Consider the following 55,664-nt stretch of genomic DNA (forward strand, 5'->3'; position numbering starts at 1 on the left):
GCGAGTGGGTCTGGTCCGAATCGCTGCGGTAGACCTTGCCGGGCGCGATGATGCGGATCGGCGGTTGACGGCCCTGCATCGAGCGGATCTGCACCGGCGAGGTATGCGTGCGCAAGAGGCGCCCGTCGCCGAAGTAGAAGGTGTCGTGCATGGCGCGCGCCGGATGGTGCGGCGGGAAGTTCAGCGCCTCGAAGTTGTGCCAGTCGTCCTCGATCTCCGGCCCTTCGGCGCGTTGGTAGCCCAGGCGGGCGAAGATCGCCGCGATGCGCTCGAGCGCGCGGGTGATCGGGTGGATGCCGCCACGCTGGCCGTCGCGACCCGGCAGCGTGATGTCGAGCTTTTCGGAGGCCAGGCGGCGGTCGAGCTCGGCCTGCTCCAGCGTCTGCTTGCGAGCGGCGAGCGCATCGGCCAGGCGGTCCTTGACCCGGTTGACCTCGGCGCCGCGGGCCTTGCGCTCGTCGGGGGCGAGGGTGCCCAGCGACTTCAGCGCGGCGGTGACGATGCCGCTCTTGCCGAGCAGACCCACGCGCAGGGTTTCGAGCGCGTCCAGCGAGGCGGCGTTTTCGATGTCGGCCAAGGCCTGGCTTGCGCGACTATCCAGATCGTCCATCGGTGCGGTTTCCGCTTTTGGCTTCTAGCTCCCTCTCCCCACCTTTGATCAGAGATTGGGAGAGAGGCTGCGTGAGGGGTCGCTCTTGCGTTGTGGTCTGTGCGAAGCGTGCTTCGATCGAGGTCCGAGGCAAGCTTTGCCCCTCACCCCGATCCTCTCCCCGTTACTTATCAGGGATGGGAGAAGAGAAAGCCACCGCAAAAAAGCGACGTCGTTAAATAAAAACGGGGAGAAGGCGTTGGCCTTCTCCCCGCTTGATTTACAGCATACCGTCGGTGACGACGATCAAGCGGCCAGGCTGGCCTTCGCCTTTTCCGCGATGGCGCCAAACGCCTTGATGTCGTGCACGGCGATGTCCGCCAGCACCTTGCGGTCGATCGTGATGCCGGCCTTGTTGAGGCCATTGATCAGGCGGCTGTAGGACAGGCCGAACTGGCGTGCGGCGGCATTGATGCGCACGATCCACAGCGCGCGGAACTGGCGCTTGCGCTGCTTGCGGCCGATATAGGCGTACTGGCCGGCCTTGATGACGGCCTGGTTCGCTACGCGGAAGACCTTGCGGCGGGCGTTGTAGTAGCCCTTCGCGCGGCCGATGATCTTCTTGTGACGACGACGGGCGGTGACGCCACGCTTTACACGAGCCATGGTGTTCTCCTCCCCTTAGACGTACGGCAACATGCGAGCCACACCCTTGGTGTCGCACGCCTTGACGTGGTTGGTGGCGCGCAAGTTGCGCTTACGCTTGGTCGACTTCTTGGTCAGGATGTGCGACTTGAAGGCGTGACCGGCCTTGAACTTGCCCGACGCGGTCTTGCGAAAACGCTTCGCAGCCGCCCGGTTGGTCTTGATCTTGGGCATGGGAATGCTCCTGGGTGGGCTTGAGTGCCCGGTTTCTGACTGATTCGGCGGTGGTCCCGGAGGCCACGCTTTCCGTCCTGCCGACATCGGTTCACGACCCGTCCGTATGGGTCGAACCGGCGATTATACGGAGGAGCCCGGGCCAAAGCCAGCCTGCCGGGTGCCGGTCCTGGCGCGGCGGCCGACCGGCTAAAGTGGACCGTCCCCGCACCCGGAGCCGCCATGACCGCGCCAGCCGATACCGTCCGCATCGTCGAAGTCGGCGCCCGCGACGGCCTGCAGAACGAAAAGACGCTGCTGCCGGCCGAGGTGAAGATCGCCCTGATCGACCGGCTTTCCTCCACCGGCCTCACCACCATCGAGGTGACCAGCTTCGTCAGCCCCAAGTGGGTGCCGCAGATGGCCGACGCGGCCGAGGTGTTCGCCGGCATCCGCAAGCTGCCTGGCGTGCGCTATCCGGTGCTGGTGCCCAACCTGCAGGGCTACGAACGCGCGCGGGCGGTGGGCGCCCGCGAAATCGCCGTGTTCACGGCCGCGAGCGAGGCCTTCAACCGCAAGAACGTCAACGCGTCCATCGACGAGTCGATCGAGCGCTTCGCGCCAGTGATCGAGCGCGCCCGTGCCGACGGCGTGGCGGTGCGCGGCTATGTTTCCACCGTGCTCGGCTGCCCCTACCAGGGCGAGGTGCCGGTCGCCGACGTGGTGCGCGTGGCGCAGCGGCTGCATGCGCTGGGCTGCTACGAGATCTCGTTGGGCGACACCATCGGCGTCGGCACGCCGGCCAAGGCGCGCGCGATGCTGCGGGCAGTGGCGCAAGCGGTACCCATGAGCGCGCTGGCGGTGCATTTCCACGACACCTACGGCCAGGCCCTGGCGAACATCCTGGCCTGCCTGGAGGAAGGCGTGCGCGTGGTCGACAGCGCCGTGTCCGGCACGGGCGGCTGCCCCTATGCCAAGGGCGCCACCGGCAACGTGGCCAGCGAGGACGTGGTCTACATGCTGCACGGCATGGGCCTGCACACCGGTGTCGACCTGGACCTGCTGGTCGCCACCGGCGCCTGGCTCGCCGCGCAGCTGCACAAGGACACCGCCAGCCGCGTCACGCGCGCACGCACGGCCGCCTGATACGCCGAAGTCGGATTTCCCATACCCCTACACCCTCATGACAACGAACTTCCTAATCCGCCCGATCGAACCTGCCGACGACGCCGCGGTGGCGTCGATCATCCGCACCGTGATGCCCGAGTTCGGCGCCGACGGCCCCGGCTTCGCCATCCACGACACGGAAGTCGACCACATGGCCGGGGCCTACGCGCGGCCCGGGTGCGCCTACTTCGTGGTCGAGCGCGACGGCGCGGTCATCGGCGGCGCCGGCGTGGCGCCGCTGGAGGGCGGCGAGCCGGACGTGTGCGAGCTGCGCAAGATGTACTTCCTGCCGCAGGCGCGCGGCATCGGCGCGGGCACCGCGATGATGCAGCGCTGCCTGGACGCGGCGCGCACGCTGGGATACCGGCGCTGCTACCTGGAAACCCTCACCGGCATGGACGCGGCACAGGCGCTGTACCGCCGCAGCGGCTTCGCGCCGATCTGCGCGGCGATGGGCGGCACCGGCCACCACGGCTGCGACCGCTATTACCTGCGTCAGCTCTGAGGATGGACGGCCTGATCCGCATCGCCCGCCCTGACGACGCCGCCGCGGTGCATGCGATCTATGCCCCGTCGGTCACCCATGGCGCGGCGACCTTCGAGACCGTCCTGCCCGGCGTGACCGCGATGCGCGAGCGCATTGTCGCCCGGCTGGCCCACTATCCCTGGCTGGTGTGGGAAAGCGACGGCGAGGTATTGGCCTACGCGTACGCCAGCCGCTTCCGCGAACGCGCCGCCTACGACTGGATCGCCGAGACCTCGATCTACGTGCGCGAGGATGCCGGCCGCAGGGGTATCGCCCGGCGCCTGTACGGCGTGCTGCTGGAAACGATGCGCCTGCAGGGCATCAACCAGGCGGTCGGCGTGATCACCCTGCCCGGCGAAGCCAGCGTGCGGCTGCACGAGACCATGGGCTTTGCGCCCGCCGGCGTGTGGCGGCAGAGCGGCTACAAGCTCGGCCGCTGGTGGGACGTGGGGGTGTGGCAGAAGACCTTGCAGACGCCGCCGGAACACCCGGCCCCGGTGACGCCGTTCGAGCTGCTTCACGATGCCGGGGAATTGAAGCGGCTGCTCGCCGGCGAGGCATAGGTAGGGGGGCCTCGACCGCCCTACACAGCGACGGGCGCCTTGATCGCGGGATGCGGGGCGTAGCCCTCCAGGGCGACGTCCTCGAAGCGGAAGTCCTCCAAGGCCTGCACTCGCGGGTTGAGCAGCACGCGCGGCAACGGCCGCGGCTCGCGTGACAGCTGCAGGCGCGCCTGCTCGACATGATTGCTGTACAGGTGCGCGTCGCCCAGCGTGTGCACGAAGTCGCCCACGCCCAGACCGCACACCTGCGCCACCATGTGGGTGAGCAGCGCGTAGCTTGCAATGTTGAACGGGACACCCAGGAAGATGTCGCCCGAGCGCTGGTAGAGCTGGCAGGAGAGCTTGCCCTCGGCGACGTAGAACTGGAACAGCGTGTGGCAGGGCATCAGCGCCATCTTCGGCAAATCGCCCACGTTCCAGGCGCTGACGATGAGCCGGCGCGAATCGGGATTGCGGCGGATCTCCTCCACCACCCAGCGGATCTGATCGACGGTGCCGCCGTCGGCCGTCGGCCAGGCGCGCCACTGCTTGCCATAGACCGGCCCCAGCTCACCGCTGGCGTCGGCCCACTCGTCCCAGATGCTGACGCCGTGTTCCTTGAGGTAGGCGACGTTGGTGTCGCCGCGCAGGAACCAGATCAGCTCGTGTACCACCGACTTCCAGTGCACCTTCTTGGTGGTGACCAGCGGAAAACCCTGGCCGAGGTCGAAGCGCATCTGCCAACCGAACACGCTCCTGGTGCCGGTGCCGGTGCGATCGGTCTTTTCCGTGCCGTGGTGGAGCACGTGGTCGAGCAGGTCGAGGTAGGCGCGCATGGAGTGGATTCTAGCGGGAGGGGCGGCGCTTGCCCCAACCGGCCCCCTGGAACTCCCTCAAGCGGGGAAATCGGGCCGGGGCGCTGCCTTGACGCCCAATGACATCCGTCACTCGCCCGGGCTCCGGCGCGGGCCTAGACTCCAAAGCCCATCTCGCAGCGGACGGCGCACATGACCCAGTGGTATTTCAGCTACGGCAACAACGAACGCATCGGCCCACTGGACGACGAGGCCGCACGCGCCCAGGCGCGCAGCCGCCCGGACGGCTACTGCTGGAAGGAAGGTTTCGGCGAATGGCGGCCGATCCACAGCGTGTTCCTGGCCTCCGCCGCCGTGGCCGTGGCGCCTCCGCCCGCACCGGCCGGGCGCTATGGGGCGTCGGACGAAATCGACTACCGCATCGTCGGCAACGACATGCAATTCGTCGAAGTCGAGCTGGACCCGGGCGAGAGCGCCATCGCCGAGGCGGGCGCCCTGATGTACAAGGAAGCGGCCGTGCAGATGGACACCGTCTTCGGCGACGGCTCGACCGCCGTGCAAGGCGGGGGCTTCATGGACAAGCTGATTTCCGCCGGCAAGCGCGTGGTCACGGGCGAGACCCTGTTCACCACCGTGTTCACGCACACCGGCAGCGGCAAGGCCAAGGTCGCCTTCGCCGCCCCCTATCCCGGGACGGTGATGGCGATGAAGCTCTCCGAGCACGGCGGGCGGCTGATCTGCCAGAAGGACTCCTTCCTGGCCGGCGCGCGCGGCGTGTCGCTGGGCATCTTCTTCCAGCGCAAGATCCTCACCGGGCTGTTCGGCGGCGAGGGCTTCATCATGCAAAAGCTCGAGGGCGACGGCTGGGTGTTCGTGCACGCCGGCGGCACCGTGGTCGAGCGCGAACTCAAGCCCGGCGAGCGGCTGGACGTGGATACCGGCTGCGTGGTGGCCTTCCATGACACGGTCAGCATGGATGTGCGGCCCGTCGGCGGTATCAAGAGCATGCTGTTCGGCGGCGAAGGCGTGTTCCTGGCCACGCTGACCGGCCCGGGCAAAGTCTGGCTGCAATCGCTGCCTTTCTCGCGCATGGCCGGTCGCATGCTGGCGGCCGCGCCGCAGGGCGGCGGGCAACGCCGGGGCGAAGGCTCGATCCTCGGCGGCCTGGGCGACTTGATCGGCGGTGACCGTAACTTCTAGCCGTGCGCGAATCGGCAGGGCGCGGCCAAAGCCCGCCCTGCCCGGCTCAACGTGCCGCCAGCGCCAGCGTCGGCGCCCGGCGCGAGAGCGCCACCAGCACCAGCCCGACCACGATCAGAGGCAGCGACTGCACCTGTCCCATGGTCAGCCAGCCCCAGGCCAGGTAGCCGAGCTGGGGATCGGGCACGCGCACGAATTCGACGGCAAAACGGAAGCAGCCGTAGAGCAGCGCGAACAGGCCCGAAACCAGGTAGCGCGGCCGGGGCTTCATCGATACCAGCCATAGCACCGCGAACATCACTGCTCCCTCCAGCGCCATCTCGTAGAGTTCCGAAGGGTGCCGCGGCAAGCCACCGAAGCGCGCCAGCTGCTGCGCGAGCGCCGGCTGGCCGGCCGCCAGCTGGACGTCCTCGGCGTGCGCGTTGGGAAAGATCATCGCCCAGGGCACGCTGCCGGGCTTGCCCCACAGCTCGCCATTGATGAAGTTGCCCAAGCGGCCGAGGCCAAGCCCCAGCGGAACCAGGGGCGCGACGAAGTCCATGGTGTCGAAGAAATGCAGCCGATGGCGCCGCGACCACCACCAAGCGGCCGCGAGCACGCCCAGCAGCCCGCCGTGGAAGCTCATGCCGCCGTCCCACACCTTGAACAGCGCCAGCGGGTCGGTCCAGATCCAATGCGGGCCGCCGACGTAGTAGAACAGCATGTACCACACGCGTCCGCCCACGATGATGCCCAGCATGGCGTAGAAGGCCAGGTCGCTCAGCGCATCGCGGCTGACCGGCAGGCGCCCCTGGCGCCGGCGCCGCTCGCCCAGCAGGCCCGCGCCAAGGAAGCCCAGCAGGTACATCAGCCCGTACCAGTGCACCTGCACGGGCCCGATGTGGAAGGCGACCGGATCGAAGTGGACGGTGAAGGGCTCTGTCATGGCTGGGCGCGGCCGGGCAAAGTCCCAAGTGTAGCCGGGCCGGTCCGTGCAGCGCAGGCCCTTTCGGCGCACGACCGGCCCTCACTAGAATCGTCGGCATCGGGGCCGCATGGGGGTGCGCCCCCGGCCGGACGTCGTACTCCCGGCGTCCGCGCCTGCCACCAGGAGCCCAGGGGGATGGGACGATGAATCGATTCAGGACCGTGCTTTGCGCGGCCATGCTTTTGGCACCGGCGATCGCCGCGGCCGCCGACCTGCTGCCGGTGGAGGATTTCGCACGCCACCCGCAACTGTCGATGCCCCGGCTCTCGCCCGATGGCAAGTACCTGGCGGTGCGTTGGGACGAGGGCAGCCAGCACGCCCTGGTGGTCTACCGCGTGGAGGACATGTCCAAGCCTGCGAGCATGCTGCGCATGCCCAAGTACGAACTGCCGCTGGACATCAATTGGGTCGGTCCGACGCGGCTGGTCGTGGCCAAAGGAAAGGAGTTCGGCTCGATCGACCGGCCGGCCTACACCGGCGAAATCCTCGCCAGCGATATCGACGGCAAGAACCAGGATTACCTGTACGGCTACGATTCCATGTACGGCAAGCGCGCCCAGACCCGCGGCCGCGACCGGGGATGGGGTTTTGTCGACGGGCTGCCGGACCGGGCCAACGGCCATTTCTACATGGCTGTCACCAGTTGGTCCTCCGAGAGCAGCAGCTCCCTTTATGACGTCGATGCCAGCGCCAATACGCGCCACCTGGTGGCCGACATCGGGGTCGGCAACATGAGCTTCCTGGTCGGTGACGACGGACGGCCTCGCTACGCCTACGGCCGCAACGAGAACTTCGATTACGTGGTCTACCACCGGGAGAACGACCATTGGCAGCAACTGCCGGCCGGGCAGGTCGGCAGCTTCGCGCCCGTCGAGGTCGCCCCGGACCAGCAGCACATCTACGCCCTGTACGACCGCGGCGGCGGACCGGCCTCGCTGGTGCTGCAGGACGAATCCGGCGCCAACCGCAAGGTGCTTGCCGCCGCCGGCTTCGGCAGCGTCGGCACGATCGAGTGGACGCCGCTGCCGCGCCAGCCCTTTGCCGCCGTTTCCGAAACCGGGATGCCGCAGGCGAGCTACATCGACCCGAACCTGCCTGCGGCCAAGCTGCATCGCGCGCTCAGCCTGAAGTTCCCCGGCCAGTACGTGCACTTCATCAACTACAGCGAGGACGGCGGGCAACTGCTGTTCAGCGTGAAGAGCGACCGCAACCCGGGCACCTACCTGCTGATCGACACACACACCTACAAGGTGCGCAAGCTGTTCGACGCGGCACCCTGGATCGACCCGGCAAAGATGGCCGAGCGCCGCCCCATGCATTTCAAGGCCAGCGACGGCACCGAGCTGGAGGCCATCCTGACCTTGCCGCCCGGCCGCAGCGAAACCGGCCTGCCGATGGTGTTGCTGCCGCACGGTGGGCCCATCGGCATCAGCGATGAATGGTCGTACGACGACGACGCCCAGTTCCTCGCCAACCGTGGCTACCTGGTGTTGCAGGTCAACTACCGCGGCTCGGGCGGCCGCGGCGAAGACTTCCAGGAAGCGGGATATCTCAAGTGGGGCACGCGCATCCAGCAGGACCTGATCGACGGAGTCCACTGGGCCGTGGGGCAGCACTATGCCGATCCGGCACGGATCTGCGTTTACGGCGGCAGCTTCGGCGGCTATTCGGCGATGATGACGGCGATCCGCGCGCCGGGCCTGTTCAAGTGCGCGGTCGGCTACGCCGGCGTCTACGACCTCAAGATGATGTACGCCAAGGGCGACGTACGCGAAAGCAAGACCGGCCGCAGCTATCTGACGATGGTCATCGGCAAGGACGACGCCGACCTGGACGCGAACTCGCCCGACAAGCTCGCCTACAAGATCGACGTGCCGGTGCTGCTGATTCACGGCGAGGACGATCAACGCGCGCCCTTTGCGCAGGCCAAGGCCATGCGCGCCGCGCTCGACGCCGCACACAAACCTTACGAGTGGATGAGCAAGCCGGGCGAAGGTCACGGCTTCTACGACGAGAAGAACCGCGTGGATTTCTACGATACGCTGCAGGCGTTCCTGGAGAAGCACATCGGCAAGGGCGCCTGATACCGACATCGCTCAAGCCAGACAAGGCCGCCGCAGGGCGGCCTTTTTTTTCAGAGCAGTACGGGGCGATCCGGAAGCTCGTCCGGGTTGGGGCGGTCGTCCGCGGGGAAATGCTCGCGCAGTAATGCATGCACGGCCTCGATACCCGCCAGGCTGCCTTCGCGCCACTGTGCCCGTGCGAAGGCGTCGCGCATGCGCAGGCAGATCGCATCCCACTGCGGCTGCGCGACGCGGTGGGCGATACCGCGATCGGCGACGATCTCGATCCGCTGCTCCGAAAGCAGCAGGTAGATCAGCACACCAGTGTTCTCCTCGGTATCCCAGACGCGCAACTGGGCGAACACCGCCTGCGCACGCAGCCGCGCGTCCAGGCCGGCCAGCACCGCGCGCAATGGCAAGCGCGACTCGAGCGCGAAGCGGATCTCGCCCAGATGGCTGCGCTCACCCGCGCTTACGGCATCGGCCAGCTCATCCAGCAATGCCGACGGGAAGCGCTGGCGCAACCGGAACCAGCCGCCGAACAGGTTTGCGAGCACTCGCTGCAGGCGTGTCATCACCAACTCCCCGAGGAACCGCCTCCGCCGAAGCTTCCGCCGCCGCCGCTGAAGCCACCGCCCCCGCCGCCGCCGAAACCACCTCCCCCGAAGCCGCCCCCGCCGAAACCACCCCAGCCGCCCCAGCCGCCGCCGCCGATCGATCGGCCCCCGCCACCGGGCAGCAGCATCAGCACGCCGCCGATCACCGCGCCCAGCATGGCCGCGCCCAGGCTGGCGGCGAGCAGCCACAGTACGAACCCGGTGATGCCCGCACCCAGTGGCGTGCGCACGAACAGATGGGCGCGGCCGAACAGGTTGCGCAGGAAAAATGCGATCAAGACGCCGATGAACAGCGCGTGCTGCAGCCCCAGTCCGCGATGGTCGGTGGGCGCTCCTTGCACCGGCGGCGGCAGCGGTTCGCCATCGATCAGCTGGGTCAGCGCGCCCACCGCATCGCGGATGCCGCCGTAGTAGTCGTTCACGCGGAACTTCGGCGCGATGTACTCGCGGATGATGCGTGCGGTGGCCGCGTCCGGTATCGCGCCCTCCAGCCCGTAGCCGACCTCGATGCGCACGCGCCGGTCGTTCTTGGCGACCAGCAGCAGCACGCCATCATCGGTGCCCTTGCGCCCGACCTTGTTCTGCTCGGCGACGGCGAGCGAATAGCTTTCGATGTCCTGCTCGCCCGTGCTGCCGATCATCAGTACGACCAGCTGGGCGCCCTTGCGCTTCTCCAGGGCGACCAGCTGCGCATCGAGCTGATCGACCTGCTGCGCGTCGAGCGTGCCGGTCAGGTCGGTGACGTGGCGACTGAGCGTGGGCACTTCCGCCGCACGCAGGCGGGGCGCCACGACGAGCAGCAGGGCGAGCAGCAGCCACGCCAGCCGCGGCAGGCGAGCAGCCATCTCAGTGCGTCGAGGCGGCGTGCGCGGGGCTGCCGAAGTCCACCGTCGGCGCGGTGGAGATGGCCTTCTCGTTCTCCACGCCGAAATTCGGCTTCACCTGGTAACCGAACATCTTCGCGGTCAGGTTGTTGGGGAAGGTGCGGATCATTGCGTTGTACTGCTGCACCGCCTGCACGTAGCGGTTGCGCGCCACGGTGATGCGGTTCTCGGTGCCTTCCAGCTGCGCCTGCAGGTTCTGGAACAGTCCGTCGGCCTTGAGGTTGGGGTAGTTCTCGCTGACCACCATCAGGCGCGACAGCGCGCTGGAGAGCTCGCCCTGCGCCTGCTGGAATTGCTTGAGCTTGGCCGCGTCGTTGATCATGTCCGGCGTCACCTGCACGCTGCCGACACGGGCGCGGGCGTTGGTGACCTCGGTAAGCACGCGTTCTTCGTGTTGCGCGTAGCCCTTGACCGTATTGACCAGGTTGGGTACCAGGTCGGCGCGGCGCTGGTACTGGTTGAGCACCTCCGACCAGGAGGCTTTCACCGCCTCGTCCTGGCGCTGGATGGCGTTGTAGCCGCAGCCGCTGAGGAACACGGCAAGCAGCGACAGCGCGAATACGCGAAGGGTCTTCATGACGGCGCTCCGATCTGTGAGAAGGCCAGCGTAGGGGCAGGCTCCGGCCAGCGTCAACGGCGCGGACGCATGGTTCAACCCCGCAACAGGACCGCCAGCCGCGGCCCCACGATCAACGCCCAGCTCAGCCCCATGAGTACCAGCAGCACGAACACCGCGGCCGAGCCCATGTCCTTGGCGCGCCCGGCCAACTCATGGAACTCCGGGCTGACCTTGTCGACCACGGCCTCGATCGCCGAGTTCAGCAACTCCACCGAGAGCACCAGGAACATCGGCAGCACCAGCGCCAGTTTCTCCATCGCCCCGTGGCCGAGGTACAGGCCCAGCGGAAAGACCACGACGGCCAGGCATACCTCGAAGCGGAACGAGGCTTCATGGCGCCAGCCGGCGCGCAACCCCTTCATCGACCAGCGCAACGCGTTCCACAGTTGCCGCGGCCCGCGGAAACCCTCGGCGGCCACGCGAATCAGGCTCCGCAATGCCGGACGACGGCCGGAAACGGCGGAAGCGGATCAGTCGGCATGGTGTCGGTTCTCGTCTTTGCGTCGGCGACAGGCGCGCGATGATGCCACAGCAACGCCGGCGCACGGCTTGTCGCAGTGCAGCGTTACCAGTGTGGCGGATGGGTTACCCTCGAATGGTTGTAGCCCGGTTCAGGGTTGCAGAGCAGGCCGCGCAGCGGCAGTCAGTACCCATCCGCTCGGAATTCCCATGGCAGTCCAGAATCCTCCCGTGTCCCAGACACGATCCTTCAGCACCGTCTTCCTGATCGAAATGTGGGAGCGCTTCGGCTTCTACGGCATGCAGGTGCTGATGGTCACCTACATGATGAAGAAGCTCGGTTTCGTCGACACCCACGCCAACCTGGTCTGGGGCGCGGCCGCGGCGCTGATCTATGCCACGCCCGCCATCGGCGGCTGGGTCGGCGACAAGCTGATCGGCACCCGCCGCACGATGCTCACCGGCGCGGTGGTGCTGATGCTGGGCTACGCGCTGCTGTGGATTCCATCCAACGACCCCTACCTGACCTACTTCGCGTTGGGCGTGATCATCGTCGGCAACGGTTTCTTCAAGCCCAACGCCGGCAACCTGGTGCGCAAGATCTACGAGGGCGACGATACCCGCATCGATAGCGCCTTCACCATCTACTACATGGCAGTTAACGTCGGCTCGATGCTCTCGATGACGGCGACGCCGTGGATCCGGAACGTTGTCGGCGCCGCCTACGGTGACGCGATGGGCTGGCACACCGCCTTCGGCGCCTGCGCCGTCGGCCTGTTGCTGGGGCTGGGCAACTACCTGCTGATGTACCGCACGCTGGCGCACATCGGATCGCCGGCGGACGAGCGTCCGCTCAGCATGTCCCGCGTCGCCGGGGTGGCGGGTGCCGCAGTGGCGCTGGTGTTTGTCGCCGCCTTCATCCTGCAGAGCCTGCTCGTGGCGAAGATCTGCGTGTACGCCGCCGGCCTGGTGATCCTCGGCATTTTCCTGCACCTGATCCGCAGCAGCGATCGGACCGAACGCGCCGGCCTGATCGCCGCCCTCGTGCTCACCGTACAGACGATCTTCTTTTTCATCTTCTATGCGCAGATGGCGACCTCGCTGAACCTGTTCGCGCAGCACAACGTCAACCTGTCGATGAACGTGTTCGGGCTGCACCTGTTCAACTGGATTCCAGAGCAGTACCAGAACTTGAACGCGATCTGGATCGTGGTGCTGAGTCCCGTGCTGGTGCTGATCTACAACGGGCTCGGCAAGGTCGGTAAAGACCCCTCCGTCGCTACCAAGTTCGCGCTGGGTTTCGCCGCGGTGGCCTTGGGCTTTTTCATGTACGGCTTCGGTGCGCTGGGCGCGGTCGGCGGGCAGGTTTCCTCGTGGACGATGATCTGGGGCTACGGGCTGTATTCGCTGGGCGAGCTGCTGGTCAGCGGCCTGGGGCTGGCGATGATCGCCCGCTACGTACCGGCCCGCATGGGCGGCTTCATGATGGGCGCCTACTACGTTGCCGTGGGTATCTCGCAATACCTGGGCAGCGTGGTGGCCAACTACGCGCACATCCCCGAAGGCCTCGCCGACCCGGTGCAGTCGTTGGCGATCTACACCAACCTTTTCAACAAGCTCGGCTTCGTGGGCCTGGGCTGCACGGCGATCGCCGTGGCGGTGCTGCCGCTGATGAAGAAGCTCTCCAACAGCCACGCCGAGCACGCCGCCGCGGCCGACCCGCTGCCGCCGGTGCGCAGCGAGGAAGGTTGGGAACTCCCAGGCTGATCCGGCCAGGCGCCGCGCGGATCGCGGCGCCTCCCCAGCACCATGCCACACAGGCAAGCCAGCCGACGCATCGGTCCCTTCGCGCTGACACGCACGCTGGCCTGGCTGCGCCTGTGCGCCATCGCCGGGCAGAGCGTGGCGGTGCTGGTGTGCGCGCTATGGATGCAGCTGTCCATCCCGGTGCTGCCGCTGCTGACCGGCATCGCTGCGCTGGCCGTGTTCGCCGTGTTCGCCGCCTGGCGGCTCGGCCAGCCCTGGCCGGTACGCGAATGGGAGACCATAGGCCACGTCGCGGTCGATGCGCTGGTGCTGGGCTACCTGCTCTATTTCACCGGTGGCGCCAGCAACCCCTTCGTGACCCTGCTGCTGGTGCCGATCGCGCTGGCTGCGGCGGCCTTGTCGGTGCCGGCGGTGCTCGCCGTGGCGGCGCTCGCCGGCATCGCCTACCTGACGCTGATCCACAGCTACCTGCCGCTGCCGATGCCCATGCACGGCAGCGGCTTCCCGCTGCACGTCCTGGGCATGGGCGTGAACTTCGTGATCATGGCGCTGTTGCTGGGCTTCTTCATCAACCGGCTGGCGCGGGCGCTGCGGATGCAGCAACTGGAAGTGCAGCGGGTGCGCGAGCGCGCCCTGCGTGACGAAGGCATTCTCGCCATCGCCACCCAGGCCGCCGGCGCGGCGCACGAGCTCAATACACCGCTGGCGACCATGCGCATGCTGCTGCCGGAGCTTCGCCGCGAGCATGTCTCCGACCCGGGTCTGGCCGACGACCTGGTCCTGCTCGAGGAACAGGTCGAGCGCTGCCGCGGGATCCTGCGCGAGATGGTCGCCTTCGGCCAGACCCAACTCTCGCAGGAAGCCGAGCAGATGCCGCTGCAGGCCTTCGTGCAGGGCTGCCTGGAACGCTTCCAGTTGCTGCGCCCGGAGGCCGACCTGACGCTCGAGCTTCCCGAGTCCGCCGCGCGCCTGGCGCTGCGCGTGCCGCCCGGGTTGCGCCATGCGCTGATCAACCTGCTCAACAACGCCGCCGATGCCTCTGCTTCGCGCGGCTCCGCCGAGGTCGAATTGAAGATCCGCAGCGACGCCGGCTGGCTCGAACTGGCCATATGCGACCACGGTCCCGGCTTCGACGCCGGCGGTGAGCCGGTCGCGCTCGGCCGCAGCGGCAAGCAGGGCGGCCTGGGCCTGGGCCTGGCACTGGCCGAAGCCACCGCCGAGCGCCTGAATGGCGAGCTGACGTCCGGCAATACCGCGCACGGTGCCCAGGTGCGCCTGCGCCTGCCGCTGGCCGTGATCGGCGCCGGCTGACCCGACCGCGTGCATGCATGGCGAACTCGGGCAAGAATGTCCGTCCTGCCTTCGTCCCCCGCGGCCTCATGAACGACGTCAACGCCTCCCGCCAACTGCTGATCGTCGATGACGACGCCACCTTCGTCCGCGTGCTCTCGCGGGCGCTCGCCTCGCGCGGCTTCGAGGCCATCGGCGCCACCCGCGCCGACGAGGCCCGCATGCTGGCCCGTCGCCACCAGCCGCGCTATTGCGTGCTCGATCTCAAGCTGGGAGAGGAGAACGGTCTCAAGCTGATCTCCGAACTGCACGCGCTGGTGCCGCAGATGCGCATCCTGCTGCTCACCGGCTATGCCTCGATCGCCACGGCGGTGGAGGCGATCAAGCGCGGCGCGCACGACTACCTGGCCAAGCCGGTCGACGCCGACGCGGTGGTGCGCGCGCTGCTCGAGGGCGAGGGGCCTGCCGGAGTCGACGACGAACCGCCCGAGGCACCCGAGGCGCCGCTCGCCCTGCGCCGCCTGGAGTGGGAGCACATCCAGCGCGTGCTGACCGAATGCGACGGCAACATTTCCGAAACCGCGCGGCGGCTCGGAATGCATCGGCGTACCCTGCAGCGCAAGTTGAGCAAGCACCCGGTGCGCGAGCGGCCAGAACCGGGGGAATAGCCGCCTGCCCCAACCGCGTGCGTGGCATGGGTCAAGGCGTTGCAGAGCAGAAGCGGGTTGACTATCCAGCACACCGCTTGCCGGTCGCCGGCCGGGTCCATCCAAACCCGCAAGGTCCGGCACGGCCCGCCCTCGCACGAGCATATGCGGCACAGGCGCGCAGCAGCGCGCTTGACACACCCCTCTGCGACAACGAGTCATCTGGTCGTACACAGTGGCGCCGCTATGCTGCCGAGCCTAGACCCACCTCCAGAGTGGCCGATGCCTCCCCGATCCTCCGGTTTGTGCGCGCTCGTCCTGTTGGCCCTGCCTGGCTTCCTGCCTGCCGCCGATGCCCCCCAGCAGGCGACCACGCTCTCGCCGGTGATGGTGCATGCGAGCGATACCCAGGTCACCGAAACGCCTGCGGTCGCCGTGCGCATCCCCCGCGAGCGGCTGCAGCAGCAGAACGTGACCAGCGCTGCCGATGCGCTGCGCTTCGCGCCGAATCTGCAGGTGCGGGAGCGCTACATCGGCGATCCCAATGCGGTCATCAGCGGTCGCAACGCAGGCACCTTGCAGAGCGCGCGCAGCCTGGTCTATTCCGACGGCCTGCTGCTTTCCAACCTGATGACCAACGGTTATGACGGCGCGCCGCGCTGGGGCATGGTCACGCCCGAGGAAATCGGCGCGGTGGACGTGCTCTACGGCCCCTACTCGGCGCTCTATCCGGGCAACTCGCTGGGTACCACGGTGCTGATCCACACCCGCCTGCCCGAGCGACTCACTGCCAGCGCCAGCGCCCAGTATTTCAGCCAGGATTTCCGCGACGCGTATGGAGCCGGCGGCCATTACGACGGTCGCCACCTCGCCGCCTCGCTCGGCGACAGGCAGGGTCGCTGGAGCTGGCTGCTCAGCGTCGACCGGCTCGACAACCAGGGCCAGCCGATGCAGTACGCCACGGCCAGGGCGGGCGGCAATGCCGCGACCGCGGTGCCGGTCGACGGAGCCACCGCCGACCGCAACCCGAACGACAGTCCCCGCCTGGTCTACGGCGCCAACAGCATCGAGCACACGGTGCAGACGCAGGCCAAGCTCAAGCTGGGCGTCGACATCACCGACCGGGTCGCGGCCCTGTTCACGCTCGGCTGGTGGCACAACCATGCGCAGGACCGCACGCGCAGCCTCCTGCACGACGCCGCCGGCCAGCCGGTCACCGTCGGCACGGTCAACGCCTACGGCAGCACCTGGACGCTGCCGCCTAGCGGCCTGGCACCTTCCGCCAACCAGGACACGCACCTGCTCTACGGCGCCGAGCTCAACGGCCGCCTGGACGGCGGCTGGCGCTGGACCGCCGTCGCCAGCCACTACGACTTTGCCCGCGCGCAGGCGCGCAGCGCGGCCTTGCCGCCACCGGCGGGTCCGATCGGCGGCCCCGGCAGCATCGCCGACAACGCCGGCTCCGGCTGGGACACGCTGGACCTGCGCAGCTCCGGGCCGCTGGGCGCGGCCCATATGCTCTATGCCGGCGTGCACGGCGACCGCTACGTGCTCGACTCGCGCGTGCACTCGGCCAGTGATTGGCTCGGCGTCGCCGATGGTCCATTCAGCAGCGCCTTCGCCGGCCGCACGCAGACCCGTGCCGCGTACCTGCAGGATGTGTGGAGCTTCCGGCCCGACTGGGCGCTGACCCTCGGCACACGCTGGGAGCAATGGCGCGCCTACGCAGGCAGCCGCGCCGACGCCGGCGGCACGCTGCGTTACGGCGACCGACGGCGCAGCGATCTCTCGCCCAAGGCGGCGCTGGAGTGGGACTTCGCGCCGGACTGGCAACTGCGCCTGGCCTACGGCAAGGCGGTGCGCTACCCCACGGTCGCCGAGCTGTTCCAGGGCTCGATCTCCGCCAACGCGATCGTCGGCAACGATCCCAACCTCGAGCCCGAGCGCGACGACTCGTTCGACCTCACCCTCAAGCGGCAATTCGAAGGCGGCCACTGGCGCGTGTCGCTGTTCCAGGACCGCATCGCCGATGCGCTCTACACGCAGACCGACGTCACCCGCACTCCCACGGTCACCAGCGTGCAGAACATCGACCTCACGCGGCTGCGCGGTATCGAGGGCGAAGTCAACGTGACGGACGTCTGGACGCCCGGGCTGGACCTGACCGCCAGCATCGCCATCAACGACGCCAAGACCCTTCGCGACCGCCGCTACCCGCTGGCCGACGGCAAGTGGTTCCCGCGCATCCCGCGCCTGCGCGCCAGCCTCCTGGCCGATTACCGCTTTGCCGGGGAATGGGACGCGTCGCTGGGCATTCGCCGCTCGGGACGCCAGTACGGCTCGCTGGACAACAGCGACTTCGTCGACACCTACGGCGCCGTCAGTTCCTTCACCGTCGCCGATGCCAAATTGCGATGGCGTTTCGCGCCGCAGTGGACTGCTTCGCTGGGCGTGGACAACCTGACCAATGCACGCTACTGGGTCTACCATCCCTACGCTGGCCGTATCTGGGTCGGCGAAGTGCGGTGGGAACTCTAGGGAGCCGCCGATGCTTCGATTGCTGTCGATCCTGCTCTTTTTGGCCGCCCCGATGGCACTTGCCCACGAAGGCATGGCGATGCCCAAGGAGCCTCCGCTGGGCGCCACCGCCGCGTTCGACGCGCATGGCCGGCTGTGGGTGGTGGACGCACTGGACGGCCACGTGCGGCTGCGCCACTCGGACGACCTGGGCAAGACGTTGAGCCCGCCGCAACCGGTCAACGCCACGCCCGAACCGATCTACGCCGAAGGCGAGAACCGGCCCAAGCTGGCCATCGGTCCACACGACGAGCTCTACGTGAGTTGGTCGCAGCCGCGGGCGAAGCCGTGGACCGGCTATGTGCGGTTCGCCCGCTCGCTCGACGGCGGTGCGCATTTTTCCTCGCCGGTGACCGTGCATCGCGACCGCGCCGAGATCACCCACCGTTTCGATGCACTCGCCGTCGACGGCACGGGGCGTGTGGTGCTGGCCTGGGTCGACAAGCGCGACCAGGCCGCCGCCGAAGCGGCGGGCAAGCCCTACCTGGGCGCCGGCATCTACTACGCCTGGTCGGATGACGGCGGCCAGCACTTCCAACCCGAGCGCAAGCTGATCGACCACAGCTGCGAGTGCTGCCGCATCGCACTGGCGCGGACGCCGCGGGGCGACATCGCCTCCTTCTTCCGCGCCGTCTACGGCGACAACATCCGCGACCACGCCTACGCGGTGCTGCGCACGGACGGCAGCGAGCCCCATGCCGAGCGCGCCACCTTCGACGGCTGGCACATTGCCGGTTGCCCGCACCATGGCCCGGGCCTGGCGGTCGCCGCGAATGGCACGGCCCATGCCGTCTGGTACGAGGCCAAAGGCAAGCCGACGATCTGGTACGGCCAGCTTGTCCCCGGTCACCGGCCCGAGCATGCGCAGGCCATGGCCGGTGCAGGCGCCAGCCACGCCGACATCGCCGTACGTGGAACGACGGTGTGGATCGCCTGGAACCAGGTCGACGCCACGGGCGAGGTCTTGATGCTGCGCCGCTCGGATGACGGTGGTTTCCATTTCGGCGCAGCCCGCGCCCTGGCGACCTCCACCGGCGCGGTGGGCTCCCCGCAATTGCTGTTGCGCGGCGAGGAAGCCCATGTGGCCTGGAATACCGCTGAGGGCTTCCGGCTGGTGCCCGTGCAGGCCCCGCGATGAAGTACTGGTTCGCCGCCCTGCTGCTGTCGGTTTGCGCCATCGCCCACGCGGGTGCGCTGCAACCGCTCCACGCCGCTGACATCCCCGCACTGCTCGCGCCGCCCGCGCGCGGCGAACGGCTGATCGCCCTGTGGGCGCTGGACTGCGCCTATTGCGAGCCCAACCTGAAGGCGCTGGCGCAACTCCAGCGGTCGCACCCTGGAACGATCGAGCTGGTCACCGTGGCCACCGACGACATCGACCTGCGCCGTGCAATCGAAGAACGCCTGCACGCCGCCGGCATGGATGCGTGGCCGGCCTATGCCTATGCCGATGCGACGCCCGAGCGCACCAACTATCTGCTCGACGCCGGATGGGGCGGCGAGACGCCGCGCGTGCTGGTGATCCGTGCCGGCGGCTCGCGACAGGGCTACAGCGGCGAGCTCACGCAGCAGCAGCTGCGCGCGATCGCTCCCTGAGATGCCGCGTCGTCGCGGCACAGCAAAACGGCGACCCATGTCGCCGGCCGGCCAGAACACCGTGGCGAAACCGCCTGGCGCTCCATCGCCACCGAGCGCGCCGCAGCGCCTCGGCAGAAACGCAAAACGCCCCTTGCGGGGCGTTTTTGCATGTCTGGCGGAGAGAGAGGGATTCGAACCCTCGATAAGGCTTTTGACCCTATACTCCCTTAGCAGGGGAGCCCCTTCGGCCTCTCGGGCATCTCTCCGGGTGTGTTCCGCGCGTCGGCGGAGCCGGCAAGGATACCTACCGACGCCGCCCAGGTAAAGCGTCCGTGATCAATGTTCGCCGGTTTCGCCGGACGTGCCGGACTCGTGCTCGCCCTTGATCCGCTGATAGATCTCCTCGCGATGCACTGCCACGTTCTTCGGGGCATTGATGCCGATCCGCACCTGGTTGCCCTTCACGCCGAGAACGGTGACGGTCACCTCGTCGCCGATCATCAAGGTTTCACCGACCCTGCGGGTCAGAATCAACATGTTGTATTACTCCATATGCTGTGGTCACAGGCCTGCTGCACGATGGCGCTTCACCCCTGAGCGCACCGCCAGTCAGTTCGACGAACGTCCGTCGAAGGCCCTACCGCCTTCCCCGGCTTACGGCCGGCATCCACCATGGATGCCCGGCCTCGCAGCAGCACCAAGTGTCCGCGCTGCCGACAGTCCACCGATACTAGCCGAGCGCCAGCGCCCGGCGCAACGCATTTTGGGGACGATAAATCCGCGATTCACAAAGGCTAGTCGGCGCCCAGCTGGTGTCCGATCCAACCTGGGAGAGCCTCCAGCAAAGCCGGCAACTGAGGGGTGTCCAGACCGCCGCCCTGGGCCATGTCCGGACGTCCACCACCCTTGCCTTCGATCTGCCTGGCGACGTGCGCGACCACGTCGCCCGCCTTGACCCGACCCAAGGCCGCGCCGTGCACGCCCGCCACCAGTGAAACGCGCCCGTCGGCGGCCCCGGCGAGCAGCACCACGCAATCGCCCAACTGCTGCTTGAGCTGATCGACGCTGTCGCGCAGCGACTTGGCATCGAAACCCTCCAACCGCGCAGCCACGATCCGGAGGCCGGCGACCTCGCGGGCGTGGCTGGCCAGGTCGGCGGTGGCGTTGCCGGCGGCCTTGCTGCGCAGCGATTCGAGTTCGCGCTCGAGCTTCTTCTGGCGATCGAACAGCTGGCGCAGCTTTTCCACGACCTCGTCACCGCTGCCCGAGAGCAGGTGCGACAGCTCGCCCAGGCGGCGTTCTTCGCCGGCCACGTGGGCCAGTGCGCTGGCGCCTGTCACCGCTTCGATGCGGCGCACGCCGGAAGCCACGCCGGCCTCGCTTACGATCTTGAACAGGCCGATGTCGCCGGTGCGGCTGACGTGGGTGCCGCCGCAGAGTTCCGTGGAGAAATCACCCATCTTCAGCACGCGCACTTCGTCGCCGTACTTCTCGCCGAACAGCGCCATCGCGCCGAAGGCGATCGCGTCGTCGTAAGCCATCTGGTGCACTTCGGCCGGTTCGTTGCGGCGCACCTGGGCATTGACCAGCGCCTCGACCGCGGCCAGCTCGTCACGGCTCACCGGCCTGAAGTGGGCGAAGTCGAAGCGCAACCGTTCCGGCGCCACCAGCGAGCCTTTCTGCGTCACGTGCTCGCCGAGCACCTGGCGCAACGCCGCGTGCAGCAGGTGGGTGGCGGAGTGGTTGAGCACGGTGGCCTGGCGGCGCTCGGCATCGACCTGCGCATCCACCAGGGCGTCGCTGCGCAGGGCCACACCCTGCCAGCGGCCCGCATGGCCGAAGAACACGCCACCCATCTTGAGCGTGTCGGCGACCTCGAAGCGGCCTTCGGTGCCGGTCAGCACGCCGGCATCGCCGACCTGGCCGCCGGATTCGGCATAGAACGGTGTGCGATCGAGGATCACCAGGCCTTCTTCACCATCGTCCAACGCTTCGACCTGCCTGCCGTCGCGGACGATGCCGACAACTTTGCAGCCGCGCGCCGCAAGCGCGTCGTAGCCGAGGAAGGTGGTGGGCGCGAGGCGGCTGGCAAGCTCCGCGGGCATCTGCCCCCTGGCCTCGAAGCGGCCGGCAGCACGAGCGCGCTCACGCTGCTCGTTCATGGCCTGCTCGAAACCGGCCATGTCCACCGAAAGCCCGCGCTCGCGCGCGATGTCGGCGGTGAGGTCGACCGGAAAGCCGTAGGTGTCGTAGAGCCGGAATGCATCGACGCCAGGGATGGTGCCGCCGGCTTTCTTCGCGCCGACCTTATGGGCGATGTCGTCGAACACGCGCATACCGTGCTCGAGCGTCTCGCCGAAGCGCTGCTCCTCGGTGCGCAGCGCGTCCTCGACGAACGCCTGCTTGGCCGCCAGTTCCGGGTAGGCCGCGCCCATCTCCTCGACCAGCGGCGCGACCATCTTCCAGAAGAAGTCGCCGCGCACGCCAAGCATCCAGCCATGGCGCAGCGCGCGACGGATGATACGGCGCAGCACATAGCCGCGGCCCTCGTTGGACGGAAGCACGCCGTCGACGATCAGGAACGAGCAGGCGCGAATATGGTCGGCGATCACGCGCAGCGACTTGTTCGCCAGGTCGGCGGTGCCGGTCAGTTCGCCGGCGACGCTGATCAGGTGCGCGAACAGGTCGATCTCGTAGTTCGAATGCACGTGCTGCAGCACGGCGGCCAGGCGCTCCAGGCCCATGCCGGTGTCCACGCAGGGCGCAGGCAGCGGCGAAAGCGTGCCGTCGGGGGCGCGGTCGAACTGCATGAACACCAGGTTCCAGATCTCGATGTAGCGGTCGCCGTCCTCGTCAGGCGAGCCCGGCGGGCCGCCGGCCACCCCAGGGCCATGGTCGTAGAAGATCTCGGTGCACGGGCCGCAGGGACCGGTGTCGGCCATCTGCCAGAAATTGTCCGACGCGTACGGCGCGCCCTTGTTGTCGCCGATGCGCACGATGCGTTCGGCCGGCACGCCGACCTGCTCGTGCCAGATGTCGTAGGCCTCGTCGTCGCTCTGGTAAACGGTGACCCACAGCCGTTCGGCCGGCAGCTTGAACACGCTGGTCAACAATTCCCACGCGTATGCGATGGCGTCGCGCTTGAAGTAGTCGCCGAACGACCAGTTGCCCAGCATCTCGAAGAAGGTGTGGTGGCGTGCGGTGTAGCCGACCTGGTCCAGGTCGTTGTGCTTGCCGCCGGCGCGCAGGCAGCGCTGCACGTCGGCCGCGCGTGCGTAGGGCAGCTTCTCGCTGCCCAGGAACACGTTCTTGAACTGCACCATGCCCGAATTGGTGAACAGCAGCGTCGGGTCGCTGGCCGGCACCAGCGAGCTGGACGGCACGATCGCATGGTCCTTGGCGCGGAAGAATTCGAGGAAGGTCGAGCGGATGTCGGCGGTTTTCATGGGCGGGGAGCGAAGGGAACAAAAAAGGCCACGCCGGGGGACACCGCCGTCGGATCAGTCGATCGGGTCGGCAGCGTCGTCCACTTGGGCGTGGGTAGCACGCCGTACTGTGGCGGCGGCAAAGCCCCGACGCAAGAGGAACTGCGCCCGGCGGGCGCGCTCGGCGGGGTCGGGCGCGGCCTTGCCGCCGTAGCGGCGGCGCAGTTGGTCCAACGCGGAAGCCTCCCAGTCGACGTCCGCCGCCTCCAGCAACTGGCGGATGCGTTCATCGGACACGGCGTGGGTCTTGAGCTCGGCGCGGATGCGCTGGGGGCCGTAGCCCTGCGCGGCGCGGCTGCGCACCAGGACCTCGGCGAAGCGCTCGTCATCCTGGTAGTGCTGCTCGCCCAGACGGTCGATGGCGACACGGGCTTCCTCGCCTTCGTAGCCGCTCTGGCGCAGCTTGGTCTTGAGTTCCCGTCGCGAGTGCTCGCGGCGGGCGAGCAGGCCCAGCGCCTTGTCGTAGGCGCTGCGCTTGGGCTTGTCGGGGTTGTCCGGGCGGCGCTTCATGGATGAATTGAGCGCCAACTCCGCGGGACGTCATTCCCGCGCAAGCGGCAATCCACCTTGCTGTCGGGTTCCATCACAGCGGGCTTCCGCTTTCGCTGGAACGAGGGCTGACGACCGCGTGGCGGTGGCCAGACGAAGGCGGAAGGCCTTCCCCTCTCCCCACTCCTCTCCTGCGGCCTTTGGCCAGAGGAGAGGGAGCTTGGAGCCCTTGCGGACGCACGCCTCAGGCTTCTTCCAGCGTCTCTTCGGAGGCGGGAGCGGCCTTGCCGCCGACCAGCAGCCGCTCGCGCAGCTGGCGGTCGATCTCGTCGGCGATGGCCGGGTTGTCCCTGAGGAACTGGCGCACGTTCTCCTTGCCCTGGCCGATGCGGTCGCCGTTGTAGCTGTACCAGGCGCCGGACTTGTCGATCAGGTTTTCCTTCACGCCCAGCTCGATGATCTCGCCCTCGCGCGAGGTGCCTTCGCCGTAGAGGATCTCGAACTCGGCCTGGCGGAACGGCGGCGCGACCTTGTTCTTGACCACCTTGACGCGCGTCTCCGAGCCGATCACTTCCTCGCCCTTCTTGACCGCGCCAATGCGGCGGATGTCCAGGCGCACCGAGGCATAGAACTTCAGCGCATTGCCGCCCGTGGTGGTTTCGGGGCTGCCGAACATCACGCCGATCTTCATGCGGATCTGGTTGATGAAGATCACCAGGCAGTTGGACTTCTTGATGTTGGCGGTGAGCTTGCGCAGCGCCTGGCTCATCAGGCGGGCGTGCAGGCCGACATGGGAGTCGCCCATCTCGCCCTCGATTTCCGCCTTCGGCGTCAGCGCGGCGACCGAGTCGACCACCACCACGTCCACCGCACCGGAGCGCACCAGCATGTCGGCGATTTCCAGCGCCTGCTCGCCGGTGTCAGGCTGCGACACCAGCAGGTCGGCGACGTTGACGCCCAGTTTCTCCGCGTAGCTCGGGTCGAGCGCGTGCTCGGCATCGACGAACGCAGCGGTGCCGCCGTTCTTCTGGCAGTTGGCGATCACCTGCAGGGTCAGCGTGGTCTTGCCGGAGGATTCCGGACCGTAGATCTCGATCACGCGCCCGCGCGGCAGGCCGCCGATGCCCAGCGCGATGTCCAGGCCCAGCGAGCCGGTGGAGACGGTGTCGATCGCCTCGTCGGTGCGATCGCCCAGGCGCATCACCGCACCCTTGCCGAACTGCTTCTCGATCTGGCCAAGGGCGGAGGCCAGCGCCTTGCGCTTGTTGTCGTCCATCGTGGGAATCCCGGGTGGTGGTGTGGCTAGGAATGGAGCGCATCGTGCCCGGTCGGAATCTCACGGGCTGCGATCAATGCGGGAGAGGCCAAGTATCCCACACCCGTCAAGCCCCGCCGCCGGCGCACAGCGCCTCATCCCGTCAGTGCTTTCCGCACGCCGCTGAGCGCCGCGGCCACGCTCTGGCGGCGGATCGCCTCACGGTCACCGGTGAACTGGAACAGCCGTGCGTGGGCATAGCCGCCGCGGCGCTTCCAGCCGATCCAGACGGTGCCGACCGGCTTGTCCTGCGTGCCGCCGCTGGGCCCGGCGATGCCGGTGACCGCCACCGCCACGCCGGCGCCGTAGCGCGCCATCGCGCCGGAAACCATCTCCAGCACGGTTTCCTCGCTCACCGCGCCGGCGTGCTCGAGCGTGCGCGGGTTCACCCCCAGCAGCGCTTCCTTGGCCTCGTAGCTGTAGACCACCACGCCAGCGTCGAACCAGGCCGAGCTGCCCGGCTGGTCGGTCAGCGTCTTGGCGATCCAGCCGCCGGTGCACGACTCGGCGGTGACCAGCATCAGCTTGTGCTGCAGGAGGTCCGCGGCTACCTGGGCGGCGAGTTCGGACAGCTGCGCGTCGGTGGGGACGGTTGAGGACAAGACTTAGGATCCGGATGGTCACGCAAGGGGCGTTCTAACCTCTCCGGGGCATCACGGCAAGACCGGACCGGCGGGGCGGAGCGACATGTACACTCCATGGCCTCCCGGCCTGGCCATGCCTGCCGGCGACCGGCTGACGACCTCCCTCGCATGAATCTCAACGACACTGCCCAGCACACCCCCTTCATGCGCCAGTACCTGGCGGCCAAGGCCGAGCACCCGGACGTGCTCCTGTTCTTCCGCATGGGCGATTTCTACGAATTGTTCTACGACGATGCGCGCAAGGCGGCGCGGCTGCTGGACATCACGCTGACCCAGCGCGGCCAGTCGGCCGGCGCGCCGATCCCGATGGCCGGCGTGCCCTACCACGCTGCAGAGAATTATCTGGCTCGGCTGGTGCGTCTGGGCGAGTCCGTGGCGATCTGCGAGCAGATCGGCGACCCGGCCACCTCCAAGGGACCGGTCGAACGCAAGGTGGTGCGCATCGTCACGCCCGGCACGGTGACCGACGCGGCGCTGCTGGAAGAACGCCGCGACAACCTGCTGCTGTCGATCCATGCCGGCGCCCAGGGCGCCTTCGGCCTGGCCTGGGTGGACCTCACCTCCGGCCGCTTCCTGCTGAGCGAGGCGGCCACCGCCGAAGCGCTGGCGGCGGAACTGGCGCGCCTGCAGCCGGCCGAGACGCTCATCGGCGAGGATGGCGCCTGGCCCAAGCTGGTCACCGCCCTGCCCGGCCTGCGCAAGCGTCCGCCGTGGCATTACGACCTCGACGCGGCGCGGCGCGAACTCAACCGCTTCTTCGGCACGCGTGATCTTTCGGGCTTCGGCGTGGACGGCCTGCCGCTGGCCATCGCCGCGGCCGGCTGCCTGCTCGGCTACGTCGAAGAAACCCAGAAGAGTGCGCTGCCGCACCTGACCGGCATGGCGGTCGAGAGCGCGGGCGAGACCATCGCGCTGGATGCCGCCACCCGCCGCAACCTTGAACTGGACACGCATCCCAGCGGCCGCATCGAGCACACCCTGCTCGGCGTGCTGGACGAAACCGTGACGCCGATGGGTGCGCGACTGCTGCGCCGCTGGCTGAACCGTCCGCTGCGCTCGCGCGACACGCTGCGCCTGCGCCACCAGGCCATCGCCACCTTGATCGAGGCGCGCGCCTACGAGCCACTGCGCGAGAAGCTGCGCGGCATCGGCGACCTGGAGCGCATCCTGGCGCGCGTGGCGCTGTGCTCGGCGCGCCCGCGCGATCTTTCCACGTTGCGCGACGGCCTGGCCTCAGCGCCCGGTATCTGTGCGATCGTGCTTGATCGCGAAAATCAAAAAGCGGCCATCCATGGCCGCACTCCCGACATCTCTGCGCTCATCCATGAGCGCGAAGATCAAAAAGCGCCCATCCATGGCCGCACTCTTCAAATAGAACCCGACGCGCTCCTGGTCAGTCTGGTCGCTCGCATCGGCGACCACGCAGATACCGTCGCCCTGCTGCAGCGCGCGATCGTGCCGCAGCCGCCGGTGATCCAGCGCGACGGCGGCGTCATCGCCGAAGGCTACGACGCCGAGCTGGACGAGCTGCGCCGCCTGTCGACCAACGCCGACCAGTTCCTGGTCGAACTGGAGGAACGCGAGAAGGCCGCCAGCGGCATCGGCACCCTCAAGGTCGGCTACAACCGCGTGCACGGCTACTACATCGAGATCACCCGCACGCAGGCGGACAAGGCGCCGACGCACTACACGCGCCGGCAGACCACCAAGAACGCCGAGCGCTACATCACCGAGGAGCTGAAGGCCTTCGAGGACAAGGTGCTCTCGGCACGCGAGCGGTCCCTGATGCGCGAACGCGCGCTCTACGAGAACCTGCTCGCCACGCTGATCGAACGGCTCGCCCCGCTCAAGGACGCCGCCGCGGCCATCGCCGAACTGGACGTGCTGGCCGACCTCGCCGAGCGCGCCGAAGCGCTGGACTGGCGCGCGCCGGACCTCACCGACACGCCCGGCATCCGCATCGAGCGCGGCCGTCACCCGGTGGTAGAGAAGGTGCGCGAGGAGCCCTTCGAACCCAACGACATCGATCTGACCGACACCCGCCGCATGCTGGTGATCACCGGTCCGAACATGGGCGGCAAGAGCACCTACATGCGCCAGAATGCGCTGATCGTGTTGCTCGCCCACATCGGCAGTTATGTGCCGGCGGCGCACGCCTGCATCGGCCCGGTCGACCGCATCTTCACCCGCATCGGCGCGGGCGACGATCTCTCGCGCGGCCAGTCCACCTTCATGGTGGAGATGAGCGAGACGGCCAACATCCTGCACAACGCCACCGAGGCCAGCCTGGTGCTGATGGACGAGGTCGGCCGCGGCACCAGCACCTACGACGGCCTTGCGCTCGCGCGCGCAGCGGCCGTACACCTCGCGACGGCCAGTCGTGCCTTCACGCTGTTCGCCACGCACTACTTCGAGCTGACCGAACTGGCCGGCGAGTACCCCGGCATCGCCAACGTGCACCTGGATGCGGTCGAACATCATCACAAGGAGCGGGGCGAGCAACTGGTCTTCATGCACGCGGTGAAGGAAGGACCGGCCAACCGCAGCTTCGGCCTGCAGGTGGCCGCGCTGGCGGGCCTTCCCAAGAGCGTGATCGCCGATGCGCGCCGCACGCTGGCTGAACTGGAGCGTGGCATGCCGCTGGCGCCTTCGCCCAAATCGAAGGCGGATACCTCCCCGCAGCTTGGCCTTTTCGCGCCACCTGGCCCATCCGCGGCGGAGCAGGCCTTGCGGGACCTCGATCCGGACGCCCTGGCGCCACGCGAAGCGCTGGACGCGCTCTACCGCCTCAAAGCCCTGCTTTGAAGCGATAGGGCACGCCGCGCCAGTGGATCAACGCGCCGGACCGCGGCGTTTCTCGCCGGTCCGGCGCCATCCTCAGGCCACGGCCGGCAGCGGTTCGGGGAACGGCTCGCGCCACCCCGGCAGCGCCATCATCCGCTCGTGCCAGCGCACGATGTTGGGGAAATCCTCGATCGGCAGCCGTATCTCCCTGGCCCATGGCAGGAGCACGCCCACGCTGAAATCGGCGACGCTGAGCTTGCCGCCGGCGACGAAATCCCGGGTTGCCAGATGGGCGTCCAGCACTGCGGCGGAGTTCCGGAAGAAGCCGGTGGCTTCTTCGACGGCGGCAGGCTCGGGCTCGCCGCGACCGATGTAGCGCTTGATCAGGTTCTCGAAATAGAGCGCCGCGCCATGGCGCGAGAAGTGCGTGAGATCCCAGCACAGCCAGCGCAGGACCTCGACCTGCCCCGGGGCGTCCGAGGGCCACAGGTCGGAGCCGGCCTTCACCGCCAGGTGCACCATGATCGCCGTGCTCTCCCACAGCACCAGGTCGCCGTCGACCAGCACCGGAACCTTGCCGTTCGGATTCATGGCTAAGAAGTCCGGCGTGCGGTGCTCGCCCTTGCGCAGATCCACCCGGACAAGTTCCACCGGGAGGTCCAGGTATTTCGCCAGGGCGCAGACCTTGCGCGGGTTCATCGTCTCTGCGTAATACAACTTCATGTCGTTGCCTCCGTGGGGATGGAGGGGCTCATCGCCCCTTGGGAACGAGCCGAGTTTGCCCACGCCCTACATATGTTCAAGAACATATTTTGCGGGCGCAGTAGGCTGGCGCCGCTTCGTCCCGTCCCCACAGGTGGCCACCATGCCCTACACCGCCGAACACAAGCACAGCACGCGGGCGCGCATCGTCCAGAGCGCGCGCGAACTGTTCAACCGCAAGGGGTTCGTGGACGTCTCGATCGACCAGATCATGGCGCGCGCCGGGCTCACCCGCGGCGGCTTCTACAGCCACTTCAGCACCAAGGAGGAGCTGTTCGTCGAGGCGATCATGGCCTACCGGAATTTCAATCCCGCCACGCGCTGGAAGGGCATGGCATTCGATCCGGCCCGGCAAGGCAAGGCGCGCGCGCGGCAGCTGGTCGACGCCTATCTCTCGCAGGCGCACCTGGACGATCTGGAAGGGCATTGCCCGATGATCGCGCTGCCCTCGGACGTCGCCCGTGCCAGCCCGCGCGTGAAGCAGGCCTATCGCCAGTTGCTCGAAGGCATGGCAGGGATCTTCACCGACAGCCTTTCCACCGATCGGTCCGCCGACGCACGCAAGCGCGGACTGGCGCTCGCCGCGTTGTGCATCGGCGGCATGGTGCTCGCGCGCACATTCGAGGACGAGTCGTTCCGCCGCGAGGTGCGCGAAGCGGCGCACGGCACGGCGCTCGAACTGGTCGATCGCCGGCCCGCCGGCCGCCGTCGCCGCGCCGGTGCTACGACTGCTCGTCCTTGAACTTCTGGATCAGTCGACGCGCCTGCTTGTCCGGTCGCGTGGGCGGTCGCAACAGCCCGCTCGCGCCGAGCTTGCGCTGCTCCCGCGCCGCCTCGCGGGCGGCCAGGCTGGCCTCGGTCTCGCGATAGAGCGTCTGTGCGACCGGCGCGGGGCCACGCCGTTCGGAGAGTGCCTGCACCACCACCTCCATGCGCTCCTCGCCGCGGCTGACCCCGATCCGGTCGCCCGCGTGCAGCAGCTTGGCCGGCTTGCAGCCGGCGCCGTTGACGTGGACCTTCCCGCCGTCGATGGCCTGCTTGGCCAGGCTGCGCGTCTTGAAGAAGCGTGCGGCCCAGAGCCAGACGTCGGCGCGCACGCCTGCCGGGGTTTCGTTCGGGTCCAAGTCCACCTCAACGCAACAGGAAACTGCCCAGCGGCACGCTGAGCAACGAAAGCACGATGCCCGCGCCGAGGATGGTGTTGGCCAGCGGCGGATCCAAGCCGTATTCGTCGGCAAGGATGGTCGCCGACACCATCGGTGCCATCGCCGCCTGCAGCACGCCCACGGTCAGCACCAGCCCGCCGACGCCGGTGGCGACGCCGAGCGCCCAGCACGCCAGCGGCGCCAGCAGCAGTTTCCAGCCCAGGCCCAGGGCGGCCGCCGCGAGTTGGCGCTCGCCCGGATGGAACTTGAACTGCAGGCCCACCGAGAACAGCGCCAGCGGCGTCAGCGTGGCGCCCAGCGGCTTGAACACCGCCTCGATCGCAGGCGGCCAGCCGCCGAGCACGCCCACCGCGATGCCGACCAGCAACGCCACGAATGCCGGGAAGGTGGCGATGCGCCGCGCGATCGCCGCCGGTTGCGGGGTGCGTCCGGCGTACAGGCAGGCCACCACGATGCCGACCGAGGCCAGCAGCGGAAATGCGCCCAGCTGGTCGGCCACCACCGCCAGCGTCAGCCCGCCCTGGCCGTACAGCGCCTGCATCAGCGGATAACCCATGAACGAGGTGTTGCCCAGGCCGCACACCAGGATCACCGCGCCGGTACGCTCGCGCGACCAGCGCAGCCGCCGGCCCAGCCAGTCGAACAGCAGCCACGCGCCGCCGAAGGTGAGCCACATCGCCGCGACCGGAAACCACAGCTGCGGATCGAAGCTGAGCTTGGGTATCAGCTCCAGCACCAGCGCCGGCAGCGCCACGTTGATCACCCACCAGTTGAGCCCCGCGGCCAACCCGGCAGGCGGCCGCGCCAGGCGCGCCACCAGCGCGCCCAGCACCAGGCAGGTGAACAACAGCAGCAGCGCGCTCATCGGCTCTTTGCGTTGGGTGGAAACGTGCATTAGACGCGATCGGACCGGAGCGCGGAAGGCTGCGGACGAAGCCTGCCCATTCACGCCATGCGGATGAGTGCGTAGCGTTTTCCGTCGCCCGAGTGGGTGATGCTCGAGGCGGAACGCCACACTTCGATCATTCCTGCGCGAACGCGAGGCCAGCTGCCGCCAACGGACGGGGACGCTCTTGGGGGGATGCTCTGGCGGCAGCGGGAAAACGCGAACGCCGGTCCATAATGGTGAGCCCGCTGCCTCCGAACGCGCATGACCCACACCGAGCACCTCGTCCATGGCCTGGCCGCCGACGACGTACCACCCGACTGGCCGCCGCTCGCCCTGTCCGAGGTGGCGGGGCTGCTGTCGCGGTATCCGCAACTGGCGCCGGTGTACGCGATCGGCTGGCACAGTCCACGGCCGCTCTCCGCAGCCGGGCTGGTGGAAACCGAGCGTGGCCGCGTGTTCGTCAAGCGCCACCACCGCAGCGTGCGCACCGGCGCCATGCTGGCAGAGGAACACGCCTTCGGCGCGTGGCTGCGTGCGGCGGGCCTGCCGGTACCCGCGGTGCTGGCCGACGCCGACGGGCTCACCGCCATCGAAAGCGGCGACTGGACCTACGAGGTGCATGCGCCCGCCGACGGCATCGATCTCTACCGCGAGACGATCTCCTGGGAGCCGCTGCCCAACCTTGGACACGCCTACCGTGCCGGCGCCATGCTGGCGCGCCTGCACAACGCAGCCGAAGGCTATGCCGCGCCCCAGCGCGGCACGCACGTGCTGGTGGCGCGCAGCGAGATCATCGCATCGGCCGATCCGTTGGCCGCGCTCGCCGCGCAGCTGTCCGAACGCCCGGGCCTCGCCGCGTGGCTCGAACCGCGCGACTGGCGCACCGAGCTCGGCGAAGCGCTCGCGCCCTTCCACGCCCGCGCGCACGCTCGCCTGGCTGCGCAGCCGCGGCTGTGGACGCACGGCGATTGGCACGTCTCCAACCTCTGCTGGAGCGGCGCCGGCGACGACGCTGCGATTACCGCCGTGCTCGACTTGGGCCTCGCCGCGCGCACCTTCGCGCTGTTCGACCTGGCAACCGCGATCGAACGCAACGCCATCGCCTGGCTCGCGCTCGATGACGGCCTCGCGGCGGCGCACCCGGAAACCGCGCGCGAGCTCGTCGCCGGCTATCGCACGCAGCGTCCGCTCGGCACGGACGACATCGATCTTCTGGCCGACCTGCTGCCGCTGGTGCACGTGGACTTCGCGCTGTCGGAAGTGGAGTACTTCAGCGCCGTCACACACTCGCCGGCCAGCGCCGAGGTCGCCTGGCACACCTTCCTGCGCGGGCACGCGGCATGGTTCGCCACGCAGCCCGGACAGGCGATGCTGCAAGCGATCCGCTCGTTACGCTGAGTCGCCGCGACCGCGCACCGGCTGGTTTTGGGCGTCCGTTCCGTGCTTCAATAGCCGTCTTGAAGCGGGGGTGCCCGGCGAACGGCCGGGCTGAGAGAGTCCCTTGGAACCTGATCCGGTTTGTACCGGCGTAGGGAGCTTGATTCGGAGTCGCACGCCCGCCCGGGCGTGGGTTCCGCCGTCGCTTCGTCCATCCCTTGACGACGAGCCGACGATGAACCTCCCCCGCACGCCCCTGCTGCTCGCCCTGGCCGCCGCGCTGGTCCCCGCCGCGCGCGGCGCCGATCTGCCCGACGCCCCGCAGGCCAAGGACCTCGCGCCCGTGCGCGTGGAAGGCCAGACGCACGGCGACCGCCACGGCACCGCGGTCGACGCCTACGGCAACGCCTCGCTGCACGACACGCCCGCGGCCGTCACCGTCGTCGCGCGCAAGCAGCTGGACGATCGCCAGATCCGTACCCTGAGCGAACTGGCGCGCGAGGACGCCTCGCTGGGCGACAACTACGCCCCGGTCGGCTATTACCAGGACATCGCCATCCGCGGCTATCCGCTGGACCTGGCCACCGGCCTTCGCTTCAACAACCTCACCATCGCCGGCGAGCAGCGCATCGCGCTGGAGGACAAGCAGCAGGTGGAAGTGCTCAAGGGCCTGGCCGGCCTCCAGGCAGGCGTGATGGAGCCCGGCGGCGTGGTCAACTTCGTCAGCAAGCGCCCGGCCGACGTGCGCGAGGCGACGCTGGGCACCGATACCCACGGCTCGCGCTATGGCGCGCTGGACGTGGGTGGCTGGCTCACGCCCGCGTTCGGCCTGCGCGCAAACCTCGCCTGGGAGGACACTCATTCCTACGTGCAGCATGCGGACGGCCGCCGCAACTTCTACGCCATCGCCGCCGACTGGCACATCACGCCCGCCGCCACCCTTGAACTGGACAGCGACTACCAGGCGAGCGCGCAACGCTCGGTCTCCGGCTACCAGTTGCTCGGCGGCCATGCGATCCCGCAGCACGCCGACCCGACCCGCATGCTGGGCTTCGAGCCCTGGCAGCAGCCGGTCTCCATCCATGCCGCCAACACCAGCGCGCGCTTCAGCTACGCCTTCAGCGACGACTGGCGCCTGCGCCTGGCCGCCGGGCACAGCCGCAGCGTGATCGACGACAACGTGGCGTTCGCCTACGGCTGCTTCTACTCGCCCGCCTGCATCAGCGGCGAGCCGGGCAACTTCTTCGCGCCCAACGGCGACTACGACGTGTACGACTACCGCAGCCCGGGCGACACGCGCATCGACGACGAGGCCCGCGCCACGCTGGAAGGCCACTTCGACACCGGCACGGTGAGCCACCAGCTCACCTTGGGAACCAGCGCCTTCCGCCGCCTCAACGACCAGCGCGCGTACGTCTACGACTACGTCGGCACCGCCAACATCGCCGACCGCGATCCACCTTATTTCGCTCCCTCGCCGAACCAGCCGGGCCCGTCCGAGCGCCGACTGACCAGCTGGCAGCATGCGCTGTTCGCGCTGGACCGCCTGCACCTGGGCGAGCAGTGGCAGCTCGTCGCCGGCGGCCGTTTCGTGCGGCTGCACGAGCGTGCCTACGACAATGCCGGCGCACCCGAGCGCGACACCCGCATGAGCCGTGCGCTGCCGCAGGCCGCCGTGCTGTGGCAGCCGAGCGAGCCGCTCACCACCTACCTCAGCTACAGCGAAGGCCTGTCGCTGGGGATGGAGGCGCCGTACTGGACCAGTAACGACGGCCAGATGCTGGCGCCGCGCCTGTCGCGCCAGCTCGAAGCGGGCGTGAAGTACCAGGTCGGCGACGCGATGGAACTCACCGGGGCGCTCTATCGCATCCGCCAGCCCTACCAGTTCGCCCAGCCGGATGCCTCGCCCGCCGGCTTCACCTTCGTGCAGCACGGTGAAGAGGTGCATACCGGACTGGAGCTGGGCGCCCATGGCCGCATCAGCGAGAACCTGAGCCTGACTGCCAGCGCAAGCATGATCCGCGCCCGTGCGCAGGACACCGGCACCGCCGCCTACGAGGGCCATCAGGTCGTCAACGTACCGCGCCTGCGCACCGCGGTGTACGCCGACTACCGGCTGCCCTTCGCGCCGCAGCTCAGCCTGCTCGGCGGCTGGCGCTACGCCTCGGCCAACGTCGCCACGCCGGACGGCCGCGTGCGCGTGGCTGCCTACAACGTGTTCGATGCCGGCCTGCGCTACACCGCCGTGGTCGACGGTCATGCGCTCACCCTGCGCCTGTCGATCGACAACCTGTTCAATCGCTTCTATTGGCGCGATACCGGCAGTTCGCTCGGCGACAGCTACCTGTTCCCCGGCGCGCCGCGGCTGGCCCGCCTGTCGGTGAGCTACGCCCTCTGATGGACGGGATCGAGCTCATCGGCGCGGGCTTGAGCGCATGGGCCGTATGGCTCACCGCGCGGCGGCGTGCCTGGTGCTGGCCGGTCGGCTTCGCCTCGGTGCTGGTCTACGGCTGGATCTTCGTCCACGCCAAGCTCTACTCCGACGCGCTGCTGCAGGGCGCGTTCGCCGCGTTGATCGTCTACGGCTGGCTGCGCTGGCTACGACACCTGGACAGCGACGGCCGCGTGGTGGTCGCGCCCCTGCCGCCGCGTCAGCTCGGCGCGCACCTGGCGCTGGGGCTGGCCACCGCGCTCACGCTCGGCTACGTCATGCATCGCTGGACCGACGCCGCGCTCCCATGGCTGGACGCCGCGCTGACCGCCTTCAGCCTGGTCGCCCAATGGTGGCAGGGGCGACGCCACGTGGCGGCGTGGCGGCTTTGGATCGTGGTCGACGTGGTCTATGTGGGCGAGTACGTCTACAAGGGCCTGGCGATCACCGCGGTGCTCTATGCCGGCTTCGTGGTGCTGGCGGCGATCGGCCTGCGCGACTGGCGCAAGGCGCTGCCCGAAGCCCACCCTGCCGTCGGTTGAGTTCCGGCGGGCCGGGCCAGGGCTTAAGCTGCAGCACCCGCCCGAGAGGACTGCCGATGAAGCCGCTCACCGTCGCCGTCGCCGCTCTTGCCCTGGCATCGCTGCCGCTGCACGCGCATGCCGCCTGTGGCCCGGCCGGCGGCAGCCCTGCTCAAGTCGTGCAGGCGCAGGTGGACGCATACAACGCCCACGATGTCGACGCGCTGGTCGCCTGCTACGCCGACGATGCGAGCCTCGAGTATCTGTCGGGCGGACATCCGCCCATCGAGGGCCGCGACGCCATCCGCAAGGCCTTCGGTTTCCTCGCCGGACAACCGCAGGCATTCGGCGTGCAGATCGTCGAGCGCATCGTCAGCGGGCCGGTGGTGATCGACCTCGAACGCCTGCACGGTCTGCCCGCCGGCAACCGATGGCCCGATTCCACCGTCGTATATGAGGTGCGCGACGGCCGCATCGCGAAAGCGTGGTTCCCGCCGGCCAGGTGAGGCTGCGGCCGGTCGGCTGCCGGCCGGCCATCGGTTCAGCCGTCCAACTCGACTACCCGCGGCATCACCTCGTGTCCATCGATCAGCAGTTCGCCCACGCCGATCGGCAGCTTGAAGCGCCGCCGCCCGGCGCTGCCGGGATTGACGTAGAGCACGCCTTCGCGTTCTTCCACCAGCGGGCGGTGCGAGTGCCCGGACACGACCACGTTCACGCCGAGTGCGGTCGGCGTGATCGCCAGTTGCTTGAGGTCGTGCAGCACGTACAGCCGCACCGGGCCGACCTCCAGTTGGATGGTCTCAGGTAATCCGGCGATTTCCGCTTCGCGGTCGTTGTTGCCGCGCACCGCGGTCACCGGGGCCAGCGCGGCCAGTGCGGCCAGCAGCGCGCCGCCGCCGATGTCGCCGGCATGGATGATGTGCTCGCAGCCGCGCAGGAATTCGACGGCCGCCGGGCGCAGCAGGCCATGGGTATCGGAGATCAGGCCGATGCGTCGCACGGCGCGGGAACCTCTTGATGGGCGAAGATCGAGCAGGCTAGCGCACGCGGCGCGACCGATTCGTTACGGCGCCGGACGTGCGCGCAGGCGAAGCTCGCGGCGCTACGCTGTGGCTGTCATCGGAGGAAGTCCCGTGCACGACGCGGACGCCATCGTGGTCGGCGCAGGTCCGGCGGGGCTCGCCTGCGCCGCGCAACTGGCCGCGCGCGGGGTGTGCACCCTCGTGCTGGAAAAGGCCGATGCCGTCGGCGCGGTATGGCGGCGCCACTACGACCGCCTGCACCTGCACACCGACCGCGCGCATTCGGGACTGCCCGGGTTGCCGATGCCGCGCGACTACCCGCGTTATCCCTCGCGCGACCAGGTCGTGGCCTACCTGGAAAACTACGCCGAGCACTTCGCTCTGGCGATCGAATTCCACCGCACCGTGAGCGGTATCCGTCGCTCCGGTGGCGCCTGGCAGGTCGATGCGGGCTCGCGCCGCTACACCGCACCCATCGCCGTCGTCGCCACCGGCTGGGCCGATTTCCCCCGGCGCCCGACCTGGCCGGGCCAGAGGGCCTACCGGGGCAAGACGATGCATAGCTGCGACTACCGCAATCCATCCTCCTTCGAGGGCAGGCGCGTGCTGGTGGTGGGCTTGGGCAATTCCGGCGGCGAGATCGCGCTGGATCTGGCCGAGGCCGGCGTGGAGGTCGCCATCGCCGTGCGCGGGCCGGTGCGCATCCTGCCGCGCGAGCTGCTGGGCCTGCCCATCCTCACCTGGGCCATCGCGCAGGCGCGCCTGCCGCCGCGCCTGGCCGACGCCATCAATGCCCCCGCCATCCGGCTTGCCATCGGCTCGACCCGTGGCCTGGGTCTGACCATCGCGCGCAAGGGGCCACGGCAAATGATCGCCGAGGACCGCCGCATACCGCTGCTGGATGTCGGCACCCTCGCCAGAATCCGCACCGGCGACATCGCGGTGCGCGGCGGGATCGCGCGGTTCACCGCGGAGGGCGTGGTGTTCGCCGCCTCCTCGCCGGGCGCCGAGAGGCCGGCGGAACGGTTCGACGCGGTGATCCTCGCCACCGGTTTTCGTCCCGACCTGCGCGCGTTGCTCGGGCCATCGCCCGAGCTGCTCGATACCGGCGGCGTGCCGCGGACCACCGGCGCGGCTACCGCACAGCCGGGCCTGTTTTTCTGCGGCCAGATCCCTTCGTCCACCGGCCAGTTGCGACAGATCGGCATTGAAGCCGAGCACATCGCCAGGTTGGCCACCCACACTCGCCGCCCGGCCCCTTGATCGCCCGAATCCCCGCGACCGCTGTCCGCAACGCCGTCGTGTGCGGGCGTCCGCGGACAGCCGCGCGGCGTGGCGACCGCCGCGAAGAGCCGCGCTGCATAGCCATTCCCGAGGGATCAAACCCTTGGCACGACTTGTGCCATCCAATCCGCGAAAGACCTTCCATCCATTCGCGGAGCACCACCATGAAATTCGAGACCCTGATGCTGCACAGCCTGTTCGCCGCCTGCCTGCTGTTGTGCGTGGGCGTGATGAGCGCCATGCTGGTCCTGCCCTCCCCCACTTCGCTTGCGGCCTCCAACGCTAAGGCCGCGGCGGTGGTGGCCGATGCGGCCGGCTGAGCAATGCCCGCGATGCACCGGGGTCTGGTCCCGATCATCCGCCCGCTGCTGGCGGCGGCCCGATCCCCTGGTGCATCGCCGACCTGCGGCCGGTACACGGCCGTTTCGCCCAGGCCATACTGCGGTTGATCCGGATCACCGCCGGGCAGACAGGCATCGCGCACGCACGCGGCCCGCGTCCCCGCCGCCTACTTGGCGTGCCACTTGTCGTCCTTGCCCTTCTCATACTCGTTCTTCACCGCCGACCAGGCGACTTTGAACGACACTTCTTCGCGTGATTCGCTGCCGCGGCGCTTGTCCGGGTCGGCGTATTCGTCCCAGGCGCTGTTGAACGCCTCCTTGAAGATTTCCTGCGCATGGCTCGGCAGGTTGTCGCGCACGGATTCGGGCAGGTCGTGGGTAGATTTGTAGGGCATGACGGCGCCTCCAGATGGACCGGCCGCACCGTCTGCCCGGGCGCATCAAGGGGGCGTCAAGCGGCGATGGAGGCGCACGCGAACGCCTATCGCGACACGTGCCGGTCGCCACTCACGTACCAGCGCCAGGGCTCCGCGGCGGCGCGGGTGATGCCGATGCGCGGGGAAACCCCGGGCTCGGCCGGTGGCGGCGTGCCGTCGTCCACCAGGGTGAAGCCGGCTGTGCCCTCGACCAGGTCGATGCCGTCCTGCGCGCCGGCGATCCCCATCGCCTGGCAGAGCCGCGCGGGACCCCGGCACAGGTCGCGGTCGTGCCGACAGGCAGGTCTTGCGCCGCGCATGGCGGCCAATCCGGTCAGCGGCGCCAGCGCCCGCAGCAGCACCGCTACGCCTTCGCCTTCATCGCCGCACACCGGGTTGCAGCACCAGTGCATGCCGTAGGTGAAGTACACGTACAACAAGCCCGGCGGACCGAACATGGTGGCGTTGCGCGCCGTGCGCCCGCGCCAGGAATGCGCGGCCGGGTCGATCGCCCCGGCATAGGCCTCGGTTTCCACGATACGACCGCTGCGCCCGTCCGCGCCAAGCAGCACCTTGTTGAGCAGCGCCGGCGCCACCACGCGCGGATCGCGTCGGTAGAAGTCCCGCGGCAGCACCGCGGCGGTGCGGCCCAGCAACGAGGCGATGAAGTCGGGGGTCATCCGCGCAGCATGCCGCGCGCCGCGTCAACGCGTCGGCGCCCTGCGCCGGCCTACAGCTCGAAGCGATAGGCCAGCTTGACCAGCAGCTGCTCGCTGTCGCGCAAGGCGAAGCTGCGGCCAAACTGGCTGCCGGCCTCGTCGAAGCGTGGATCGAGCGCATAGCCGCCGCGCCCGTACACCACGTACAGGTCCGACAGCGGCGCCAGTTCGTAGCGGTAGCGGATCTGGAAACCCAGCTGGCGCACGCTGAAGTCGGCCACCGGGTCGTCCACCGCCACCGCCCGCATGTCGCCGTTGACGCGGTAGGCCTGCAGCAGCCGCGCATCCAGCCCCAGCGCCTGCAGCTTCACGCGCAGCTCCTGGCGGTTGCCGATGTTCCAGTTGAGGCCCGCGTCCAACAGGATCGAGTGACCGTCGAAGCTGCCGATCAGATTGTCGTGCTGCCAGATCAGCCAGTCGGGGCTGAACTGGTAGTCGATGCCGGTGAACACGCTGAAGGCGTCGTTGATGAAGTAGGTGGGCTGGAAGATGGCCTCGTAACCGATGCGATGCAGACCCACGCGGTCGCTGCCCTTCAACGTCACTTCCGACTTCCACGACCAGTCGCTCTTGCGCGGGCTCTTGCGCAGCCAGTCCAGCATCGCGGTGGGTCGCGTGCGCAACGCGCCGTGGCCACGGGTGAGCAGGTCGTCGTGCGCGGCGGCGTCCAGGTTCAGCTGCCAGGTCACCTCGCCGCCGTCGCGCAGCTCGCTCTTGCGGATCACCCGGAACTGCCGCTGCAGCGGCAGGCCGTGGTCGTTGTCCATGCCGATGATGCGCCAGCGCCACAGGTGCGAGGCGTAGAGCGAGCTGGCCGGCAGGTCGGCGTAGCGCCGGCGCACTTCCCAGTGCGCGTAGTTGAGGCTGTTGCGCGGCAGGTAGCCGAAGTCGTTGAGGTCGAGCCGGTCGTCGAAATGCATCGCCAGCCACTGCTGGCTCCAGCGCTCGTTCATCTCGTACTCGACCACCGAGGTGGCGCCCATGCCGCGCACGGTGCGCCCCTGCTGGTCGATCGCGCTGCCGACCACGTTGCTGGTGACCGAGAGCTGCGCGTTGGGCTGCCAGCGGTGGTCGATGCCCAGCACGTCGGCATCGCGGCCCAACCAAGGGCGCTCAACGCGGGTGGCGAGCATGCCCAGCGTCTGCGTGTCGAAGTCGTGGATCAGCCGCAACGCGGAAAAGGTACGTCCGGCATCGCCGCTTTCCTGCGCCGCCAGCACGCCGTAGCGGGTGGCGCCCACGCTACCGTTGAGCTTCACCGCGCCGGTCACGTCGCCGGCGCCGTTGCCGTCGTCCGCCGGTCCGCCCACGCGACGGGTGTAGATCAGCTGGCTGTTGTCGATCAGCATGCCGAAATCGAAGATGCCCTGGTTCTCGGTGAAGAACGGCCGCTTGTCGGTGAAGAACGTCTCCTCGGCGCCGAAGTTCACCACCAGGTCGTCGCTCTCCACCTGGCCGAAGTCGGGGTTGATGGTGGCGGTGAGCTGGGTCTGCCCATTGGGCTTCCAGAAGATGTCGGCACCGCCCTTGAAGCTGTTGTCCCGGTGCACCTGGTCGCGCACGGCCACCATGTAGGGCGTCACCGCGAACAGCGGCTGCGTGTAGGCCGGCAGCGTCACCGGCTTGAAATCGGAAACGAAGCGCGGCTTGTTGAAGCTCGCCACCGGCCAGGCGTCGCGCTCGCCGGTGGAACCGATCACGCGGTCCAGGTAGAGGCCGATGGTGCGCTGGCCGCCGACGGCGCTGCGCATGGGCGCGATGTACCAGGGGATCAGCATCTCCACGCTCCAGCCCTGCGCGTCCTCGCTGGCGGCGTGCTTCCAGTTGCCGTCCCAGTCGGTGTTGAACTGGGTCTGCTGGGTCACCACGGCATCGTTGATGTCGTTGGAGAGGGTGACCATGAAGTTGTAGGCGGTACGCCCGTCGCCGTCGAAATCCACCATCAGGTTCACGCGGTCGACCTGCGCCTGCTCGTCGCGGCGGATGCGCTGGTGCGTGCGCGGCAGGCCCGGCGGCTGGATGCAGCGGAAGGCAATCGCCAGGCCCTCGGGCGTGGACAGCACCCACGCCTCGGTCGGGAGGCTGCCCGGCTCCCCGTTGAGCGGCTGGGTCTTGCGGAAATCGGTGATGTGCATGGCGCCCTGCCATTCCGCCGGATCGATGTGGCCGTCCACATCGACCGCCATGGCCGGCAGGGCCAGCAGGGCGAGTGCGGCGGACAGCGCGCGCGCAGCGAGAAGGCCACGGGGCCGGGAGGGTCGGGGGGCGAAAGGACGCATCGGAGACTTGGGCAACCGGGGACGATGCGCAGCATAGGTGGCCAGCACTACCCGGCCGACTGGCGAAAGTCACGCGAGGGCACGTGTCCGCGGACAGCGCGAGCCGCGCCCTCAGCGCGGTTCGGCGATCTGCGCCTGCAGCTCGATGTCGCGCGGCTGGGGCACGCGTCGGCGGCGGCTCATGCCCAGGTAGATCGCCCAGGTCAACGCGCCGACCACCGTCACCACGCTGGCGCCCGACGCCAGGTGCAGCATGTCCACCGACAGCAGCGGCGAGAATACGCCCGCCACCACGCTGCACAGCAGCAGGCTGGCGAAGGCCTGCACCGAGGAGACGCCACCGCGCTGGTGCGGGAAGCGGTCCAGCAGCAGCAGGGTCAGCGTGGGGAACGCCAACTGCACGCCCACGCCGTGCAGCACCAGCGGCAGCATCGACCAGGGCAGCCGCGGCGAGGGCAAGGCCAACGCGAGCGCCAGATGCCCCACGCAGGCCAGCAGCATCACCGCATAGCCCAGGTTTACCGTGAAGCCCACGCCGCGGCGGCCAGCCAGTCGGCCGGAAATCCAGGCGCCGCCCACCAGCCCCGCCACCACCGGAATGAACAGCCACGGGAAACCCTGCGCCGACAGCCCCAGCAAGCCGCGCACCACGCGCGGTGCCGAGGCGATGTACAGGAACAGGCCGGAAAAGTTGACCGTCACCGACACCAGCAGCGGCCAGAACGGTCCGTCGCGGCCGAACGAGGCGTAACTGGCCAGCAGCGGCTTGAGCGCGAAGCGGCTACGCCGCTGCGGCGGATGGGTCTCTTCCAGCAGCAGCACCAGCAGCAGCGCCAGCAACGAGGTGAACCCCACCAGCACCCAGAAGATGCCGTGCCAGCCGTCCAGTCCGAGCAGTTGCGCGCCGACCATCGGCGCGATCACCGGCGCCACCGAGAAGATCATCATCACCCGCGACATCAGCCGCTGCGCCGCCTCGCCCTCCAGGCTGTCGCGGATCACCGCGCGTCCCACCACCAGCCCTGCACCCGCGCAAGCGCCCTGCACGCCGCGGCAGAGGAGCAGCATACCGAAGGACACCGACAGCGCCGCGCCCGCCGAGGCCAGCGCATACCCCAGCATGCCCGCCACGATAACCGGCTTGCGCCCGATCGCGTCGGAAATGGCGCCGTGGAACAGGCTCATCGCCGCGTAGGTGATCAGGTAGACGCTGAGCAGCTGCTGCAGCGCCACCGGCTCCACCCCGAACGCGGTGCCGATCAGCGGGAACGCGGGGAACACCGCATCGATCGAGAACGGGCCGATCATCGACAGGCCCGCCAGCAGCCACGGGAGACTGCGCCGGATGGGAGGATGGGTGGTGGTCATGGGCGGGCGACGGGAAGCGGTGGCGAGTATGCCATGCGAGCCGGCGCTGATTCGGTGCAGTGCACGGCAGCTTTCTGTCGTGTTGCCCCATCCGCCTGTCGCCACCTTCCGCGTGGGAAGGGCCCGGTCGCCCGCCGGCAAGTGATCCTTCCCCCTTTCCACGAGAAAGGGGGCCCCGAGAGCGGGGGTGGGAAGCCCTTTGCCGCCCGCCTTCCCCATCCGCTAGCATCCAGCGTCTGGGAGATGGCATGCCTCCCGTTCCGCCGGAACGAACCGCCCCACGCCGCACTCTAGGAGGCGGGGCTGATGATGCCTGCACACCGGACCGTCTCCGGGTGCGGGCGCGTGCCCGCAGCGCGGACGTCCGAACGACTCGGGTCTTTGAGGAGCGCTCTCGTGGGCTACACCGGATTTCTCGCGATCGGTTTCGGCGGCGCGCTCGGCTGCTGGCTGCGCTGGCTGCTGGGCAACCTGCTCAACCATGTCTTTCCCACCCTTCCGCCGGGCACGCTTGCGGCCAATCTGATCGGCGGCCTGCTGATGGGCTGCGCGATGGGCGTGTGGGATCACTTCCAGACGCTGCCGCCGGAGCTGCGCCTGTTCGTGTTCACCGGCTTCCTCGGCGGGCTGACCACCTTTTCCACCTTCTCGGCCGAGTCCTCCACGCTGCTGCTGCGCCAGCAATACCTCTGGTTCGGCGGCCACCTGCTGATGCACCTGGCCGGCTCGGTCGGCCTGACCCTGCTCGGCATCGCACTCACCCGCGGCCTGCTGCGCCACTGACACCAAGGAGCCTGGCATGAGCGAAACCACGATCGAGGGCGTGCAGTTGTGCTTCTACGCCCACCTGCGCGCGCGCCACGACGGCAAGCTTCTGTCCGAGTGGCTGCTGGAGCAGGCACGGCGCCTGGGCATCGGCGGTGGCTCGGTGTTCCGCGCCACCGCCGGCTTCGGCCGCCACGGCGTGCTGCACGAAGAGGCGTTCTTCGAACTGGCCGACGATCTGCCGGTGAAGGTGGAGTTCCTGCTGCGGCCGGAGCAGGCCGAGGCCTTCGTGGCCGCCGTGCGTGCCCAAGGTGTCGACGTGGTCTATGCAACCTCGGCCATACGCTTTGGAGTTCCGGGCGCGAAGTGAAGCGCGCCGCATCCGAGAGGAGCGCTGGAATGCCGATGCGTCAGCAGTCCCTGCAACGCCGTGCCGTCGACCTGCTCGCGCTGGCCGGCGTCCGCGCCGGCGACAAGCCGCCATGCGACCTGTGCATCCACGACGAGCGCCTGTATGCGCGCGTCTTCGCACACGGCTCGCTCGGCCTGGGTGAGGCCTACATGGACGGCTGGTGGGACAGCGACGACCTGCCGGGCCTGTTCACCCGCCTGCTGCGTGCGCAGATCGACGAGGAACTGAAAACCCTCGACACGCTCATCGCGCATCTGAAGGCCCGTTTCATCAACCTGCAGCGCGGCGGGCACGCCTTCGAGATCGGCAAGGCGCACTACGATCTTGGCAACGACCTGTTCCAGGCCATGCTCGGCGAGCGGCTGGTGTACTCGTGCGGCTACTGGGCGCAGGCGAACAACCTCGACGACGCCCAGGTGGCCAAGCTCGACCTGATCTGCCGCAAGCTGCGGTTGAAGCCCGGCCAGCGCGTGCTCGACATCGGCTGCGGCTGGGGCGAGGCGCTCAAGTACGCGGCGCAGACCTATGGCGTCGAGGGCGTAGGCATCACCGTCTCGCAGGAACAGGCCGACTACGCGCGCACGCTCTGCGCCGGCCTGCCCATCGAGATCCGCCTGCAGGATTACCACCAGCTCGACGAGCCCTTCGACGCGATCATGTCGATCGGCATGTTCGAGCACGTCGGCGCGCTCAACTACCGCAGCTACTTCGAGGTGGCGCGCCGCTGCCTGCGCGAGGACGGGCCCGACGGCGGCGGGCTTTTCCTGCTGCACTGCATCGGCAGCAACGGCGCCCCCTCGCGGCCGGACCCGTGGATCGAGAAGTACATCTTCCCCAACTCGATGATCCCGGCCATGAGCCAGACCGCGGCGGCGCTGGAAGGCCTCTTCGTGGTCGAGGACTGGCACAACTTCGGCGCCGACTACGATCGCACCCTCACCGCGTGGCAGGCCAACGTCGACGCCGCCTGGCCGGCTCTCTCGCACCGCTACGACGAGCGCTTCCGGCGCATGTGGCACTACTACCTCTCGGTGTCCGCCGCCGTGTTCCGCAGCCGGCGCGACCAGCTCTGGCAACTCACGCTGAGCCCGCGCGGCGTGCCCGGCGGCTACCGAGTGCCGCGCTGAGGCAAGCCCCTGTCGCATCCGTGCGGGCATGCAGGCAAGATCGGCGCCACCGCCGACCTCGGATGTGCCGATGAAGCTCCGCCTGATCCGCCGCCTCGCCTGCCTGGGCGTGCTCCTGGCCATCGCGCTCCCCGCGCGGGCGCACCCGGGCCTGTGGGTGGTCAAGGACGCCGATACCACGATCTACCTGTTCGGCACCGTGCACCTGCTTCCGCACGACACCGACTGGCATTTCCCGGCACTCGACCAGGCCCTGGCGGGCAGCCAGAAGATGTATGTAGAGATCGTCGACGACGACCAGGCCAACATGGCAGCGTTGGTGCTGCGCTACGGCATGGATATGGCCCATCCGCTCTCCAGCCTGTTGACGCCGTTCGACCGCGGCCGCCTGGAACGCGCCGCGCGGCTGGCCAGGGTGCCCGGCGGCATGGCCTCGCTGGAGGTGATGCGCCCGTGGCTCGCGGCGCTCACGCTTACCATCGCCCCGCTCACCCAGGCCGGGCTCGACCCGGCCCAGGGCGTGGATCGCCAGCTGCGCGCCGCCATGGAGAAGGCAGGCAAGCCGGTCAGCGGGCTGGAGACGGCCGAGCAGCAGATCCGCTTCCTCGCCGACATGCCCCAATCCATGCAGCTCGCCCTGCTGCGCTCCACCCTGCGCGACACCGACCGCGCCAGCGTGGAAGTCAAGGCCTTGATCGACGCCTGGAAGGCCGGCGACGACGCGGCCATCGCGCGCCTGGAAAACGACCTGATGAAACGCGAGAACCCGCAGCTCTACCAGCACCTGCTGGTCGAACGCAACGAGGCCTGGGCCACGCAGATCGCCGGGATGCTCAAGCAGCCCGGCACCGTGTTCATCGCCGTGGGCGCCGCCCACCTGGCCGGGCCGGACAGCCTGCAGGCCCAGCTGAGGAAGCAGGGCGAGACCGTCGAACGGCAGTAGCTTCCGGCCCGAGAGTCCGGAATGGCCCGCTCGCCCACGTCGTAGCCGGCCACAGGGGCGAAGTCGCAGCGCTGCCGTAGATCCGGCCACGCTGTCCCCTCTGCGGCCGATCTGGCACCATCGGCCGGTTACCTGTGCCAGAAACCCCCTGCATGAACCTGCAAGCCAATTTCGAACAGATCCCGCTCAAGGAATACGCCGAGCGGGCTTACCTCGACTACTCGATGTACGTGGTGCTGGACCGTGCGCTGCCCTTCGTCGGCGACGGCCTCAAGCCCGTGCAGCGGCGCATCATCTACGCGATGAGCGAGCTGGGCCTGGCGGCGACCGCCAAGCCCAAGAAGTCCGCGCGCACCATCGGCGACGTGATCGGCAAGTTCCATCCGCACGGCGACACCTCGTGCTACGAGGCGATGGTGCTGATGGCGCAGCCGTTCTCCTACCGCTACCCGCTGGTCGACGGCCAGGGCAACTTCGGCTCGCCGGACGACCCGAAGAGCTTCGCAGCGATGCGCTACACCGAATCGAAGCTGAGCCCGATCGCCGAGGCGCTGCTGGGCGAGCTGGCGCACGGCACGGTCGACTGGGTGCCCAACTTCGACGGCACGCTGGAAGAGCCCTCATGGCTGCCCGCGCGCGTGCCTCACGTGCTGCTCAACGGCTCGATGGGCATCGCCGTGGGCATGGCCACCGACATCCCGCCGCACAACCTGCGCGAGGTGGTGGCGGCCTGCATCGAACTGCTCGACAACCCGGGCGCCACCGTCGCCGACCTCGCCCAGCACCTGCCGGGGCCGGACTACCCGACCGCGGCGGAGATCATCACCCCGCGCAAGGAGCTCCTGTCGATCTACGAGACCGGCACCGGCTCGCTGCGTGCCCGAGCGGTGTACCAGGTGGAGGACGGCAACATCGTCATCACCGCGCTGCCGCACCAGGTCAGCCCGTCCAAGATCCTCGAGCAGATCGCCGCGCAGATGCGCGCCAAGAAACTGCCGATGGTGGAGGACCTGCGCGACGAGTCCGACCACGAGAACCCGATCCGCCTGGTGGTGGTGCCGCGCTCCAGCCGCGTCGACTCGGCCGAGGTGATGCAGCATCTGTTCGCCACCACCGATCTCGAGAAGAGCTATCGGGTCAACCTCAACATGATCGGCCTGGACGGCAGGCCCCAGGTGAAGGACCTCAAGAAGATCCTCGCCGAGTGGCTCTCCTTCCGCACCGACACGGTCACCCGCCGCCTCAACCATCGCCTGGGGAAGGTCGAGCGCCGTCTGCACCTGCTCGAAGGCCTGCACATCGCCTACCTCAACCTGGACGAGGTGATCCGCATCGTGCGCTCGGAGGACGAGCCCAAGCCGGTGCTGATGAAGCGCTTCAGGCTCTCCGAGGAACAGGCCGACTACATCCTCGAGACCAAGCTGCGCCAGCTGGCGCGGCTGGAAGAGATGAAGATCGAGGCCGAGCGCAACCAACTGGAGGAGGAGCGCGCGCGCATCAACGTGCTGCTCAAATCCCCCGCCAAGTTGAAGAGCCTGATCAAGGAAGAACTGCGTGCCGATGCCGCCAGGTACGGTGACGCGCGCCGCTCGCCGCTGGTCGAACGCGAGGTCGCGCAGGCGCTGGACGAGAGCGCGCTGGTGGCCAGCGAACCGGTCACCGTGGTGCTGAGCCAGAAGGGCTGGATCCGCGCGGCCAAGGGCCACGACGTGGACGCCGAGGGCCTCAACTACCGCGAGGGCGACGGCCTGCTGGCGGCGGTGAAAGCGCGTACCACGCAGCAGATCGCGGTGATCGACTCCACTGGGCGCAGCTACTCCACGCCGGCACACACGCTGCCTTCGGCGCGCGGCAACGGCGAGCCGCTGACCGGCCGCTTCAGCCCGCCGTCGGGCGCGAGCTTCGATGCGCTGGCGGCCGCCGACAACGACACGCGACTGATCCTGGCCACCGACCACGGCTATGGCTTCGTGACCCGCTTCGAGGCGCTCACCGGCCGCAACAAGGCCGGCAAGCAGATCATCAGTCTCACCGAGGGCGCGAAGATCCTCGCTCCCCAGGTCAGCGCCGATCCGGCTCGCGACCGCGTCGTGGTGGTCACCACCGAAGGCCATCTGCTGATGTTCTCGGTGGCCGAGCTGCCGGAACTTGACAAGGGCAAGGGCAACAAGCTGATCGACGTACCCAAGGCCAAGCTCACGGCAGGCATCAAGGTGGTCGGCATCGCCGTGGTGACCGAGGGCAAGGGCGAAGTGACGCTCTACGCCGGCCAGCGCAAGCTGACGCTTAAGTGGTCGAGCCTGGTCGAATACGGCGGCAACCGCGCCACGCGCGGCGGCCTGCTGCCGCAGGGTCTGCGCCGTGTCGAGCGCATCGAGACCACGGGCTGAGGTGACTCACTCGCGAGAAGGGGCGTGCTCCGCCCCCCGTAACCCCCGGGGAAAGCACGATGCCGCAGCATCCGCGCCCGAACTCTTCCCCTGCGAGCGCGAGGGAGGGGCCGCCAGACGAACGGAGCGCGCTCGCGAGGAAACCCGAAACTTTCGCGCCCGGACCCACTCCAATGCCGGTACACCTGAAAGCTGCTCCGCACGTTCACCCAGGCACCGCCCCCCCGGAACCCGCCATGCGCCCCCGATTCCCGCTCGCCTTGCTCCTGGCTTCGCTGCTGACGGCTCCGGTCTGGTCGCAAGACGCCAGGGCGCCGCTCAACCTCAAGCTGCCGCCCAGCGACCTACCCGCCACCGCAAGCACGGCACCCAAGCCGGCCAGTACGCCCGGTGTCTACTACGGCGACCATAGCGGCCGCACCGCTGCCGACGACCAGGCGGAGGCAACTCCCGCCTGCGATGACGCCACCTTCAATAAGCCACAGCTCCACGGCAGCGTGGGCATGGGCGTGATGAGCGGCCGCCACGTCGACGGCAGCTACCAGCAGGGCACGGTCAACCTCAGCAAGGCATTCGGCAGCTGCGATCACCCCACCGGCGGCGTGAGCCTTTCGATCGGCACGGGCAGCGGGCATTTCCACGGCCACTGACCGCTGACGCGCACGGCGCCGCTGCGCTAGCCTTCGCTTTGGGCATCGGCAGAGGGACACCCGTGCACGGCGAGTACAAGATGCCCGGCGGCAAGCTGGTCGTGGTCGACCTGCAAGTGCGCGAGGGCTGCCTCCGGGGCGTGCAGGTCAGCGGCGATTTCTTCCTGGAACCGGACGAGGCGCTGCATGCCATCGACGCCGCGCTCGAAGGCCAGAGCGCCGACGCCGACGAGCACCTGCTCGCCGCCGCGATACGGGCCAAGCTCGCCCCAGGCGTGATGATGTACGGGATTTCGCCGGAGGCCATCGCGGTCGCGGTCCGCCGCGCCATAGATCCTCACCTCGCCCACCAGGGAAGGGACGCATGACCCGCACGCTGTGGCACGACCACGACTGGCACCTGATCCACACGGCGCCGCAATCGCCCGCACTGCACATGGCGCTGGACGAGGTGCTCACCCACGAGGTCGGTGCCGGCCACCGCCCGCCCACGTTGCGCGTGTGGGAATGGGCCGCGCCAGCGGTGGTGATCGGCCGCTTCCAGTCGCTGCGCAACGAGGTCGACGCCGAGGCAGCCCGCAGCCACGGCATCGAGGTGGTGCGGCGCGTTTCCGGCGGCGGCGCCATGTTCATCGAGCCGGGCAACACCATCACCTGGTCCATCTATGCGCCGCTTTCGCTGATCAAGGGCATGAGCTTCCAGGAGGCCTATGCCTGGATGGATGCCTGGACGCTCGAGGCCCTGGGCGAGCTGGGCATCAAGGCCTGGTACCAGCCACTTAACGACATCACTTCCGAGGGCGGCAAGATCGCCGGCGCGGCGCAGGCGCACCGCGGCGGCGCCGTGCTGCATCACGTGACCATGGCCTACGATATCGATGCGGCCAAGATGCTCCAGGTGCTGCGCATCGGCCGCGAGAAGCTTTCGGACAAGGGCACGCAGAGCGCGGCCAAGCGCGTCGATCCGCTGCGCAGCCAGACCGGCCTGTCACGCGCGGCGATCATCGATCACATGATCGCCACCTTCCGCCGTCTGCACGGCCTGGCCGAGGACACGCTGAGTCCCGCCGAGTTGGCGGAAGCGGCGGAGCTGGCGCGCGGCAAGTTCAGCCGCGAGGAATGGACGGCCGACGTCGCCTGAGGCGCACGCACCGGGGTGAATCCTTGGCCCGAAATGCGCCCCAAATTGACGCCATCGTCAATTGGATTTCACGCCGGCACGATTGCCGCTCTGTTTAATCTGCTCAAACGCTTTGCAAAAAACCCGTTGATAAGGAGCAACTAAGCTTGCGGGCGCGAAACTGTATCGTGCGCCGGAGTTCGCCGGCGCATTCATACACATTTGTCGCCGAATCCGGAAAAAGCCAAATGGCCCACATCTCGAACGCTGCGCCCGCGCTCGCCGGCCGGGCCAGCATCATTATTTCCGTCTACAACGTCGCGCCCTATCTCGTCCAATGTCTGGAATCGGCCGCGAACCAGGATTACGCCGAGGTGGAAATAATTGCCGTGGATGATGGTTCCACGGACAGCAGCCGGGCCCTGCTCGGGGATTTTGCGGCCAGCCACCGCAATGTGACCGTCGTGAGCACGCCCAACCAGGGCCCGTCCGCGGCGCGGAACACCGGCCTGAGGCTAGCCACGGGCGAATACGTGCTCTTTCTCGACGGCGACGACTATATCGAAAAAAACACCGTGACCCTTTGCGTCGAGAAAATGAAGGATCATGGCGTCGACATGGTTTTCTTCGCGGCCCGCTCGTTCTGCGATGGCATGGCCATGCCCCCCGGCGAATTCAATTACGAGAGGTTGCCGGAACTTACCGGCAAGCCGATGCGTGCGGAGCAGTTTTTCATCCTGTCGAGGAAATACCACAATTACCTGCCGTCACCCTGCCTCTACGTTTATCGCAGGGAGCGGTTCGCAGGAATAACGTTTTACCCGGGCATCCTGCACGAAGACAATCTTTTCACGACGCGGCTGCTGCTGGAGCGCAGAGATGCGAAGGTCTACTGCCTTTCCGACCAGCTTTTCAACCGGCGCCTGCGGCCCGATTCCATCATGACCCAGAAGAAGCAGCCCAGGCATGTGGAAGGCTACATGGAAGTGGCGCTGGAGCTTTCCCGGCTGGACGTCGCGCGCGAAAAGAGCGAGACCGGAAAGTCGCTCAACCATTTCATCCAGAACATGATCCGCAGCGGCCTCGCGCAATGGTGGATCGCGTATCCGCCGCTGCTGCCGCTGGCGCAGCGCAAGCGGCTGCTGCGGGTGCTCTCCTGCGTGAACCCCAGGTACATCAAGCCTGTGTGCATCCTGATCTGCCTGTTTCCCGAACTGCTGCTGGTCGGGCATCGGCTCAAGGGCGCGCTGCGCCGCGAGGCATACGAATGAGTGCAGCCACGCTGTACAAGGCGATCGCCAAGAGCATGCTCGGCCGTGCCGGCGTCTATGCGGCCAACCTGCTGTCGATGGTAGTGCTGGCGCGCATCTTCACGCCGCGGGATTTCGGCACGGTGGCTTCCATCGCGGTGTTCTCCGCCTTCTTCCAGCTGATGACCGAGGCGGGGCTGGGTCCGGCGATCATCAATCTCAAGACGCTCTCGCCGCAGGACCGGAACGGGCTGTTCGGGTTGACCGTGCTTACCGGTGCAGTGCTGGCGATGGTGTTCGAGGCAGCCAGACCGTTGTGGCAGGCGTTCTACGGCATGCCGCGGGTGGGCGAGGTGGTGCCGTACGTGGCCGCTTCGCTGCTGTTCTATTCGGCCGCGATCGTGCCCACCGCCTTCCTGCTGCGCGACCAGGCGTTCTATCGCATCGCCAACGCCGGCATCGTGTCGGAACTGGTGTCCACCGGGCTGTCGCTGGTTCTGCTGCGGCTGGTCGACCCGCTGCACGCGCTGGCGGCGAAGAGCGCCTTCAGCGCCGCCACCAACTTTCTCATGACCTACCTGTTCTCGGGCCGGACGCGGTTCGGCCGGCCGCAATGGGGAACCCGCTTTTCGGCGATACGGCCCCTGCTCTCGTTTTCCGGCTACCAGTTCGGCTTCAACGTCCTCAACTACTTCTCGCGCAACCTGGACAACATTTTGGTGGGCCGCTACCTGGGCACGGCGTCATTGGGCGTGTACGACAAGGCCTATCGCCTGATGCGCTACCCGCTGGTGCTGATCACCTTCGCCATGACGCCAGCAATCCAGCCGGTGGTGCAGCAATACGCCCACGACAAGGCCAGGGTCGAGGCGATCCATCGGGAGTTCATCTGGAAGCTCTCCCTGCTCGGTGCTGCCGCCGGCCTGCTCATCTTCCTGCTCGCCGGAGAGATCGTGGCATGGCTGCTGGGCCCGCAATGGGGTGCCGTGGTGCCGGTCGTGCGGATACTGGCCATTGCCGTTCCCGTGCAGGTGGTGCTTTCCACCAGCGGCAGCTTCTTTCAGGCGCTGGACCGCACCGACCTGCTGTTCGCCGCCGGCGTGGCTTCGTCCGTGGTGATGGTCTCGGCGATCGTGTGGGGCGTGCTGCAGCGCGACCTGTCCAAGCTTTCCTGGGCGCTGGTGGTGGCGTTCCACATCAACTTCTTCCTGGCCTACTACATCATGTACTCGCGCATCTTCGGCAAGGGCCTGCGGGCCTTCCTAGCGAAGCTCGCGCCAGCCGCCGTGGTGGTGATGGGCATGGTGGCCTTCCACCATTCGTTCTCCGCCACGGCCGCATCCGCCGCCCCTCCGGCCGCTCCCGCGTTGGATAGTCGTGCGCGGCGGGTGGCCGGAACGCCGCCGCCCATCCATCCCCCCTGCCACGGGCTCCGCAACGGTGGTTCGCCGCAGGGTGATGTCGGATCGAGCCACGACGCCTCCAACCTGCACGACTGCATCGACGGTTGAGCCACTTCCTCCGGTCGGGATCGGCATCCGGATCACTTTGTTCCGCGCGGCACGCACCTTCCCTTTCACATCGGCACGACGGGTGTTCGCAGGAAATCCGGTTCCATTCCAGCTGAGGCCAAAGCCATGAGGAACCCCGTCGGCTGGTTCGAAATCTACGTGCAGGACCTGCGGCGCGCGAAGGCCTTCTACGAGGCGGTACTCGCCGTGAACCTGGAAAAGCTGGACGCACCCGACTCCAGTCCGATCGAGATGTGGGCCTTCCCCATGCACCAGGACGGCACCGGCGCGGCCGGCGCGCTGGTGAAGATGGATGGCGTGCCCTCGGGCGGCAACAGCACGCTGGTCTATTTCTCCTGCCAGGACTGCGCAGTGGAAGCCGGACGCGTCGCCGCTCAGGGCGGCAAGGTCATGAAGGACAAGTTCGCGATCGGGCCTTACGGCTTCATCGCGCTCGTCGTCGATACCGAAGGCAACATGATCGGCCTGCATTCCATGCACTGATCGCCACAGCGGCCGCTGCTCAAAGGCGGCTGTAGGACCAGGACTGCATCCGGCCCTCCTTGTACGGCATCACGCCGTGAAAGGGGCGCGGGTCCTCGTCGAACACCAGCGGCAGGAAGTGGCGGTCGCCCTCCCACATCGGCAGTTCCATCAGCCGCGCGCGCGGCACCCACTCCAGCGTGCCTTCGTGGTTGCCGGCCAGGCAGGTGCCCTCGAACGCGTCGACGAGGAAGATGAAGCCCAGCCAATCCTCGCCCTGCTTGCCGAAGCCAGGCCAGTTGAGCGTTCCGCGCAGGCGCATCGAGGTGCATTCGATGCCGGCCTCCTCGCGGATCTCGCGGCGCATGCAGGCACCGATGTCCTCGCCCGGCTCCATCTTGCCGCCCAGGCCGTTGTACTTGCCCAGGTGCTGGTCGTCCGGCCGCGCGTTGCGGTGGATCATCAGGACCTGTTCGCGGTCGGGCGAGAGCACATAGCCGAGTGTGGCGACGATGGGGGTGTAGGGCATGGCGGCGGCGCAAGGAAAAGGTCAAGTCTAGCGCCCACGCGCCGTCCCCTGGCCGCACGCATGAACGCTGCCGCGGCCGGGACTTGCACCGGCCGCGGCCGGGCGGCGACCATCGGGGCATGCCCCCTCTTGCATCACCCACCTTTCACCTTCGCCGACTGGTCTGGCTGTCCTTGCCGCTGCTGGCCGCGATGGCCGGCTGCGCACCGTCGGCCAAGGCGCTCGACGGCGAGGAACGCGCGTTCGAAGGCCAGAACTACCAGGTGGTCAGCATCGACCTCGAGCGCGAGCCGCTGACGTTGCACTGGCGCGCGCCCGACAGTGGCGAGCCGTTCGGCGACATCGAAAGCCTGCGCCAGTGGGGCCAGAAGCAGGGCCGCCGGCTGCTGTTCGCCGCCAACGCGGGCATCTACGACGGCGCCGCGCGGCCGCTGGGCCTGTACGTGGAGGGCGGCAGGACGCTGGTGCCGCTGAACCTGGCGCACGGCAATCCCGCCTCGGGCAACTTCTCGCTGCTGCCCAACGGCGTGTTCGCGATCTATCCGGACGGCCACGCGGAGGTGAAGACCAGCGCCGCCTTCAAGGCCGACGGGCGCAAGCCGCAGTGGGCCACGCAGTCCGGGCCGATGCTGGTCATCGACGGCCAGCTCAACCCCGCCTTCGTGCACGACTCGGGCAGCCTGAAGTGGCGCAGCGGCGTGTGCGCGCGCACGCCGCACCAGGTGGTGTTCGCGGTGAGCGAGGCGCCGGTCAACTTCCACGCCTTCGCGCGGCTGTTCCGCGACGAGCTGGGCTGCCGCGACGCGCTGTTCCTGGACGGCACGATCTCGCAGTTCTACCTCGACGGCGAGGGCTATGCCGGCGCGCCGGCGTTCATGGTCAAGCCCTACGCCGGCATCTTCGCGGTGTTCGCGCCCGAATGAGCGGCCGCCGCATCCGCCTGTGGCGCGGCCTGCTGCTGGCGGCGCCGGTACTGGCGGCTGCAGCCCTTGCACTCGCCTGGTATCTGCTTGCCGGTAGCCGCGCACGCCTCGATGGCCGGCTTCGCCTGACGGCTCTCGCCGCGCCGGTGGCGATCACGCGCGATGCCGCCGGCAGCGCAACCTTCGATGCGCGAAGCCGTGACGATGCCACCTTCGCGCTGGGCTTCGTGCATGCGCAGGAGCGCTTCTTCGAGATGGACCTGATGCGCCGCGCCGCCGCCGGCGAGCTCGCCGAGCTGGTGGGCCCGGCCGCGCTCGGGAACGATCTGGACATCCGCCGCCACCGTCTGCGTGCCGTGGCGCAGGCCGCCTATGCGGCGATGCCGCCGGCGCAGCGCCACGTGCTGGACCGCTACCGCGACGGCGTCAACGCGGGGCTGGCCGACCTGCGCCAGAAGCCCTGGGAATACTTCCTGCTCGGTACCACGCCCCAGCCCTGGCGGTCGGAAGACAGCGGACTGGTCATCGCCGCGATGTACCTCGACCTCAACGGCCAGGGACGCAACATCCGCGAACTGGAACTGGCCCGCATGCATGCGGTGCTGCCCCCGTCGCTGGTCGATTTCCTGCTCGCACCCGACCCGGAGTGGGAGGCGCCGCTCACCGGCGGCCTGTCGCGCCCGCCGTTGCTGCCCGATGCCTCGGTGTTCGACCTGCGCAATGGCGCGCCGACCATGGCGAGCGCCAGGCGACTGTCCCGCGCGCTCACGCCCGTGCCGGAGGAGCGCTCCCCGGGCAGCAACAGCTTCGCTGCCGCCGGCGCGCTTACCGATACCGGCGCGGCAATGCTCGCCAACGACATGCACCTGCGCCTGCGCGTGCCGGACATCTGGTTCCGCGCGCGCCTGCGCTATCCCGACGCCAGCGCACCGGGCGGCGTGCGCGACGCGGTCGGCGTCACCCTGCCCGGCACGCCGGCGCTGGTGGCCGGCTCCAACGGGCAGGTCGCCTGGGGTTTCACCAACAGCTACGGCGACTGGCTGGATTGGGTACGGATCACGCGCGACGGCGCCGACCCGGCGCGCTACAAGGTGCCGGGCG

The 55,664-nt window shown here is 68.5% G+C and carries 55 protein-coding genes, 1 tRNA gene and 2 riboswitches (2 of these 58 only partly in view); of the genes, 32 read left to right on the forward strand and 24 right to left on the reverse strand.

What is annotated here, in order from left to right:
- The 3 genes from pheS to rpmI form a co-directional block, all read right to left on the reverse strand.
- Positions 1-610, reverse strand: partial view of a phenylalanine--tRNA ligase subunit alpha gene (pheS, locus tag VGU65_RS11130; protein WP_327475690.1) — the 5' portion only. Its footprint begins 386 nt before the window's first position; 610 of the gene's 996 nt are visible here — the first part of the coding sequence; its start codon is at positions 608-610; its stop codon lies off the left edge, out of view.
- Between the two features lie 285 nt (positions 611-895).
- Positions 896-1,255, reverse strand: a complete 360-nt coding sequence (gene rplT / locus VGU65_RS11135; protein ID WP_209618427.1) for a 50S ribosomal protein L20 — start codon at positions 1,253-1,255, stop codon at positions 896-898.
- A 15-nt stretch (positions 1,256-1,270) separates the two neighbouring features.
- Positions 1,271-1,468: a 50S ribosomal protein L35 gene (gene rpmI, locus VGU65_RS11140; protein ID WP_026635107.1), complete on the reverse strand. Its 198-nt coding sequence runs from the start codon at positions 1,466-1,468 to the stop codon at positions 1,271-1,273.
- Between the two features lie 222 nt (positions 1,469-1,690).
- On the opposite strand from rpmI, the gene VGU65_RS11145 reads away from it, so the two are divergent.
- From VGU65_RS11145 to VGU65_RS11155, 3 genes are read left to right on the forward strand one after another with little or no spacing between them, the layout of a single operon-like run.
- Complete coding sequence (locus tag VGU65_RS11145; RefSeq protein ID WP_327475697.1) at positions 1,691-2,593, forward strand: hydroxymethylglutaryl-CoA lyase; 903 nt, start codon at positions 1,691-1,693, stop codon at positions 2,591-2,593.
- 37 nt (positions 2,594-2,630) lie between these two features.
- Positions 2,631-3,119, forward strand: a complete 489-nt coding sequence (locus VGU65_RS11150; protein ID WP_327475699.1) for a GNAT family N-acetyltransferase — start codon at positions 2,631-2,633, stop codon at positions 3,117-3,119.
- Between the two features lie 11 nt (positions 3,120-3,130).
- Positions 3,131-3,703 carry a GNAT family N-acetyltransferase gene (locus VGU65_RS11155; RefSeq protein ID WP_327476329.1) on the forward strand — a complete coding sequence of 191 codons (573 nt, stop codon included), beginning with the start codon at positions 3,131-3,133 and terminating at the stop codon, positions 3,701-3,703.
- A gap of 20 nt (positions 3,704-3,723) precedes the next feature.
- Here the strand turns inward: VGU65_RS11155 and VGU65_RS11160 are convergent, their stop codons facing one another.
- Positions 3,724-4,518 (reverse strand): thymidylate synthase, encoded by a 795-nt coding sequence (locus tag VGU65_RS11160; RefSeq protein ID WP_327475701.1) that lies wholly within the window; start codon positions 4,516-4,518, stop codon positions 3,724-3,726.
- A gap of 171 nt (positions 4,519-4,689) precedes the next feature.
- Between VGU65_RS11160 and VGU65_RS11165 the strand changes: the two genes are divergently transcribed.
- Positions 4,690-5,697: a TIGR00266 family protein gene (locus VGU65_RS11165; RefSeq protein WP_327475703.1), complete on the forward strand. Its 1,008-nt coding sequence runs from the start codon at positions 4,690-4,692 to the stop codon at positions 5,695-5,697.
- A 46-nt stretch (positions 5,698-5,743) separates the two neighbouring features.
- Here the strand turns inward: VGU65_RS11165 and lgt are convergent, their stop codons facing one another.
- Complete coding sequence (lgt, locus tag VGU65_RS11170; protein ID WP_327475705.1) at positions 5,744-6,622, reverse strand: prolipoprotein diacylglyceryl transferase; 879 nt, start codon at positions 6,620-6,622, stop codon at positions 5,744-5,746.
- A gap of 185 nt (positions 6,623-6,807) precedes the next feature.
- On the opposite strand from lgt, the gene VGU65_RS11175 reads away from it, so the two are divergent.
- The gene (locus tag VGU65_RS11175) at positions 6,808-8,748 is read left to right on the forward strand and encodes an alpha/beta hydrolase family protein (protein ID WP_327475707.1); all 1,941 of its coding nucleotides are present in this window, start codon (positions 6,808-6,810) and stop codon (positions 8,746-8,748) included.
- 50 nt (positions 8,749-8,798) lie between these two features.
- Here the strand turns inward: VGU65_RS11175 and VGU65_RS11180 are convergent, their stop codons facing one another.
- The 4 genes from VGU65_RS11180 to VGU65_RS11195 all read right to left on the reverse strand — a co-directional run bounded on the left by VGU65_RS11180 (position 8,799) and on the right by VGU65_RS11195 (position 11,266).
- On the reverse strand, positions 8,799-9,302 hold the full coding sequence (locus tag VGU65_RS11180; protein ID WP_327475709.1) for a TPM domain-containing protein: 504 nt from the start codon (positions 9,300-9,302) through the stop codon (positions 8,799-8,801).
- Complete coding sequence (locus VGU65_RS11185) at positions 9,302-10,189, reverse strand: TPM domain-containing protein (RefSeq protein ID WP_327475711.1); 888 nt, start codon at positions 10,187-10,189, stop codon at positions 9,302-9,304. The genes VGU65_RS11180 and VGU65_RS11185 overlap by 1 nt, the downstream gene beginning before the upstream one ends.
- A 1-nt stretch (position 10,190) precedes the next feature.
- Positions 10,191-10,805: a LemA family protein gene (locus VGU65_RS11190; RefSeq protein ID WP_327475714.1), complete on the reverse strand. Its 615-nt coding sequence runs from the start codon at positions 10,803-10,805 to the stop codon at positions 10,191-10,193.
- Positions 10,806-10,879: 74 nt separating this feature from the next.
- Positions 10,880-11,266, reverse strand: coding sequence for a diacylglycerol kinase (locus VGU65_RS11195; protein WP_327475716.1), 387 nt, complete (start codon positions 11,264-11,266; stop codon positions 10,880-10,882).
- Positions 11,267-11,516: 250 nt separating this feature from the next.
- Here VGU65_RS11195 and VGU65_RS11200 point away from each other — a divergent pair, with 250 nt between their 5' ends.
- From VGU65_RS11200 to VGU65_RS11225, 6 genes are all read left to right on the forward strand, one after another.
- On the forward strand, positions 11,517-13,073 hold the full coding sequence (locus VGU65_RS11200; protein WP_327475718.1) for a peptide MFS transporter: 1,557 nt from the start codon (positions 11,517-11,519) through the stop codon (positions 13,071-13,073).
- A 42-nt stretch (positions 13,074-13,115) separates the two neighbouring features.
- On the forward strand, positions 13,116-14,384 hold the full coding sequence (locus VGU65_RS11205) for an ATP-binding protein (protein WP_327475720.1): 1,269 nt from the start codon (positions 13,116-13,118) through the stop codon (positions 14,382-14,384).
- 68 nt (positions 14,385-14,452) lie between these two features.
- On the forward strand, positions 14,453-15,031 hold the full coding sequence (locus VGU65_RS11210; protein ID WP_327475722.1) for a response regulator transcription factor: 579 nt from the start codon (positions 14,453-14,455) through the stop codon (positions 15,029-15,031).
- A 261-nt stretch (positions 15,032-15,292) separates the two neighbouring features.
- Positions 15,293-17,548, forward strand: a complete 2,256-nt coding sequence (locus VGU65_RS11215; RefSeq protein WP_327475724.1) for a TonB-dependent receptor — start codon at positions 15,293-15,295, stop codon at positions 17,546-17,548.
- A 10-nt stretch (positions 17,549-17,558) separates the two neighbouring features.
- Entirely contained in the window at positions 17,559-18,725 is a 1,167-nt protein-coding gene (locus VGU65_RS11220) for a sialidase family protein (RefSeq protein ID WP_327475726.1), read from the forward strand.
- Complete coding sequence (locus VGU65_RS11225; RefSeq protein ID WP_327475728.1) at positions 18,722-19,183, forward strand: thioredoxin domain-containing protein; 462 nt, start codon at positions 18,722-18,724, stop codon at positions 19,181-19,183. Before VGU65_RS11220 ends, VGU65_RS11225 begins: the two co-directional genes overlap by 4 nt.
- 155 nt (positions 19,184-19,338) lie before the next feature.
- Here the strand turns inward: VGU65_RS11225 and VGU65_RS11230 are convergent.
- The 6 genes from VGU65_RS11230 to VGU65_RS11255 form a co-directional block, all read right to left on the reverse strand.
- Positions 19,339-19,431, reverse strand: a tRNA-Ser gene (locus VGU65_RS11230).
- Between the two features lie 70 nt (positions 19,432-19,501).
- Positions 19,502-19,702: a carbon storage regulator CsrA gene (gene csrA, locus VGU65_RS11235; RefSeq protein WP_327475730.1), complete on the reverse strand. Its 201-nt coding sequence runs from the start codon at positions 19,700-19,702 to the stop codon at positions 19,502-19,504.
- 257 nt (positions 19,703-19,959) lie between these two features.
- Entirely contained in the window at positions 19,960-22,611 is a 2,652-nt protein-coding gene (alaS, locus tag VGU65_RS11240; protein WP_327475732.1) for an alanine--tRNA ligase, read from the reverse strand.
- Positions 22,612-22,665: 54 nt separating this feature from the next.
- Positions 22,666-23,160, reverse strand: a complete 495-nt coding sequence (locus VGU65_RS11245) for a regulatory protein RecX (RefSeq protein WP_327475734.1) — start codon at positions 23,158-23,160, stop codon at positions 22,666-22,668.
- A gap of 223 nt (positions 23,161-23,383) precedes the next feature.
- Positions 23,384-24,415: a recombinase RecA gene (gene recA / locus VGU65_RS11250; RefSeq protein ID WP_327475736.1), complete on the reverse strand. Its 1,032-nt coding sequence runs from the start codon at positions 24,413-24,415 to the stop codon at positions 23,384-23,386.
- 134 nt (positions 24,416-24,549) lie between these two features.
- Positions 24,550-25,056, reverse strand: a complete 507-nt coding sequence (locus tag VGU65_RS11255; protein WP_327475738.1) for a CinA family protein — start codon at positions 25,054-25,056, stop codon at positions 24,550-24,552.
- 150 nt (positions 25,057-25,206) lie between these two features.
- Between VGU65_RS11255 and mutS the strand changes: the two genes are divergently transcribed.
- Positions 25,207-27,903 (forward strand): DNA mismatch repair protein MutS, encoded by a 2,697-nt coding sequence (gene mutS / locus VGU65_RS11260; protein WP_327475740.1) that lies wholly within the window; start codon positions 25,207-25,209, stop codon positions 27,901-27,903.
- 72 nt (positions 27,904-27,975) lie between these two features.
- Here mutS and VGU65_RS11265 read toward each other — a convergent pair whose 3' ends face one another.
- Positions 27,976-28,605, reverse strand: a complete 630-nt coding sequence (locus tag VGU65_RS11265; RefSeq protein WP_327475742.1) for a glutathione S-transferase family protein — start codon at positions 28,603-28,605, stop codon at positions 27,976-27,978.
- Positions 28,606-28,747: 142 nt separating this feature from the next.
- Here VGU65_RS11265 and VGU65_RS11270 point away from each other — a divergent pair, with 142 nt between their 5' ends.
- Positions 28,748-29,386 carry a TetR/AcrR family transcriptional regulator gene (locus tag VGU65_RS11270; protein ID WP_327475744.1) on the forward strand — a complete coding sequence of 213 codons (639 nt, stop codon included), beginning with the start codon at positions 28,748-28,750 and terminating at the stop codon, positions 29,384-29,386.
- Here VGU65_RS11270 and hslR read toward each other — a convergent pair.
- Positions 29,367-29,768 carry an Hsp15 family ribosome-associated heat shock protein gene (gene hslR / locus VGU65_RS11275; protein ID WP_327475746.1) on the reverse strand — a complete coding sequence of 134 codons (402 nt, stop codon included), beginning with the start codon at positions 29,766-29,768 and terminating at the stop codon, positions 29,367-29,369. The genes VGU65_RS11270 and hslR overlap by 20 nt on opposite strands.
- Before the next feature lie 7 nt (positions 29,769-29,775).
- The gene (locus tag VGU65_RS11280; RefSeq protein WP_327475748.1) at positions 29,776-30,675 is read right to left on the reverse strand and encodes an AEC family transporter; all 900 of its coding nucleotides are present in this window, start codon (positions 30,673-30,675) and stop codon (positions 29,776-29,778) included.
- A 285-nt stretch (positions 30,676-30,960) separates the two neighbouring features.
- Between VGU65_RS11280 and VGU65_RS11285 the strand changes: the two genes are divergently transcribed.
- From VGU65_RS11285 to VGU65_RS11300, 4 genes are all read left to right on the forward strand, one after another.
- Complete coding sequence (locus VGU65_RS11285) at positions 30,961-32,097, forward strand: phosphotransferase enzyme family protein (RefSeq protein WP_327475750.1); 1,137 nt, start codon at positions 30,961-30,963, stop codon at positions 32,095-32,097.
- Between the two features lie 56 nt (positions 32,098-32,153).
- A riboswitch (TPP riboswitch) is annotated at positions 32,154-32,251 on the forward strand.
- Positions 32,252-32,311: 60 nt separating this feature from the next.
- The gene (locus VGU65_RS11290; RefSeq protein WP_327475752.1) at positions 32,312-34,474 is read left to right on the forward strand and encodes a TonB-dependent siderophore receptor; all 2,163 of its coding nucleotides are present in this window, start codon (positions 32,312-32,314) and stop codon (positions 34,472-34,474) included.
- The gene (gene pnuC / locus VGU65_RS11295; protein WP_327475754.1) at positions 34,474-35,049 is read left to right on the forward strand and encodes a nicotinamide riboside transporter PnuC; all 576 of its coding nucleotides are present in this window, start codon (positions 34,474-34,476) and stop codon (positions 35,047-35,049) included. The genes VGU65_RS11290 and pnuC overlap by 1 nt, the downstream gene beginning before the upstream one ends.
- Before the next feature lie 56 nt (positions 35,050-35,105).
- Positions 35,106-35,534 (forward strand): nuclear transport factor 2 family protein, encoded by a 429-nt coding sequence (locus VGU65_RS11300; RefSeq protein ID WP_327475756.1) that lies wholly within the window; start codon positions 35,106-35,108, stop codon positions 35,532-35,534.
- Positions 35,535-35,569: 35 nt separating this feature from the next.
- Here the strand turns inward: VGU65_RS11300 and VGU65_RS11305 are convergent, their stop codons facing one another.
- Entirely contained in the window at positions 35,570-36,031 is a 462-nt protein-coding gene (locus VGU65_RS11305) for a metallophosphoesterase family protein (RefSeq protein WP_327475758.1), read from the reverse strand.
- A 133-nt stretch (positions 36,032-36,164) separates the two neighbouring features.
- Here VGU65_RS11305 and VGU65_RS11310 point away from each other — a divergent pair, with 133 nt between their 5' ends.
- Both VGU65_RS11310 and VGU65_RS11315 read left to right on the forward strand, forming a co-directional pair.
- Positions 36,165-37,316, forward strand: coding sequence for a flavin-containing monooxygenase (locus tag VGU65_RS11310; protein ID WP_327475760.1), 1,152 nt, complete (start codon positions 36,165-36,167; stop codon positions 37,314-37,316).
- A gap of 185 nt (positions 37,317-37,501) precedes the next feature.
- Positions 37,502-37,657, forward strand: a complete 156-nt coding sequence (locus VGU65_RS11315) for a hypothetical protein (protein WP_327475762.1) — start codon at positions 37,502-37,504, stop codon at positions 37,655-37,657.
- Between the two features lie 188 nt (positions 37,658-37,845).
- Here the strand turns inward: VGU65_RS11315 and chaB are convergent, their stop codons facing one another.
- The 4 genes from chaB to VGU65_RS11335 form a co-directional block, all read right to left on the reverse strand.
- Entirely contained in the window at positions 37,846-38,073 is a 228-nt protein-coding gene (gene chaB, locus VGU65_RS11320; protein ID WP_327475764.1) for a putative cation transport regulator ChaB, read from the reverse strand.
- Positions 38,074-38,159: 86 nt separating this feature from the next.
- The gene (locus VGU65_RS11325; protein WP_327475766.1) at positions 38,160-38,774 is read right to left on the reverse strand and encodes a DNA-3-methyladenine glycosylase; all 615 of its coding nucleotides are present in this window, start codon (positions 38,772-38,774) and stop codon (positions 38,160-38,162) included.
- Positions 38,775-38,824: 50 nt separating this feature from the next.
- Positions 38,825-41,092 (reverse strand): DUF5916 domain-containing protein, encoded by a 2,268-nt coding sequence (locus tag VGU65_RS11330; protein ID WP_327475768.1) that lies wholly within the window; start codon positions 41,090-41,092, stop codon positions 38,825-38,827.
- A gap of 111 nt (positions 41,093-41,203) precedes the next feature.
- On the reverse strand, positions 41,204-42,460 hold the full coding sequence (locus tag VGU65_RS11335) for a multidrug effflux MFS transporter (RefSeq protein WP_327475770.1): 1,257 nt from the start codon (positions 42,458-42,460) through the stop codon (positions 41,204-41,206).
- 230 nt (positions 42,461-42,690) lie between these two features.
- A riboswitch (Fluoride riboswitch) is annotated at positions 42,691-42,783 on the forward strand.
- A gap of 73 nt (positions 42,784-42,856) precedes the next feature.
- On the opposite strand from VGU65_RS11335, the gene crcB reads away from it, so the two are divergent.
- The 11 genes from crcB (at position 42,857) to VGU65_RS11390 (ending at position 53,132) form a co-directional block, all read left to right on the forward strand.
- Positions 42,857-43,243, forward strand: coding sequence for a fluoride efflux transporter CrcB (gene crcB, locus VGU65_RS11340; protein WP_327475772.1), 387 nt, complete (start codon positions 42,857-42,859; stop codon positions 43,241-43,243).
- Positions 43,244-43,259: 16 nt separating this feature from the next.
- Positions 43,260-43,595 carry a putative PII-like signaling protein gene (locus VGU65_RS11345; RefSeq protein ID WP_327475774.1) on the forward strand — a complete coding sequence of 112 codons (336 nt, stop codon included), beginning with the start codon at positions 43,260-43,262 and terminating at the stop codon, positions 43,593-43,595.
- 35 nt (positions 43,596-43,630) lie between these two features.
- Positions 43,631-44,764, forward strand: a complete 1,134-nt coding sequence (gene cfa, locus VGU65_RS11350) for a cyclopropane fatty acyl phospholipid synthase (protein ID WP_327475776.1) — start codon at positions 43,631-43,633, stop codon at positions 44,762-44,764.
- A 70-nt stretch (positions 44,765-44,834) separates the two neighbouring features.
- Positions 44,835-45,707: a TraB/GumN family protein gene (locus tag VGU65_RS11355; RefSeq protein ID WP_327475778.1), complete on the forward strand. Its 873-nt coding sequence runs from the start codon at positions 44,835-44,837 to the stop codon at positions 45,705-45,707.
- A gap of 152 nt (positions 45,708-45,859) precedes the next feature.
- Positions 45,860-48,097 (forward strand): DNA topoisomerase IV subunit A, encoded by a 2,238-nt coding sequence (gene parC / locus VGU65_RS11360; protein WP_327475780.1) that lies wholly within the window; start codon positions 45,860-45,862, stop codon positions 48,095-48,097.
- 236 nt (positions 48,098-48,333) lie between these two features.
- Positions 48,334-48,747, forward strand: coding sequence for a hypothetical protein (locus VGU65_RS11365; protein WP_327475782.1), 414 nt, complete (start codon positions 48,334-48,336; stop codon positions 48,745-48,747).
- Between the two features lie 80 nt (positions 48,748-48,827).
- The gene (gene lplB, locus VGU65_RS11370) at positions 48,828-49,115 is read left to right on the forward strand and encodes a lipoate-protein ligase small subunit (protein WP_327475784.1); all 288 of its coding nucleotides are present in this window, start codon (positions 48,828-48,830) and stop codon (positions 49,113-49,115) included.
- Positions 49,112-49,888 carry a lipoate--protein ligase family protein gene (locus VGU65_RS11375; protein WP_327475786.1) on the forward strand — a complete coding sequence of 259 codons (777 nt, stop codon included), beginning with the start codon at positions 49,112-49,114 and terminating at the stop codon, positions 49,886-49,888. The genes lplB and VGU65_RS11375 overlap by 4 nt, the downstream gene beginning before the upstream one ends.
- 227 nt (positions 49,889-50,115) lie before the next feature.
- A complete protein-coding gene (locus VGU65_RS11380) occupies positions 50,116-51,138 on the forward strand; it encodes a glycosyltransferase family 2 protein (protein ID WP_327475788.1) in 1,023 nt (340 codons plus the stop codon).
- A complete protein-coding gene (locus VGU65_RS11385) occupies positions 51,135-52,628 on the forward strand; it encodes a lipopolysaccharide biosynthesis protein (RefSeq protein ID WP_327475790.1) in 1,494 nt (497 codons plus the stop codon). Before VGU65_RS11380 ends, VGU65_RS11385 begins: the two co-directional genes overlap by 4 nt.
- 126 nt (positions 52,629-52,754) lie before the next feature.
- The gene (locus tag VGU65_RS11390) at positions 52,755-53,132 is read left to right on the forward strand and encodes a VOC family protein (protein ID WP_327475792.1); all 378 of its coding nucleotides are present in this window, start codon (positions 52,755-52,757) and stop codon (positions 53,130-53,132) included.
- 19 nt (positions 53,133-53,151) lie between these two features.
- Here VGU65_RS11390 and VGU65_RS11395 read toward each other — a convergent pair whose 3' ends face one another.
- Positions 53,152-53,640: an NUDIX hydrolase gene (locus VGU65_RS11395; RefSeq protein WP_327475794.1), complete on the reverse strand. Its 489-nt coding sequence runs from the start codon at positions 53,638-53,640 to the stop codon at positions 53,152-53,154.
- A 119-nt stretch (positions 53,641-53,759) separates the two neighbouring features.
- Here VGU65_RS11395 and VGU65_RS11400 point away from each other — a divergent pair, with 119 nt between their 5' ends.
- Positions 53,760-54,563: a phosphodiester glycosidase family protein gene (locus VGU65_RS11400; protein WP_327475796.1), complete on the forward strand. Its 804-nt coding sequence runs from the start codon at positions 53,760-53,762 to the stop codon at positions 54,561-54,563.
- Positions 54,560-55,664, forward strand: the 5' end (the start) of a protein-coding gene (locus VGU65_RS11405; RefSeq protein WP_327475798.1) for a penicillin acylase family protein. The gene runs 1,313 nt beyond the window's last position; 1,105 of the gene's 2,418 nt are visible here — the first part of the coding sequence; its start codon is at positions 54,560-54,562; its stop codon lies off the right edge, out of view. The genes VGU65_RS11400 and VGU65_RS11405 overlap by 4 nt, the downstream gene beginning before the upstream one ends.

Source organism: Frateuria sp. (assembly GCF_035943815.1).
Classification (GTDB): domain Bacteria; phylum Pseudomonadota; class Gammaproteobacteria; order Xanthomonadales; family Rhodanobacteraceae; genus Frateuria_A.

Excerpts from the sequence above, each read along its gene's own strand:
- mutS (WP_327475740.1), top strand. The coding sequence starts at position 25,207 with ATGAATCTCAACGACACTGCCCAGCACACCCCCTTCATGCGCCAGTAC.
- VGU65_RS11315 (WP_327475762.1), top strand. The coding sequence starts at position 37,502 with ATGAAATTCGAGACCCTGATGCTGCACAGCCTGTTCGCCGCCTGCCTG.
- pnuC (WP_327475754.1), top strand. The coding sequence starts at position 34,474 with ATGGACGGGATCGAGCTCATCGGCGCGGGCTTGAGCGCATGGGCCGTA.
- VGU65_RS11215 (WP_327475724.1), top strand. The coding sequence starts at position 15,293 with ATGCCTCCCCGATCCTCCGGTTTGTGCGCGCTCGTCCTGTTGGCCCTG.
- VGU65_RS11400 (WP_327475796.1), top strand. The coding sequence starts at position 53,760 with ATGCCCCCTCTTGCATCACCCACCTTTCACCTTCGCCGACTGGTCTGG.
- VGU65_RS11300 (WP_327475756.1), top strand. The coding sequence starts at position 35,106 with ATGAAGCCGCTCACCGTCGCCGTCGCCGCTCTTGCCCTGGCATCGCTG.
- VGU65_RS11185 (WP_327475711.1), bottom strand. The coding sequence starts at position 10,189 with ATGGCTGCTCGCCTGCCGCGGCTGGCGTGGCTGCTGCTCGCCCTGCTG.
- VGU65_RS11345 (WP_327475774.1), top strand. The coding sequence starts at position 43,260 with ATGAGCGAAACCACGATCGAGGGCGTGCAGTTGTGCTTCTACGCCCAC.
- VGU65_RS11210 (WP_327475722.1), top strand. The coding sequence starts at position 14,453 with ATGAACGACGTCAACGCCTCCCGCCAACTGCTGATCGTCGATGACGAC.
- VGU65_RS11390 (WP_327475792.1), top strand. The coding sequence starts at position 52,755 with ATGAGGAACCCCGTCGGCTGGTTCGAAATCTACGTGCAGGACCTGCGG.
- VGU65_RS11380 (WP_327475788.1), top strand. The coding sequence starts at position 50,116 with ATGGCCCACATCTCGAACGCTGCGCCCGCGCTCGCCGGCCGGGCCAGC.
- VGU65_RS11280 (WP_327475748.1), bottom strand. The coding sequence starts at position 30,675 with ATGAGCGCGCTGCTGCTGTTGTTCACCTGCCTGGTGCTGGGCGCGCTG.
- lplB (WP_327475784.1), top strand. The coding sequence starts at position 48,828 with ATGCCCGGCGGCAAGCTGGTCGTGGTCGACCTGCAAGTGCGCGAGGGC.
- VGU65_RS11330 (WP_327475768.1), bottom strand. The coding sequence starts at position 41,092 with ATGCGTCCTTTCGCCCCCCGACCCTCCCGGCCCCGTGGCCTTCTCGCT.
- VGU65_RS11290 (WP_327475752.1), top strand. The coding sequence starts at position 32,312 with ATGAACCTCCCCCGCACGCCCCTGCTGCTCGCCCTGGCCGCCGCGCTG.
- VGU65_RS11335 (WP_327475770.1), bottom strand. The coding sequence starts at position 42,460 with ATGACCACCACCCATCCTCCCATCCGGCGCAGTCTCCCGTGGCTGCTG.
- VGU65_RS11270 (WP_327475744.1), top strand. The coding sequence starts at position 28,748 with ATGCCCTACACCGCCGAACACAAGCACAGCACGCGGGCGCGCATCGTC.
- VGU65_RS11200 (WP_327475718.1), top strand. The coding sequence starts at position 11,517 with ATGGCAGTCCAGAATCCTCCCGTGTCCCAGACACGATCCTTCAGCACC.
- VGU65_RS11225 (WP_327475728.1), top strand. The coding sequence starts at position 18,722 with ATGAAGTACTGGTTCGCCGCCCTGCTGCTGTCGGTTTGCGCCATCGCC.
- VGU65_RS11375 (WP_327475786.1), top strand. The coding sequence starts at position 49,112 with ATGACCCGCACGCTGTGGCACGACCACGACTGGCACCTGATCCACACG.
- VGU65_RS11150 (WP_327475699.1), top strand. The coding sequence starts at position 2,631 with ATGACAACGAACTTCCTAATCCGCCCGATCGAACCTGCCGACGACGCC.
- VGU65_RS11245 (WP_327475734.1), bottom strand. The coding sequence starts at position 23,160 with ATGAAGCGCCGCCCGGACAACCCCGACAAGCCCAAGCGCAGCGCCTAC.
- VGU65_RS11205 (WP_327475720.1), top strand. The coding sequence starts at position 13,116 with ATGCCACACAGGCAAGCCAGCCGACGCATCGGTCCCTTCGCGCTGACA.
- recA (WP_327475736.1), bottom strand. The coding sequence starts at position 24,415 with ATGGACGACAACAAGCGCAAGGCGCTGGCCTCCGCCCTTGGCCAGATC.
- VGU65_RS11285 (WP_327475750.1), top strand. The coding sequence starts at position 30,961 with ATGACCCACACCGAGCACCTCGTCCATGGCCTGGCCGCCGACGACGTA.
- VGU65_RS11325 (WP_327475766.1), bottom strand. The coding sequence starts at position 38,774 with ATGACCCCCGACTTCATCGCCTCGTTGCTGGGCCGCACCGCCGCGGTG.
- rpmI (WP_026635107.1), bottom strand. The coding sequence starts at position 1,468 with ATGCCCAAGATCAAGACCAACCGGGCGGCTGCGAAGCGTTTTCGCAAG.
- VGU65_RS11175 (WP_327475707.1), top strand. The coding sequence starts at position 6,808 with ATGAATCGATTCAGGACCGTGCTTTGCGCGGCCATGCTTTTGGCACCG.
- parC (WP_327475780.1), top strand. The coding sequence starts at position 45,860 with ATGAACCTGCAAGCCAATTTCGAACAGATCCCGCTCAAGGAATACGCC.
- VGU65_RS11365 (WP_327475782.1), top strand. The coding sequence starts at position 48,334 with ATGCGCCCCCGATTCCCGCTCGCCTTGCTCCTGGCTTCGCTGCTGACG.
- VGU65_RS11395 (WP_327475794.1), bottom strand. The coding sequence starts at position 53,640 with ATGCCCTACACCCCCATCGTCGCCACACTCGGCTATGTGCTCTCGCCC.
- chaB (WP_327475764.1), bottom strand. The coding sequence starts at position 38,073 with ATGCCCTACAAATCTACCCACGACCTGCCCGAATCCGTGCGCGACAAC.
- VGU65_RS11145 (WP_327475697.1), top strand. The coding sequence starts at position 1,691 with ATGACCGCGCCAGCCGATACCGTCCGCATCGTCGAAGTCGGCGCCCGC.
- cfa (WP_327475776.1), top strand. The coding sequence starts at position 43,631 with ATGCGTCAGCAGTCCCTGCAACGCCGTGCCGTCGACCTGCTCGCGCTG.
- VGU65_RS11220 (WP_327475726.1), top strand. The coding sequence starts at position 17,559 with ATGCTTCGATTGCTGTCGATCCTGCTCTTTTTGGCCGCCCCGATGGCA.
- lgt (WP_327475705.1), bottom strand. The coding sequence starts at position 6,622 with ATGACAGAGCCCTTCACCGTCCACTTCGATCCGGTCGCCTTCCACATC.
- VGU65_RS11385 (WP_327475790.1), top strand. The coding sequence starts at position 51,135 with ATGAGTGCAGCCACGCTGTACAAGGCGATCGCCAAGAGCATGCTCGGC.
- VGU65_RS11190 (WP_327475714.1), bottom strand. The coding sequence starts at position 10,805 with ATGAAGACCCTTCGCGTATTCGCGCTGTCGCTGCTTGCCGTGTTCCTC.
- alaS (WP_327475732.1), bottom strand. The coding sequence starts at position 22,611 with ATGAAAACCGCCGACATCCGCTCGACCTTCCTCGAATTCTTCCGCGCC.
- VGU65_RS11355 (WP_327475778.1), top strand. The coding sequence starts at position 44,835 with ATGAAGCTCCGCCTGATCCGCCGCCTCGCCTGCCTGGGCGTGCTCCTG.
- rplT (WP_209618427.1), bottom strand. The coding sequence starts at position 1,255 with ATGGCTCGTGTAAAGCGTGGCGTCACCGCCCGTCGTCGTCACAAGAAG.
- VGU65_RS11265 (WP_327475742.1), bottom strand. The coding sequence starts at position 28,605 with ATGAAGTTGTATTACGCAGAGACGATGAACCCGCGCAAGGTCTGCGCC.
- VGU65_RS11160 (WP_327475701.1), bottom strand. The coding sequence starts at position 4,518 with ATGCGCGCCTACCTCGACCTGCTCGACCACGTGCTCCACCACGGCACG.
- VGU65_RS11180 (WP_327475709.1), bottom strand. The coding sequence starts at position 9,302 with ATGACACGCCTGCAGCGAGTGCTCGCAAACCTGTTCGGCGGCTGGTTC.
- csrA (WP_327475730.1), bottom strand. The coding sequence starts at position 19,702 with ATGTTGATTCTGACCCGCAGGGTCGGTGAAACCTTGATGATCGGCGAC.
- VGU65_RS11165 (WP_327475703.1), top strand. The coding sequence starts at position 4,690 with ATGACCCAGTGGTATTTCAGCTACGGCAACAACGAACGCATCGGCCCA.